Origin of the sequence: Variovorax soli NBRC 106424 (assembly GCF_001591385.1) — a bacterium.
Classification (GTDB): domain Bacteria; phylum Pseudomonadota; class Gammaproteobacteria; order Burkholderiales; family Burkholderiaceae_C; genus Variovorax; species Variovorax soli.
This window is the reverse complement of record NZ_BCUU01000029.1, coordinates 1-53,142: the sequence shown is the minus strand read 5'-3', so window position 1 is coordinate 53,142 and position 53,142 is coordinate 1. Positions and strand designations below refer to the sequence as shown.

Genomic DNA, 53,142 nt, shown 5'->3' with positions numbered 1-53,142 from the left:
ACGTGGTGGCCGAGATCGACGGCCTGGCGCTGCTGATGGACGCGGTGCGGGCCGGCCATGGCGCCACCATCCAGCCGGGGGCGGCGGTGGCGCGCACGGCGGCCGAGCCGCTGGTGCAGGTGCGCATCGCCGATGCGCAGGTCGGCCGGCAGAACCTGCTCGCGAGCCTGTCGGACGACGAGTTGTCTCCGGCGGCGCTGGCCGCGCGGGTGATGCTGGCCGAGGTGGCCCGCCGGCTGGTGCAGGAAGGCCGCTGGGCCGGGGCGACCCTTCACGAAAACTGAAGACCCCTGTGCGCGGGCGCACTGTCGCCCGCGAGGCCGTCTGCCTAGAGTTGGACTCCCCACGAGGAGACAACTGAAATGTTCGATGTCCTGGTCATCGGCGGCGGCAATGCCGCCCTGTGCGCCGCGCTCATGGCACGGGAGGCGGGTGCCAGCGTGCAGCTGGTCGAGGCCGCGCCGCGCGAATGGCGCGGCGGCAATTCCCAGCACACCCGCAACCTGCGCTGCATGCACGAGGCGCCGCAGGACGTGCTGGTCGATGCCTATCCCGAGGAAGAGTACTGGCAGGACCTGCTCAAGGTCACCGGCGGGCTGACCGACGAGCGCCTGGCGCGCATCGCCATCCGCGCGTCGTCCAGCTGCCGGGACTGGATGCGCAGCCATGGCGTGCACTTCCAGCCGTCGCTGTCGGGCGCGCTGCACGTGGCGCGCACCAACGCGTTCTTCATGGGCGGCGGCAAGGCGCTCGTCAATGCGTACTTCCGCAGCGCCGAGCGGCTGGGCGTGCAGATCCGCTACGACACGCCCATTGCCTCCATCGAGCTCGACGGCGACCGCTTCGTGGCTGCCGTGAGCACCACCGGCGAGCGCTTCACCGCGCGCAGCTGCGTGCTGGCGGCGGGCGGATTCGAATCCAACCGCGAATGGCTGCGCGAAGCCTGGGGCGTGAACGAGCGCGGCGAGCGCCCGGCCGAGAACTTCCTCATCCGCGGCACCCGCTTCAACGAGGGCGTGCTGCTCAAGGCCATGATCGAGGCCGGCGCCGATGCCATCGGCGACCCGACCCAGGCGCACATGGTGGCGATCGACGCACGCGCGCCGCTGTACGACGGCGGCATCTGCACCCGCATCGACTGCGTGTCGCTGGGCGTGGTGGTCAACCGCGACGCGCAGCGCTTCTACGACGAGGGCGAGGACTTCTGGCCCAAGCGCTATGCGATCTGGGGCCGCCTGGTGGCGCAGCAGCCGGGGCAGATCGGCTACTCCATCATCGACCGCAAGGCCATCGGCCGTTTCATGCCGCCCGTCTTTCCCGGCACAGTGGCCAACACGCTGGCCGAGCTTGCACGCCAGCTGGGCCTGCCCGAGGCGCCGTTCGAGCAGACCATTGCGGCCTACAACGCGGCCTGCCGCGTCGGCACCTTCGACCACACGGCGCTTGACGACTGCCACACCGAGGGCCTCCAGCCCGCCAAGACGCACTGGGCGCGTCCCATCGACACGCCGCCCTTCTACGGCTACCCGCTGCGCCCCGGCGTGACCTTCACCTACCTGGGCCTCAAGGTCGACGAGCATGCCGCCGTGCATTTCGGCGGCAGGCCGAGCCCGAACCTGTTCGTGGCCGGCGAAATGATGGCGGGCAACGTGCTCGGCAAGGGCTACACGGCCGGGGTCGGCATGGCCATCGGCACGGCCTTCGGGCGCATTGCGGGCACGCAGGCCGCACGCTCGGCCGCCGCAGCGAAGGAGGCACGGCATGCAGTCGCTTGATGCACTGACGCGCGAGGCGGCGTCGCTCGCGAGCGGCTCGCCGCGGGTCATTCCGATCCTGAGCGAGCGCGAGGCGGAGGTGGGCCGGCAGATGCAGATCTGCAACGCCTGCCGCTACTGCGAAGGCTTTTGCGCGGTCTTCCCGGCAATGACGCGCCGGCTGGAATTCGGGCCGGCGGACATCCACTACCTGGCCAACCTGTGCCACAACTGCGGCGCCTGCCTGCACGCCTGCCAGTACGCGCCGCCGCACGAGTTCGCGGTCAACGTCCCGCGGGCGATGGCCCAGGTGCGGGCGCAGACCTATGCCGACTACGCCTGGCCGCCTGCACTGGGCCGGCTGTACCAGCGCAATGGATTGGCGCTGTCGCTGGCGCTGGCGGCGGGGCTGGCGCTGTTCCTGATGCTCGCGGTGGCCTTCAGCGGCAGCCTGTGGGGCGGGCCGCTGCAGGGCAATTTCTACCGGCTGTTTCCGCACAACCTGCTGGTCGGCCTGTTCGGCCCGGTGTTCGTGTTCGTCGTGGTGGCGCTGGGCATGGGCGTCTCGCGCTTCTGGCGCGAGCTCAAGCCCGCGACCGGCTCGGCCCCGCTGCACACCGCCGCCACGGCCGAAGCCGCCGATGCGGTGCTGCGCCTGAAGTACCTGGACGGCGGCCACGGCGCCGGATGCCATGACGAGGACGACGCCTACACCCTGCGGCGCAGGCGCTTTCACCACCTCACCTTCTACGGCTTCATGCTGTGCTTTGCGGCCACCTGCGTGGCCACGCTCTACCACTATGCGCTGGGCTGGCACGCGCCCTACGAGCTGCCGAGCCTGCCCAAGCTGCTGGGCGTGGCCGGGGGCCTGAGCCTCGTGGCCGGCACGGCGGGCCTGTGGCACCTGAACCGGCGCCGCCACCCGCTGCAGGGCGACCCGGCGCAAAAGCCGATGGACCTGGGCTTCATCGCCCTGCTCTTCCTCACCAGCGCCAGCGGGCTGGCCCTGTGGCTGGGCCGCGGCACGCCGGCACTCGCGCTGCTGCTGTGCCTGCACCTGGGCGCGGTGATGGCCCTGTTTGCCACCCTGCCCTACGGCAAGTTCGCGCACGGCGTCTTCCGCACGGCCGCGCTGCTGCGCCATGCGGTCGAGAAGCGCCTGCCCAACCCGGTCGGGCTCGGCGCCGACTGATTTCCCCTCCCACGAGACAACAACCCAGGAGACATGATGAACACCCTGAAGCTGCGGCATGCGGCCATGCTTTTTGCCGGCGCACTGATGCTGACATCGGCCCCGTTGCGGGCACAGGACTTTCCGCCGAACAAGCCGGTCACGCTGGTGGTCGGGTTTGCCGCGGGCGGCGCGGCCGACGCGGCGGCGCGCCTCATCGCCAAGAAGCTGGGCGAGAACATCGGCCAGAGCGTGGTCGTCGACAACAAGGCGGGCGCCGGCGGCAACATCGCCCACCAGTTCGTGGCCAACGGGCCGGCCGACGGCTCCATGCTGCTGTTCGGCTCGATCGGCCCCCTGACCATCGCGCCGCATGTCATGAAGGTCCGCTACGACCCCTTCAAGGACCTGGCGCCGGTGTCGGGCGGCGTGAACTTTCCCAATGTGCTGGTGGTGAACAAGGCGCTGGGCGTGAAGACGTTGGCCGAGTTCGTGGCGCTGGCCAGGAAGAAGCCGGGCAGCGTGGACTTTGCCTCCACCGGCCCCGGCTCGGCCTCCCACCTGGCGGGCGAGCTGTTCAACCAGCGCGCGGGCATCTCGATGGTCCACGTTCCCTACAAGGGCGGCGCGCCGGCCATGCAGGACCTGATCGGCGAGCGGGTGGCGTCGTACTTCTCGGCACCGCCCACGGCCCTGCCGCAAGTGGAGGCCGGCCGGCTGGTCGCGCTCGCCACCACCGGATCGAACCGGCCGCTGTACATGCCCGACATCCCGACGGTGGCCGAGTCCGGCTACCCGGGCTTCGAGGCGCTCAACTGGTATGCCTTCGTCGCACCCGGCAAGACGCCGGGGCCGATCCTCGACCGATGGAACCGGGAGATCGTCAAGGCGCTCAACGACCCGGGCGTGAAGGACGCGCTGAACAAGCACGGCCTGACGCCGCAGCCCACCACCCGTGCCGAGCTGCTGGATTTCATGCGCAAGGAAGACGCCAAGTGGAGCGGCATCGTGCGCGAGCGCAAGATCGTGGCGGAGTAGCCGGCCCCGGCCGACTGTCGGCGATCCGGCGACCCGCCCAGTTGCGTACTATTGTTTTCGAGGAACACAATTGGCCCGTCCTTGGCTTGACGGTGTTTCCCATGACTGATGATCTGGAGCGTCGGCACGTTCGACTCGAATCCGCGTCGCATCACCGCCATCTCACGATTCTCTTCACGGATCTGTCCGACTCGACCTGGCTGTCGGAACACATGGAGGCAGAGGTTTACGCCGAGATGCAGGACGAGCTGCGCAAGGCCTTCACCAGACTGGTGGAGTCCAAGCGCGGCACCGTCAACCAGTTTCAGGGCGACGGGCTGCAGGCCATCTTCGGCCATCCCATCGCCACCGAACACGACGGGCGCCATGCCGTCGAAGTCGCACTGGCAATCCGCGAGCATGTGCGCGAGCTGCGGGTTGCGTACGCCGCGCAGGGCGGCGGCAACCTGGCGGTGCACTCCGGAATCCACACCGGACGCATCCTTCCGCGCGAGGGTGACTCGATTGCCGCAGCGCGGCTCGAGATCTACGGCTCGGCTCCCGGCGTGGCCAAGCACCTGAGCGACATCGCCGAACGCGACGAGATCCTGGTGAGCGAGGAGACGCTGGGCCTGGACAGCCATTTCTTCCAGACCAGCGCCCTGCGCGACGCCACCATCAAGGGCCTGGACAAACCGGTGGCGGTGCGCAGCATCCTGGCACGCACGGCGCTGCGCACGCGTTTCGAGGTGCATGCTCAGCGCGGATTGCTTCCGTTCGTGGGGCGGGAGGATGAACTGCGCCGGCTCGATCTGGCGCTGGACCGCGTGGCGCGCAACAAGGTGCCGGCCTTTGTCGCCCTGTCCGCCCCGGCCGGCTTCGGCAAGACGCGGCTGGCCGAAGAGTTCCTGCGGCGCGCCCTCGACAGCGGCTGCTCCGTTGCGCGCGGCTACTGCGAGAACGAGCTCAGCGCCGAACCGCTGCAGCCGTTCGTGCAGATGCTGCGGGCCCGCTTCGTGTTGCCGCCGGGCACCGCCACCAGCGCGGCGGCGGCAACGCAAACGCTCGAACAGAGCCTCGCCGCGATCGACCCGGCGCTGGAGAAGCATCTGCCGGAGCTGCTGCAAGCCCTGTCGATTCCTGCGGAATCCGGCAGCGAATCGGCCGGCGCGGACCCTCGCCGCACCACGCCGGACAGCACCGTCAATGCCGTGTGCGCCCTGTTCTCGGCACTGGCGGCCCAGCAGCTTCAGGTGCTGTTCATCGACGACTGGCAGTGGGCCGACGACGCCACCCGCAAGGTGGCCTACGCGCTCAGCGAACTCAAGCAACTGCCCATCCTGGTGCTGGCTGCCACGAGGCCATTCGAACCCGGCGATTCGCAGCATGTCCTGGCAGAGGTGCTGGAACTGCCTCCTTTCAACGAAGCCGAGGCGGACGTCACCATCGGCGGCCTGCTGCCGGCCGCCGACCCGTTCGTCGTCCAGCAGATCCGGCGCCATGCGGGTGGCAACCCCCTGTTCATCGAGGAGCTTTGCCATTCGGTCGCAGCGGGGGGCGGATCCGGCGCCGGGCTGGAGGCGGTGCGAGGTGGCTCCGCCTGGCTCGAAACCCTCATCGAGTCTCGCGTTTCCCGGCTCCCGCCGGCGCAGCGCGACCTGCTTCGCGTTGCGTCGGTCATCGGCAACGTGGTGCCGACGTGGCTGCTGGAGCGCCTGACGGATTGCGGCGAGCACCACCCGTTGGTGCGCGACCTGGCAGCGCACGACCTGGTGTTTCCCGGCGACAGCAGCGCGACGCTGCGCTTCAAGCACGGCATCACGCGCGACGTGGTCTACGGCTCCATCGGGCTGCAAGGCCGCCGCCAAACCCACCGCCAGATCGCCACACTGCTGCGCGAGAGAGCGGGCCTCGAAGGCGAAGCCGAAACCTGCGAGGCGCTGGCCTACCACTATGCGGGTGCGGACGATTTCGCCGATGCGGCGCACTATGCCGAGATGGCCGGCGACAAGGCGGTTGCCACGTCCTCCATCGACGGCGCCAAGACGCAGTACCGCACGGCCCTGCAGATGCTCGACCGGCTGCCCGTCACGCCGGAGCGCTACAAGAGCTGGCGTTCGATCGTCCGGCGGCTGGGCATGGCAACGGTCTACGACCCTTCGCGCGGCGAGGCCGAGGTGTTCGCCCGTGCGGTTGCCCGCGCACGCGAGCAGCAGGATGGGCCCGGCCTGGCGTACGCCGAGTACTGGCTCGCCTACGTCCACTACGCCCTGGGCGAATCGGGCGCGGCCGTCGAGCACTGCGAGATCGCGCTGAAGGCCGCCAACGACGTGGGCGACGCCAAGCTTGCCGCGCAGGTCAAGACCACGCTCGGCCAGGCGCTGGCCGCGGCTGCCGACTACCGCGCCGCCATTCCACTGCTGGAGGACATCGCCCCGGTGCAGGGCAAGTCCGCTCCCTACACCCGTCCGGGGCCGGCCCTGGCCTTTTCGCTGGCCAGCAAGGCCAGCGTCATCGCCGACCTGGGCCGGTTCGATGAAGCGCAGGCATGCATCGACGAGGCGCTGTCCCTGGTGCCGTTCAAGGGCCATGAGGTGGAAGGGTCGGTGCTGTGCTGGCGCAGCGGCATCAACCTGTGGCGCGGGCATTGGGAAGCGGCGCGGGCCGACGCGAGGGCCGCACACCGCGTGGCCGAGCGGGTCAAGAGCCTCTATCTCTTCGCTCAGAGCCGAAGCCTGGGCGCCTACGCGGACTGGAAGATCTCGCCCAACCCGCGCGCCCTGCGCGAGATGCTCGACTCGGTGTCGTGGCGCCAGGCGCGCGACAAGAACCTTTTCATGTCGCTCAGCTACGGCTGGCTGAGCGAGGCCATGGCCGACGAAGGCCGTAGCGCCGAAGCGCGCGCCTTTGCGGCGCAGGCCCTGCGACGCATTCGAAAGCGCGACTGGATCGGCGGCGCCATGGCAGCGCGGGCGATGGCGCGCATGGCCCTTGCTGGCGGTGACCTGCCTGCGGCCGGAAGGCACCTGCGCGTGGCGCAGCAGGTGGCGCAGGCGCGCAGCTCCGCGCACGAGGACGCCGGCAACGAGCTGCTTCGCGCCGAACTGGCACTGGCGCAAGGTGAGCGGGCGTTCGCGCAGGACTGCGCGCACCGTGCCGGCGAGGCTTTCCGGCACATGGGCATGCACTGGCACCTGGCCCAGGCTGCGCGCCTTCTGGAAGCAGCACTGGCCGCCTGAGGGGCCGGCGGTTCAGCGCAGCCTCATCTTCAGCGCCATGGGAGACAGCGTGGGCCGCATGTCCGCAAACTCGGCCAGCGCGGCGAAGAAGCCAAGCAGCACACCCAGCGCCATCTCATAGCCGGGGCAGGCATGGGTCGGGATGGAAATCCCGGCGCCGCGCTCGCGCTTGCCCCCGAAGACGGCGTAGATGTCGGGGTCGTCGTTCGCAAGGCACTCGTGCATGGCCGAGACGATGCTGATCGCCACAGTCTCGCCCGCACGCACGTCGACCCCGCCCAGCCGGTGGTTGCGCAGGGCGATGCGCCAGGTCAGTTCGGGCACCGGACGCAGCTGCAGGGTGCGGATGAGCTTGGGAAGCAGCACGGCATGCGCCTTGTCATAGGGCTTGCCAGCCGCTGCTGCCTGGTAGCCGAGCTGATGGTCCCAGAGCGAGCGGTCGTTGACCCATTCGTAGAGCGTTGCTCGCAGGTTGCCGTCGACCGTCGGCAGAAAGCCCATCAGCACGCCGATCAAGGTCCGCACGAGCCGTTCGTCGTCGTCGGGAATGGCCTCGAACAGGCGCTCGGCGATGGTGCGCAGCGGCACGGTGCCGCGCCTGCGATGCCCCGCCACCCAGTCGTGCACGGCCTTGTTGAGCAGCTTGCCGTGCGCCTCCCCGATGTCGGTGGCTTCCTTGCCGGGGTTGGGCTGGAACATGTAACGCGAGGGCGAGTGGAAGTGGCCCGGGCAGGTCGGCGGACCGCCATCGCGCCAATGCCAGCCGCCCGCCACGACGAAGATGTTGTCGGGCAGCCCAAACCACTCGTCGCACAGCCCGGCCAGCACCGCGTCCACCAGGTCCTTGGCCTCCACGGTCTTTTCTACCCCACCTTTGCCGCCCGCCAACTGATGCAAGGTGAGGCGCGTGCGGGCAAAGGCGCTGTCGAAGGCTTCCTGGCGCGTGATGTCCTGGATCGCCCGATTGGCCTTGTGCGATTCCAGCTGGTACTGCGCACCTTCATCCTTGCCCAGATAGATCTCGCCGAAAGACTTGGCCATGCGGCCGGCGTAGCCGGTGGCCGTGTAGTTGCCGCTGCGGTTCTCGAACACTTCCCGCACCTTGCCGCTGCTGCACACCAGAACGCCATAGGGGGTACGCAGCACCCCGCCATGCAATTCGCGCACGGCCGCCCAGATCCAACGGCTGACGCCGGACATGCGCATGGTGACGTCCTCCAGTGCGATCTTCCATTGATCGCGCGCAGCCTCCAGGCCCAGCACCTGCTCGGCCAGGTTCAGCCGGGCAATGACGGCAGCGCCCTTGTGCGCATCGATGGCGGCCCGCAAGGTGCGCCGGTCCTCCTTCTTTTTCTTGTACTCGGCGGTCGAGGATGCATCCAGTTGCGCAGCTTCGTGCGCATGGGCCTCCAGTTCGCCCAAGGCCGCGATCGACGGCACGAACAGGTACATGCCCCACTCGAGCGTGACGAAGGGCTTGAGCGGGTCGATGCCCATCAACTGCTTGTTGCCGCTGGCATCCGTGTACTCGAAGCCGACGGGGTCGCCCTCGTTCAGCACGCCCACGATCGGGTCGCGCTCGCCGGAAAAGCTCATCTCGCGGTTGCTGCCGTTGCCGTTGAGCCACGACTGGATCACCTCGAACTGCTCGGCGATGGAGGCGTTGTAGGCCATGAACAGGAGGCCGCGAGGCGTGCCTTGATTGCCGCTATGGGGCAATGGACCGTAGGACATGCCGCGGCGAATGATGCGCGGCAGCGGCCGGCCCTCCGGATCGACAGTGCGGGGATTGGCGCGGCGAACGTGCGAGTGGAAGGGGCACTGCGCGGCAGATGCATTCTGGTAGTCGAAGTCGTTGCGGTCATTGTTGGTGACGGGATTCACGCCGTTATCGTCGCGCCCCATCATCTGTGCCTTTGCGTCCTTCGCCTGGCCCGCGCCAAGCTTCGCCAAGGCGGCCTCGAACGCCGCCGCATCCTGCTTGAGCTTGCGCACGACCAGAAACGTGCTGTCGTCCCACAAACGTCCCGTCTGCGGCACATCGCCATGCGAATTGGCATGGCCGAGCAGGAAATCGCCCAGCATCGGACGGTCCCAGGGTTGGGGCGCGCCGGCAGGCGGCCGCGGCACCGGCTGGCTGATGCCGTCGACGTAGCCGAAATGGCCGCGCGGAAGTTTTTCACCCGGCCGGATGTAGCGCTGCATGGTCTCGATGGACAGGATGCGCACGCCCGGACCCACGGCGGCGCTGAAGGCCTTGATCTCGCCCGCAAGCGGATGGCCTGCCACGGTGGCATCGCCGTCCCAATCCAATTCCTTGCCCTGCCCCTTCCTTGCGCGCACCGACAGCTCGACAACCGCATGCACCGAAGACAGCTCAACGCGCTCGCCCGCATGGCCGCAGCGCTGCGGCAGGGCCCAACGACTGGGATGGTTGTGCAGGTAGTCGCCAAGAATTCCGGCGCGTGCGGCCATTCCTTCGCGGAATTCGTAAGGCATCAGCGCGACGGTGGCCTCGGGAAGGCCGCAGGCGAGCAGGCCCTGCGGCGTGAAGAAGATGTTGAACAGGCTCGCTGCGCCGGGATTGCTCTGGCCTGCCTCGCTGATGACCTGGCGTTGTGCGTGGGCCAGCAGGGCCTTCGCCGCAGCCGCATCCTCGATCTCGAGCAGCAGCAGGCAGGCGTGCGTGACACCTTGGGTGGGTGCGAGCACGCCACCCTGCACCTTGGCGGCGTCCCCATCAACCCAGACGCCACGCTTCGCCTGCGGCCACCGGGCCTTCCGGAACCAGAGGATCGCCGCACGATCGCTGGCCGCAAGGGCTGGCTGGCGCAGTTGCCAGCTTGCGAAGATCGCATCCTTGAGCTCGTCCGACAGCGCACGCAGGAGGTAGTCGGCCGCACGCAGAAGGCAGGCACCGTCGCTCGAGATCGGGGCCGGCGGATACATGTCCGTCAATCGATAGAGTGCGGCAAGCGCCGGCAGCGATTGATCGAATACCTCCTGCCGGTACGCGCTCGGCTGCAGCGGCGCGGCTGTCGTGGCGGCGCCCTTGGGCTTCAACCGCTGGGCCTGCGCCGAGCGCAGGTAGTGCAGGTCGTTCACGGTCAGCGAACTTGCGGTGTAGAAGAACTCTGTCGTCGCCTGGGATGCGCGAACCCAGTTCGCATAGGTGGCGAAATCGTTCTCGACGGAAATCGGATAGTTGTCGCAGTTGCAGAAGATCACGTCCAGCAGCGGCCCCAGGTCACGCCAGATGCGGCGCATGTAGGGCTCCCACCCGCCGTCGAAGGCCACCGCCAGGAGCATCATCCATCGGCCTTCCGGCCCCTCGATGATGGCCAGCCGGAAAGATTGCAGCGCACGGATCTGGTCGACCGTGTCGGCAATCAAGGGCGTCGGCTCGGCCTCCCTCGAGGAAATTCGCAGCGTGTTGAGCGTGCGCATCAGCAGGCGCGCGCGGCTCACGTAGCTGCGTGAATCCAGCGCCGGAAGCAGGCCTCGCTTGATGGGCGCCACCACCGTGAGGTCGCTGACACCCAGCAGGCTGCGGGACTTGGTCTGGACATCGATCTGCATGATGAACTCCCTCGCCAGTGTGGGCGCGGCTACATGGGGGGTCGAATCCGAAGGTTGGGGCGTGGCGACGGCTTGTAGGGCTGTTCGCAGCGCGTGCCGTTGAGCGCTCGCTCGGCGTCGAGAAGCACGTCGAGCACACCTTCCAGCACGGCTGCCTGGGCGGGGAGCAACTGGCAGGTCGGGTCGGCCTGGCCCTGCCCCGGTCCTCGCTCGATCAGCGGCCCCTGCTCGCCTGCATCGCGGATCTGTTCGCGCAGCGGCGTGGCGTGCCGGTTCTGGCTGGCGGCCCAGCCCAGGCCCTTCAGAGTTTCCGACAGGCACCTTTGCAGGACGTTGAACCGAACCCAGCGGTGCTCGTTCCAGCCCTGGGCCATGCCGCCGGGCGTCGAGCCCCTGGAGAAGCGGGCGAGCAGCGTCTTGGCCGCCTCCACGCCGGTTTCGCCAAGGCAGCGAATCATGGACTCGGTCATCAGGATGTTGAGGCCGCCGATGCCGGGCCGCAGTCCCACGTTCACCACGCGGTCGCGCACGCCCGGCAGACGGGACAAGGTGGCATCGTTCCAGTCCTTCATGGTGCCGATCACCGCCGCGGCGAAGCCGAACAGGCGATCGCCTGCATGTTCCTCGTAGTCGAAGCCGTTCCAGCGGTCGTCGACGCCTTCACGGTGATCCTCGGGCAGCGAGATGGCATCGCGCATCACCTCTGCGCACTTCACTTCCCTTTGCGAGTCCGTCTTCTGCTTCCACGGAACTTCATGCAGCGCGATGCCGAAGGTCGGCCAGGCGGGCACCGGGCTGTCGAAGAGATGGATGGGGAAGTTGGCGCACAAGCCTCCATCCGAAAAAAGGCAGCGGCGGAAGCGGTGGGACTGGGTCGTCGTGTCCAGCGTCCACATCGGCACGGCCGTGAAGAGAACCGGAAAACTCACGCTCATGCGCGCCGCCACGACGATGGGCAACTGCTCGCGGGGCAATAGCCAGAGGGCCTCGTCCTCGGTCAGCTCGCACGCCGGCACATCGGCCCGGGCGGCGCCCTTGGGTCTTGCGCCGGCCGGCAGAACCACAGGCGTCGCTTCGTTGCAGCGGGTGGAATGCTTCTTCATGTGCGCGACCACCGCTTCAGGGAACAGCTTCAGCAGTTCGCAAGGCCGGAAGTACAGCGGCGGGTCGGCCTGCGGGTCGTCCGCCTCCTGCGGCAGGAGGTAGGGCCGCCCGTGCGTGATGTTGGCCGTGAACATCTTGAGCGTGATGGCGCTCGCGCCGCTGGCGGCGCAGTCGTTGATCACCTCCTTCGGCGACCCGGGTGCGCTGGCCAGGTCTGCAAAGGTCAGCGGGGCGTCGTGCGGCCTGTCGGCGATGTCCTGAATGAGTTCGTGAAGCCACACTGTCAGCGGTGCACGCGGCGCGCCCTCCACCTTGTCGGTTCCGCTGCACATGCCGAAGTCGTAGTCCACCACCCGCTTGAGGTCGTAGACAAGCACGCCGATCAGGGCGATCAGGCTCAGCAGCACCGCCGAAGCCACGAACGCAACGAAGGCCAGGCCGGAGACATGGTCCGTCAACAGCCCAACCGCGACCAGGGCCAGAACAAGACCGGCGGCAATGCAGAACCAGTAGGCTTTCAGGAACCCTCGGGCCAGCTCCGCAGGCTTGCCTGCCGGCGCCGCCACCCCAGGCACCAGCGCGGTGAAGATCCGCCGGTGCTGCCTCGCCGGCTGGAACAGCCACTCCAGCCCGGTCTTGCCGTCCACCTGGTTGGCGAGATCGTCGGTTTTGCGGGCCAGGAGGCGGAAGCCTTCACAGGAGCCATGGCGGCGCCTGTACTCGGCGGCGGCCGCGAGCGCCGCGGCGCCCCCGCCCGAGGACGATCCGCCGATGCTGTTGAACCTGTAGAACGAGGCCAGCGCAAAGATGGCCCCGGGATACGCAATGGCGCTGGTGACGCCGCCGGTGAGGATCAAGTCGCAGAAGCGATCCGGCGGCGCCAGGTCCTCGAACTCCGGCAGGGGCTCTGTTCGCGGCATGGATGCTCTCCTTCAGGCCGACGATCCGTTTCGACTCCCTGGAGCAATTCTCTCGCGTGCAAACCAAAGTTCGCGCCCGCATGGTACGGCGCCATGCCGCCAAATGCCGCCACCCATTTGGGGGATGAGGCGGGCCGCCCAAAGCCCTGTCAGCACTCCACCACGTTCACCGCCAGGCCGCCCAGCGACGTCTCCTTGTAGGTGGACTTCATGTCCGCGCCGGTCTGCTTCATGGTGCGGATCACCGCGTCCAGCGACACGCTGTGCGTGCCGTCGCCGCGCAGCGCCATGCGCGCGGCGTTGATGGCCTTCACGGCGCCCATGGCATTGCGCTCCACGCAGGGGATCTGCACCAGGCCGCCCACCGGGTCGCAGGTGAGGCCCAGGTTGTGCTCCATGCCGATCTCGGCCGCGTTCTCCACCTGCGCAGGCGTGGCGCCCTGCGCCGCCGCCAGCGCGCCGGCCGCCATGGAACAGGCCACGCCCACCTCGCCCTGGCAGCCGACCTCGGCGCCGGAGATCGACGCATTGGTCTTGTAGAGCATGCCGATGGCCGCGGCGGTGAGCAGGAACTCGATCACGCCGTCTTCGTTCGCACCGGGCACGAAGCGCATGTAGTAGTGCAGCACCGCGGGCACGATGCCGGCCGCGCCGTTGGTGGGCGCAGTGACCACGCGGCCGCCGGCGGCGTTTTCCTCGTTGACGGCCATCGCGAAGGCGTTGACCCAGTCGATGGCGGCCAGCGGGTCGTGCCCGGCCACGTCCTGCGACAGGCGCTGGTACAGGGCCGGCGCGCGCCGGCGCAGGTGCAGCGGGCCGGGCAAGGGCTGGCCGGCCTCGGCGTTGTCCTGGCCCAGGCCGCGCCGCGTGCAGTCCTGCATCACGCCCCAGATGCGCAGCAGGCGTTCTCGCACTTCGGCTTCGGGTCGCCAGGTGCATTCGTTGGCCATCACCAGCCTGGCAATCGAGCACCCGTGCGCCTTGGCCAGCGCCATCAGCTCGTCGCCGGTGCGAAAGGCGTAAGGCACCTCGGCTTCGTGCGGGCCGGCGCCGGGCGCCAGCGCCCCGCCCTCCACCACGAAGCCGCCGCCCACCGAGAAGTAGTGGCTCTCGCGCAGCAGCGCACCGGCCGCATCGAAGGCGGCCAGGCGCATCGCGTTGGGATGCTCGGGCAGCGAGCGTTCGCCCAGAAAGGCGATGTCCTGGCGCGGATCGAAGGCGATGGCGTGCGTGCCCAGCAGCGGCAATTGCCTGTCTCGCCGCACGGCCGCCAGCAGCGTGGCCGCGCGCGCCGGATCCACCGTGTCGGGCGCCTCGCCCAGCAGGCCCAGCAGCACGCCCTGGTCGGTGGCATGGCCGCGCCCGGTGGCGCCCAGCGAGCCGAACAGCTGCACGTCCACCCGGGCCGTGCGCTGCAGCAGCCCGCTGGCCTGCAGCGCCTGCGCGAACAGGAGCGCAGCGCGCATCGGCCCCACCGTGTGCGAGCTGGAGGGGCCGATGCCGATCTTGAAGATGTCGAAGACGGAAAGCATCAGCGCATCATGCCGCCGGAAGCTGCTGCTTGACCAGCGCCACCCAGTAGGCGGCCCCCAGGGGCAGGATGTTGTCGTTGAAGTCGTAGTAGGGGTTGTGCACCGGCGGGTCGTTGGCGCCCTCGCCCGCGCCGATGCCGATGTAGGCGCCGGGCCGCTTTTGCAGCATGAAGGCGAAGTCCTCCGAGCCCATGGCCGGCTTGATGTCGGTGTGCACCTTGTCCGCGCCCACCAGGCTGGCGGCGGCGGACACGGCGGCGGCCGTTTCTTCCGGCGTGTTGACCACGCCGGGGTAGCCGCGCATGTACTTCAGCGCAATGCGCGCGCCGTGCGTCTGGGCCACGCCCTCGCACACCTGGCGCATGGCGTTCTCGGTGCGGTCCTGCACGGCGGCGTCCAGCGTGCGCACGGTGCCGCGCAGCACCACTTCTTCCGGAATCACGTTCCAGGTGTCGCCGCCGTGGATCTGGGTGACGCTCACCACCGCCGATTCGGTGGCGCCGGTGCGGCGGCTCACGATGGTCTGCAGCGCGTTCACCAGCTGCGCGGCCACCACCACCGAGTCGATGCCGGTCTCGGGCATGGCGCCGTGCGCGCCCTTGCCGGTGATGGTGATCTCGAAGGTGTCGAGGAAGGCCGTCATGGTGCCCACGCGGATGGCGAACTGGCCGCGCGGCATCTGCGGGAAGTTGTGCATGCCGTACACCGCATCGGCGTGGAACTTGTCGAACAGGCCCTCTTCCACCATCACGCGCCCGCCGCCTTCGTTCTCTTCGCCCGGCTGGAACACGAAGTGCACCGTGCCGCGGAAAGGCTTGTGGCGCGACAGGTGCGCCGCCGCGCCCAGCAGCATGGCGGTGTGGCCGTCGTGGCCGCAGGCGTGCATCTTGCCCACGCACTTGGATGCATGGGCCTGCGAGCCCAGCTCCTGCATGTTCAGCGCGTCCAGGTCGGCGCGCAGGGCGATGCTGGGGCCCTCGCCGTTCTTCAGCGTGCCCACCACGCCGGTCACGGCCAGGCCGCGGTGCACCGGCAGGCCCATCAACTGCAGCGCATTGGCCACCACGTTGGCGGTGCGGTGCTCCTCGAAAGCCGTCTCGGGGTTGGCGTGGATGTCGCGGCGCCAGGCGACCATGCTCTGGCGGATGTCTTCGGAGATCTCGGGGTCGCGGTACATGTGCGGGGCTTTCCGTCAGGGGTCAGTGGAAGAATTCGGCGATCAGGGTGGCACCGAGGAAGGTGCCGGCGGTGGCTGTGAGCGACACCACCACGATGCGCCAGCCCAGCTGGCGGAACAGCGGCAGGTCCTTGGCCACCGAGAAGCCGGCCAGCGCGAGCACCGGCGTGGTGAAGGCCATGAAGTTGAGCTTGGAGGTGAGCGCCAGCACGGTGTCGCTGAAGGGCAGGAAGCCCGGAATGCCCACCATGGTGGCCACCACCGAGAGCACCAGCACCAGCGGCATGCGCGGCATCAGGCGCTTGAGCCCTTCCACCACGGCGACGATGGCCACCACCACCAGCATGCCTTCGAAGGACACCAGCAGCGGTACCTTGTAGGAGAGCAGGTTGCCGATCATCACGCCGCCGACCATGATGGCCCAGGCCAGGAAGGTGTCGACGGCCGGCAGGCTGTGCAGCGCCGGCGCGGCCTGGCCCATGTCGGGCGAGGCCTCGGCCACCGGGCGGCGGCCGCGCGGCGTGAGGCGGCCCAGCACCGGCTCGAGCTTGCCGTACAGCCACGAGCAGGCCGGCAGCGACAGGAACAGCGTGAAGTAGAAGCCCACCACCGAGGTCAGCAGGTTGGACGCGGCGGCAATGGCCGTGAGCTGCGGCACCATGTCGGCCGGCTGCTGCGCGGTGATGGCGCCCAGGCCGGCGGCCATCAGGCTGCCCGAGCCCACGCCGGCACCCATGGCCAGCGAGCGCGGATCGAAGATGCCCAGGCTGGTGACGAAGCCGGCCAGCACCGCGATGAACAAGGCGCCCAGCACGGTGCCGGTGATGTACTCGGCCAGCACGCCGCGGCCTTCGGGCGAGGCCATGCCGTACTTCTCGCCGATGATGACCAGGTTGCCCTCGCGGCCCACCGAGAAGGTGGCACCCACGGCCTCGCGCTTGATGCCCAGCAGCAGCGCCAGCGGCAGGCCCAGGGCCAGCGTGCCGAAGGCATGGCCGAACTCCTGGAAGAACAGCGCCCAGCCGGCCTGCTTGAGCATGGGCAGCGCGGCGCCCACCGTCAGCGACAGCTTCACCACGAACAGCAGCAGCGCGGCGTTGAGCATGCCGCCGGCCAGGCCCTGCAGGCCGGTGTCGATGCGGGCGGCGCCCGGAACCCGGCGCTGCGCCAGGCCGAAAGCAGCGGCGATGAGCAGCGCCCACAGCATGGGCAGCAGCACGACCTTGCCCGGCCCGAGCTTGAACTGGACGGCGCCGACCAGCTCGGCCAGGGCGACGACCACCAGCGTGACGACCAGCAGGCGCGCTCGCCCGGCGGTGGACGAATGGGCAGGCGCGGCAACGGCCATTGCCGCGGATTGGGGAGATGCGGGATTCATGGGGGCTTGTCTTCCTTGGGGATCGTTGTCAGGCGCATCGCAAAAGGGGCTGCGGCCGCCTGCACCTGGGGCCGGCCACACCGCCGGGGGCCGGCGCCTGCGAAGTCTCGCCAAGGAGAGCCATTGCATCAATGACCGGAACTTGGGATATTTGTTGCATGAAACGCAACACTCGAAGGAGCCGCCATGGCCAGCGGAATGGATGACCGGCTCGATGCCCGGCGCGTGCGCTACTTCATGCAGGTGGTGGACAGCGGCTCGGTGCGCGGCGCCGCGGAGCTGCTGGGCATGGACGCCTCGGCCGTCAGCCGCGCCATCGGCGTGCTCGAACGCGACTGCGGTACGCGCCTCTTGGAGCGGCACGGGCGCGGCGTGGTGCCCACCGACGCCGGCCAGCTGCTGGCCAGCTACCTGCGCCGCCAGCACAGCCAGAAGCAGCAGCTGCTGGCCGAGTTCGAAAGCATCCAGAAGGTGGAGCGCGGCCACATCGACATCGTGGCCGGCGAAGGCTTTGTCGACTGGCTCATGCGCCACAGCCTGCGCGAGTTCATGGCGCAGCACCCGGGCATCACGGTGGACCTGTCGGTGGGCAGCACCGACGACATCGTGCGCGGCATCGTGGACGAGCGCGCCCACATCGGCATGCTGTTCCAGCCGCCGCGCGACGAGCGGCTGCGCTCGCACCATTCGCACCCGCAGCCCATCCAGACGCTGGTGCTGGACAACCATCCGCTGGCCCGGCTCGACCGCCCGCTCAAGCTGGACGACCTGCTGCCCTACTCGGGCGCCACGCTGCACCGCAGCTTCGGCGTGCGCCAGCACATCGAGGCGGCCGAGATCAGCGAGGGCGTGCGGCTGAACACGCTGCTCACCACCAGCTCGTTCAATGCGGTGGGCCACTTCGTGGTGGCGGGCCTGGGCTATGCGCTGGGCACGCCCTTCTCGCTGCCCGGCTCGCTGGACACCGCGCGCGTGGTCGCGCTGCCGATGAAGAACCCGCTGCTGTCGCAAGGGCGCGTGCACGTGGTCTCGCGCCACGGGCGCGTGCTGCCGCCGGCCGCGGCCCGGCTGCTGCGCCAGATCGTGGCGGACGTCGGGGCACTGGCGCCGAGCAAGCGCAAGTAGGTACATCGTCGCCCGTCGCCTCTGCGACGGCACGTCCGCAAATCACCGCATTGCGGTCTCGGCGCACCTTTGCACGCCCGTCTCGCGCCTGAAAACTCTGCGCCACAACTCGTGGAGACGACATGCCCGATTCGGAAGAGAACATGGCGCCGCCATCGCGCAGCCTGCTGCTGCTCGAGGTTCGCGCCATCGCGGAGCTCAACGCCTTCTTCGCCATGGCGCCGCTGCTGCGGCTGGCACCGCGCGGCGACGGACACCCGGTGCTGGTGCTGCCCGGGCTGGCGGCCAGCGACACCTCCACCGCGCCGCTGCGCGCCTTCCTGAACGACCGCGGCTACAAGGCCCACGGCTGGAAGATGGGCCGCAACTTCGGCCCGCGCCCCGGCCGCCAGGACCAGATGCAGGCGCGCCTGGCCGAGCTCCATGAGCGCTACGGGCGCAAGGTCAGCCTGGTGGGCTGGAGCCTGGGCGGCGTCTTCGCCCGCGAGATGTCGCGCCGCGCGCCCGAGCAGGTGCGCAGCGTCATCACCCTGGGCAGCCCCTTCGCCGGCGCGCCGCATGCCAGCAACGCCTGGCAGCTCTACGAATTCGTGAGCGAGCAGAAGGTCGAAGACTGGCCCGAGCGCGAGCGCATGAAAACGCCGCCGCCCGTGCCCGCCACCGCCATCTACAGCCGCACCGACGGCATCGTGGCCTGGCAGGGCTGCCTGGAGCGGCCCAGCCCCACCACCGAGAACATCGAGGTCGAGGCCAGCCATTGCGGCCTGGGGCACCACCCCGCCGTGCTCTACGCCGTGGCCGACCGCCTGGCCCAGCCCGAGGGCAGCTGGCAGCCCTTCCACCGCGAAGGCCTGCGCCGGCTGGTCTACCCCGACCCGGGCCGCGACGACACGCGCGCCGCCGCCTGATCGCAAAAACAAACAACCAAGCAAGGAGACAAACCATGAATGCCATGCCATGGCTCGATTCCTATCCGGAGGGCGTGCGCTGGGACATCGAGATCGACCCCGCGCCGGTGCAGACCCTGCTCGACCAGACGGCGGGCAAGTGGCCGAACAAGCCCGCCGTCAACTTCATGGGCCGGCAGATCAGCTATGCCGAGCTGCTCGACCTGGCCAATCGCACGGCAGCGGGCCTGCAGAAGATCGGCGTGGGGCCCGGCGTGCACGTGGGCCTGTACCTGCCCAACTCGCCGCACTACCTCATCGCCATCTTCGCGGTGCTCAAGGCCGGCGGCACGGTGGTGAACTACTCGCCGCTGGACGCCGCCCAGGTGCTGGAGCACAAGATCGAGGACAGCCGCACCGACGTGCTCATCACGCTGGACATGGCCTCGCTCTTTCCGCAGATGGCGCACATGCTGGGCCACACGCGGCTCAAGAAGCTGGTGGTGGGCAGCCTGGCCGAGATGACCGGCGCGCCGCGCGAGGTGGCGGCCCAGATGAAGACCAAGGGCCAGCTGGCCGACGTGTGGTGGGACGACCCGCGCATCGTGCGCTTCGCGCAGTTGCAGGACAACGACGGGCGCTACACCGCACACCCCCTCGGCGACCCGCGCGAGGCGCTGGCCGTGCTGCAGTACACCGGCGGCACCACCGGCCTGCCCAAGGGCGCCATGCTCACGCATGCCAACCTGTGGTCGGCCTGCGCGCAGTACACGGCCAGCGTGAGCGGCCGTCCGCCCGTGCTGCTGGAGGGGCAGGAGCGCTTTCTGGCGGTGCTGCCGCCCTTCCACATCTTCGCGCTCACGGTGAACATGCTGCAGGGCGTGCGGCTGGCGGCCGAGCTGGTGATGCACCTGCGCTTCGACGCCGAGGCCGCGCTCAGGGACATTGCCGAGCTGCGCATCACCACCTTCTGCGGCGTTCCCACCATGTACACCGCGCTCATCGGGCATCCCATGGCCTGCGCGTACGACCTCACCTCGCTCAAGTACTGCGGCTCGGGCGGCGCGCCGCTGCCGCTGGAGGTGGCGCAGCGCTACCTCGAGGTGACGGGCTGCCCGCTCACCGAAGGCTGGGGCATGACGGAGACATCGCCCACCGGCACCTTCACGCCGGTGCACGGCATCCGCAAGGCGGGCTCGTGCGGCATGCCGCTGCCGCGCATCCAGATCCGCATGCTCTCGCTGGACGACCCCGCGCGCTACGTGGCGCTGGGCGAAATAGGCGAGATCTGCATCGGCGGCCCCAACGTGATGAAGGGCTACTGGAACCGCCCAGAAGCCACCGCCGAAGTCACCACCTTCGACGGACTGATGCGCACCGGCGACGTGGGCTACATGGACGAGGACGGCTTCGTCTTCATCGTCGACCGCTGCAAGGACATGCTGCTGTGCAGCGGCTACAACGTCTACCCGCGCGTGCTGGAAGAAGCCATCTACCAGCACCCGGCGGTGGCCGAGGTGGCCGTGATCGGCATTCCGGACGAGTACCGCGGCCAGTCGCCCAAGGCCTTCATGGCGCTGCGCGCCGGCGCCACCGCACCCAGCCTGCAGGAGCTGCAGGCCTTCCTCAAGGACAAGCTGGGCAAGCACGAGATGGTGCAGGCGCTGGAGATCCGCGTGGCCCTGCCCAAGACCCCCGTCGGAAAGATCTCCAAGAAGGACCTCGCCGACGAGGAAGCGCGCCGCGCCCCTGTCCATTGAAAGAACAAGCAGGAGACACCACGCCATGGAACACCTGAGCGGCATCGACGCATCCTTCCTGCACCTGGAAACACCCGAGACGCCCATGCACGTGGGCAGCCTCATGATCCTGGAGCTGCCCGAGGACTACGAGGGCGACTACTACGAAGACGTCAAGGCCATGATCGGCCGGCGCCTGCACATGGCCGCGGTGCTCTCGCGCAAGCTGGCGCCCATGCCCTTCGAGCTGGCCGAGCCGGTGTGGATCGACGACGACGACATCGACCTCGACTACCACGTGCGCAGCCTGACGCTGCGCCGCCCCGGCAACGAGGAGCAGCTGCACCACCTGATCGCGCGGCTGCATTCGAGCCTGCTCGATCGCAGCCGCCCGCTGTGGGAGATGTACGTGATCGAGGGCCTGCAGAACGGCCGCGTGGCCTTCTACACCAAGGCCCACCACAGCGGCGTGGACGGCAAGGCCGGCACCGAGCTGGCCAAGGTGCTCTACGACACCTCGCCCAAGATGCGCGAGGTGCCGCCGCCGCGCCGCAAGCGCAGCCAGCCGCATGGCAACGGCTACCAGCTGGGCGTGGTCGAGCTGCTGCAGGCGGCGGTGAACAACACGGCGCGCCAGTACCGCCGCCTGGCCGAGCTGCTGCCCACGGCCGCGCGCGCCCTCTCTACCGCGGGCACGGTGCTGGCCGCGCAGGAATCGGGGCTGCGCTCGGGCAAGCGCAGGCTCAACCTCGGCCTGGCGCCCAAGTGCGTGTTCAACGACTCCATCACCAACCAGCGCTCCTACAGCACGCTCACCCTGCCCTTCGACGAGCTCAAGGCCCTGGGCAAGCGCGTGGGCGGCACGGTCAACACCATCGTCATGGCCATGTGCAGCGAGGCGCTGCGCCGCTTCCTGAAAGAGCGCAACCTGCTGCCCAAGGAGGCGCTGATCGCCGGCGTGCCGGTGAGCCTGCGCGCCGAGGGGGACGACGCGATGAACAACCAGGTGTCCATCGTGCGGGTGGACCTGGCCACCGACATCGCCGACCCGGTGGAACGCTTCCAGGCCATCCATGCCTCGTCGGAAGCGGCCAAGGCGGTGGTGCGCGAGCTGCGCCCGGTGCTGGGGGTGGACGTGCCCATGACCGGCTCGCCCTGGTTCATGACCAGCCTGGCCTCGCTCTACGGCCGCTCCAACCTGGCGCGGCGGCTGCCGCCCATGGCCAACGTGCTGATCTCCAACGTGCCGGGGCCCGCCACCACGCTCTATGTGGCCGGCGCGCGCATGGACAGCTTCTATCCCGTGTCCATCCCGTACCACGGCAGCGCGGTGAACATCACGGTGCAGAGCTACGCCGGCAAGCTGGACTTCGGCATCACGGCCTGCCGGCGCATCCTGTCGCAGGAAGAGTCGTACGAGCTGATCGGGCACCTGCGCGCCGCGCTGGAACTGATCAAGGCGCTGCCGTCGGTCGAGCAGCAGCAGGAGCCGCCCGCAAAGGAAGAGCAGGCGCCGAACGCCGCGCGAAAAGCCGTCGCGAAGACCGTCACCAAGGCCACACCACCCCAGCCGCCCGCCCGCAAGGCCGCGCCGCGCAAGCGGGCCGCCGCGCCCCAAGCCTCGGCCCGCGCCAGCCGCAGCCGCACCGCCTGAAGAACCACGGAGACAACACGATGCACCATCACCACCCCGCGGCGCCGCAGGCCCACTACACCGCCGACGACGAGGCCCTCTTCTCCCGCATCAGCTGGCGCCTGCTGCCGCTGTTGATCGTGTGCTACGTGATCGCCTTTCTCGACCGCGTCAACATCGGCTTTGCGCAGCTGCAGATGAAGCAGACGCTGCCCTTCAGCGACGCGGCCTACGCCTTCGGCGCCGGGGTGTTCTTCATCGGCTACTTCCTGTTCGAGGTGCCCAGCAACCTGCTGCTGGAGAAGATCGGCGCGCGCAAGACGCTGCTGCGCATCATGTTCTGCTGGGGCATCGTGGCCTCGGCCATGATGTTCGTGGAGACCACCGGCATGTTCTACATCCTGCGCTTCCTGCTGGGCGCGCTGGAGGCCGGCTTCTTCCCCGGCATCATCCTGTACCTGACCTACTGGTACCCGGGCGCGCGGCGCGCCAAGGTCATTGCCGTGTTCATGACCGGCGCCACCATCGCCTACCTGCTGGCGGGGCCGCTGTGCGGCGCCATCCTCAAGTACATGGACGGCCTGATGGGCCACCACGGCTGGCAGTGGCTGTTCGTGGTGCAGGGCCTGCCGGCGAGCCTGCTGGGCATCTTCGCCTTCTACTACCTGAAGGACCGGCCCGAGGACGCACCCTGGCTCAGCCGCGCCGAGAAGGAGGCGCTGCGCGCGCACCTGGACAACGATGCGCATGCGGTGCAAGGCGCCTCGCACGGATCGCTCTGGGCGCTGCTGCGCGACCCCAAGGTCTACACCATGTCGCTGGTGTACTTCCTGATGCTGGGCGCCACCTACGTGCTGGTGTTCTGGTCGCCCACGCTCATCAAGAGCTGGGGCGTGAAGGACGTGTTCACCGTCGGGCTGCTGGCGGCCGTGGGCCCGGTGTTCGCGCTGGTCGGCATGGTGCTGATCGGCCGCAGTTCGGACCGGCACCTGGAGCGGCGCAAGCACTTCATGTTCTGCTGCGCGCTGGCCGCGCTGGGTGCGTTCATCGTCATCATGACCCAGGGCAACCTGGTGGCGTCGGTGGCCGGGCTGGCAGTGCTCACCGTGGGCCAATCGTCGGCCACGCCCATCCTGTTCGCGGCGCTGAGCGACTACATCCCGAAGAAGACGGCCGCCGGCGGTATTGCGCTCATCAGCAGCCTGGGCAACCTGGGGCCGGCCGTCATGCCTTCCGTGGTCGCCTTTCTCAATGCGCAGACGGGCACGCCCAGCTCGGGCATGTACCTGGTGATCGCGCTGTGGCTCGGCTCGGGCCTGCTCCTGCTGGCCGCCATCCGTCCGGCGCGGGCCAGCGCCGCGGGCCTGGTCCCAGCGTGACGGCCCCCTCACCTCAACCCTCGAGAAACCCAGAAAGGAAACCCATGGCCACATCAGCCAAGAAGACCGCCAGTTCGACTACCGCCGGCAACACCAACCCGCTGGGCGACATGCCCTCGCTCGAAGACCTGGGCAAGCTCGTGCAGAAGTTCAAGCTGCCCGGCGTGGACATCGACGCGCTGGTCGAATGGCAGCGCAAGGACATGGAGGCGCTGGCCGAAGCCAACCGCCAGTCGTATGAAGGCATGAAGGCCCTGGCGGCCCGCCGCAGCGAGATCCTGCGCGAATCGCTCGCCCAATGGCAGGAGGCGCTGAAGAACGCCGCCGGCCAGGACGCCGCCGCCCGCAATGCCGACGCCGCCAAGCGCGGCGTGCAGCAGGCCATGGACAACTTCCGCGAGCTGGCCGAGCTGGAGGCCCAGGCCCGCAGCAACAGCTGGAAGGTGGTGCAGGACCGCCTGCAGGAGAACATGGCCAACCTGCAGAAGCTGCTGCAGCCCAAGTAGGTTTTCCCCCGAGTCGCAAGGCCCCTCGGCCTGCCTTTGCCGGCCCCCGCTTCGGCGGTGCGGCCGGTTTTTTTGCGTTGGCCACTCCTCCGGCTCAGTGCGGTTCGGTCTGTCTAGCCTGAAAATCGGCCCCAGTGCACGTCCGCCTCATCGTCGATTTGCTCGGGTCGCAGCGCAAGGACGTTGACGCCGAAGCTCTTCAGACAATCTTTCGCAGCCTATCGCAATCCTGTCGTCGCGCACCAATTGAGTTGCCGATCTCATCTTTGGCACGCCAAACAGGTTCCTTCCATGGACCGCGACGGGAATACGGCTCCCTGTAGGAGTGATTCAGGTCTTCTCCGCCCCGATTAGAGGAAGGTTCGGCACTGGAGCAAATATTCCTACCTGCCAACGTGTGCTGGCTAAAGTCACTCGTCGGGGCGGCACTTGCGGGGTCGTTTTCTAAATGACTAAGGTTTGGGACGCGCCCACCCGGCTTGACTACTACGCCAACACGCCTGATTCGATAGCGCCGGGCAGACGTCCCCGCTCAGCCCCGGTCCTCGCCTAGTTGTGACGCACGCTTCTTATTGTTCGCTCGAAAAACCATGCCAAGGTAGAACCCAAGGGCGCAAATCGTGCCTCCGAGAACAAAAAGAGAATCTCTAACCCCCATCGTTCAAAGCAAAACCTATTGTCCCAATGGGAACTCCAATGATCGAAGCTCTATAGAGATTCTGAAATTTTCCGCGCCGGCGACGTTTCTTGTCTTCCATTACTCGCATTATTTCGTTGACCTCTGAAGCACGTCCGCCCTAAGCGCTCGCAGACATCAATGGGTGCCGCACTGCTCTTGAGGCCCTCAATGGATTTGAGATTGCGCCAATGCTTGCTTAGGATTTCTTGACATCCACGTTCGCAATACCCAATTCATAAAGGCGGCGTCCCACGTTTAATTTTCCTCCGAATTTTCCACCATTCAATTGTTGCAATAAATACTGCGCCACAAACCACCAGCCCAGACAATGCCATCCATGAGTAGAGAAAACCCGACCATCTCCAAATCAAAAAGCCAAATCCAAAAATGAATGCCAATGGAATTATTGACTGGAGTAGTGCGGAGATTATAAAAATATAGAGAATCTTTAGAAATCTATATTTTACTGATTTATCGTCCTCCCACGGCTTTCCAGTCCAAAACCAAAAATCTTGAGCAAACTCGGGATCGAGGCCTCTCCCCATAAAGGAAAAAAACAGATGATGCCACAATGGTCGACGATGAGACGATTTCATTTTGCCGTATCCTAATTCTCAAAAATCGGTCGAGTCCACCATGAGGAACCGGAATTTGGAATCTCTGTTCTATTCATCCAGCCGAAAGCCCCGTACCCCGCAAGCGTCCCAACAAATTGAGTTGCGGCAGTGTCGACGCTTACAGGAAAGATCGTATGCGGGAGCCCGGCGTTGTAGTTAATTAGCCTTCGCGATAGGCCCGCACCAACGTAACCTGCACCAAATGCTATGAGCGCCCCCGAGGGCGTGCTGTCTTGACGATTCAGCAAAAGATACATTCCAGTTGAAGTGGCTCCGCTCGTAAGCCCTCCTCCAAGGAGTTGTGAAGCCGTTAAAGCCTGAGCAGGAGCAACGCTCGACTGCCAGGCCCAAAGGGCACTTCCAGTGGGCTGCAGCGCATACGGCGCCACCAAGGCAAGCCCTGTGGCTGTACTCTGCGCAGCTTGCCCCGCAAACGCATCTTCCATCGGACTGCGAATCGGTCCAGCACTTGGATAGCCGTTCGGATAGTCACTCGTGGCAAACGTATTCCCGTAACCGTCTCTCACGACGGTGTTGCCGTACTCCGTGGCCTTTGCGGTCTCGGCACGGCACTGCGGCGTCGATGCTCCGCCTGCACAGGCCTCGTTCAACGCGTTCGCGCGATTGGCTGACACTTGCGCAAGCTCTTGCTTCGTGGTGCACGCTGCCGCATCCCCACCCGCGCATGCCTTGACGGCGTTCTCATAGCGTTCCTGCTCCGACAACGCGAGCAAGCTCGGCCGCCTGTGGTCGAGGTAATTATTCGCCGCCGCATTGCTGGCCATGGTGTTGCCAATGGCGACCTGTTCCGGGTCTCCACCCGTCAGCGACACGGCCAAGCCGCCAAACAGCCCCGCCAGGTACACCGTGTTCTGATCCGTCCACCCACGGGGCACGCCGTTGGTGCCCGAGCCGATCGCCTCGGCCATCATCTCGCCGATCGCCGCGCCGATGCCCCCGGCTGCACAGCCGCTGCCGCTGCCTGCGCTCATCGCACCGGTCGCGCATCCAGCCATCAAATGCGCCAGCTTGTTGGTCAGCTTGTTCAGCGGCTTGCCCTCACCGGTCAGGCCACCAATTTCATTGGCCGTGGTCGCCGCAATGGTGTTGACCAGCGCATTGATCAGCACCGTCTTCAACCCATCCTCGAAGCTGCCCCCGTTGATGGTGGAGTCGATCAGGGTACTGGCCCCCTGGATGCGCAGGTTGTTGATGAACTGATCCCCGAGCTGCTTGCCGCCCGCGCCCACGGTCTGCTCGCCCAGCGCGTTCAAGCCCATGCCGCCCAGAACGCCACCGGTGACGATGGCGGTGGCCAGGTTCTTGATGCTGTCGCTCTCACCCAGCTCCTTGAAGACCTTGCCCAGGTCGCCACCGTTGTTGAAGAAGGACACGCCCACCTGGCTTGAGAGGGCCAGCACACCCGCTTCGACAGCGCCGGCGGCGGCCGCCGAGATGGTCGAGCCGGTGGCGGTCAGGAAGACGCTGCCGTTGGCCAGGGCCACGCCCTCTCCAGCCGCTACCGCTGCGGCGTTGCCGGCCGTCGCACCCGCTGCCCCGGCCGCAAGCGCAGCCGCCGCAGCCACCATCACCGCCACCAGCGCCGCGCTCACCGGCCCCATGCCGCTTTGCCGGTACGCCCACTGCTCGTGCGCTTCCTTGACGCGCTGCCACTCGGCGCTGCCCGCCAGCTTGGGGTCGTTGGTGATCTTGCTCACCCAGCCCATGCCGGGCTGTTGGGCCAGGTCCTGCAGGTTGACGTTCTGGCCCACCTGCGCCTGGATGCCGCCCTGGGCGTTGATGTTCGTCTTGCCCGAGACGTTGAACTGGGTGTAGTTCAGCGTCTGATCGCTGCGGCCCTTGCCGCGCGCGCCCACGCTGGCGCTGGAGCCGTGCGTGACGTTCCAGCCTTCGCTGTCCTGGGTGGTGACGGCCGGCAGGATGAGCTTGCCCTTGGCGTCGATGTCCAGCGACTGGGCGTTGACGGTGACGGCGGCCAGCGTGGTGTCGCCGCCGCTCTGGATGGACACGTGCTGGCCATTCAGGGTGCTGCGGTTGACGCTTTCGTCCTGGCTGTAGGCGTCCAGGCTGAAGTAGTTCATGCCGCCGCCGCTGTGCTGGTATTCGGTCAAATTCACCTCCGCGACAGGATGTTGTTCACAGTTCTAGATGCACACCACGATCGTTGCGTGGGGTCGCAGTCACGTACGCCAGCGCCGCGACACCGACACGTCGCATCTCGCCTACAACGACGAGCAAAGATGCCCGCCATCCACCGGCACGCAAGCCCCCGTCATCCACGAGCCCGCTTCAGTGGCCAGCAGCAGGAACAGGCCGTCCAGTTCCTCGGGCCGTCCCAGCCGCCGCATGGGAATGCGCTTGATCAGCGCCTTGCCGTGGTCCGTCTCCCACATGGCCTCGGTCATCTCGGTGCCGATGTAGCCCGGCTCGATGGCGTTCACGCGGATGCCGTGGCGCGCCCATTCCAGGGCGAAGCTCTTGGTCATGTGCACCACGGCCGCCTTGGAGGCCGAGTACGGCGTGATGCCCGCCATGACGCGCTCGCCTTGGATGGAGGCGATGTTGATGATCGAGCCGCCCCGCCCCAGCCACTTCCAGCGCCGGGCCGCGCGCACCGACACCAGCCACACGCCGCGCACGTTGACGTCCATCACGGCGTCGAAGGTCTCGGTGGGCAGCTCCAGCGACAGGCCGTCGCCCGCCACGCCGGCGTTGTTGACCACCACGTCCAGCGGGCCGCCGCTGGCATCGATGGCGCCGAAGGCGGCGTCGACCGAGGCTTCGGACGCCACGTCCATCTCCAGCACCGTGACCTGAGGCGAGCCCAGGTCGTGCAGCTGCTCGGCCAGCGCGTCGAGCCGCTCCTTGCGGCGCGCGGCGATCACCACCCTGGCCTTGCAGCCGGCGGCCAGGCGGGCGAAGTTGTCGCCCAGGCCGGACGATGCGCCGGTGATCAGCACGCGCTTGCCGGCCAGCATTGCACCCAGATCCATAAGACCTCCTCCTTTCAGCCGCCGAGGGCTTCGCTCATTCCATACAACACGTTGCGCGCGGCCACCGCGCGGACGTCGTGGGCCAGCAGCACCAGGTCGTGCGGCCGGCCCTGGCGGTCGATCACGTGGCCGACCAGCAGCGCCTCGGCCTTGAAGCCCAGGTCCTCGAACACGGCGATGGCGGCGCGCTGGTCGGTGGTCATCTGCGCCACCAGGCGGGTGAGCTCCAGTTCCAGCGCCTGCGCGAAGCACTCCTGGATCAGCACGCGCCCGAGGCCCCGGCCGCGCCAGTCGGGCGAGGCCAGCACGCGCAGTTCGCCCACGTGGCGCGACCAGCTCAGCGGGTCGCTGAAGATGGCGGTGCAGCCGACCAGCGTGCCGTCTTCCGTGCGCGCCACCAGGCTGGCCAGCTCGCCTGTGTCGATGGCGCGCATCCAGGCGTCGAGCACCTTGGGGTGGCTGATGTCGCGGCGCAGAAACAGCAGGTCGTGCGGGGGCAGCGTGGCCACCAGTGCGGCCAATGCTTCGCGGTCGGCGGTGCGCAGCGGCGACACCTCCAACTGCGCGCCACCGCAGTCCACCTGGCGCGGGTAGCGGCGCGTGCTGCTGCCAGTGATGCTGCTGCTTTCCTGCTTGCTCATAGCGATCTTCCTTCCAGCCATTCATCCAGCGCCGGCCACATGCGGCGCACCGCGTTGGCGCCGGCCGCAATGCTCACGTGCCCGCCGGGCAGCACCACTTCCTGCTTGTCGCGCGAGCCCGCCCGCTGCACCAGCGGATGCGCGCACTCGGGCGGAACGATGTGGTCGTACTGCGCGATGAAGTGCAGCAGCGGCACGCGTATGCGCGACAGGTCCACCACCCGGCCGCCGATCTTCAGCGTGCCCTTGTGCAACGCGTTCTCGCGCAGCAGCTCGCGCGTGGTCTGCCGGAAGTAGCCGCCGGGCAGCGGCAGGGTCTCGTTGCCCCAGCGCTCCATGCGGCGGAAGCCCTTCACGAACTCGTCGTTCCAGAGGTTGTCCCACAGGCGCATCTGCCCTGCCGCCCGGCTGGCGGGCCGCAGGGCGTCGAAGCCCGACATGACGATCTCGGCGGGCACCACGCCCACCTGCTCCACGAAGCGGTCGAGGTCGAAGCTGCGCTCGTCCGACATCGACCGGAACAGCGTCATGCGGCTGAAGTCGACGGGCGTGGTGAAGCACACCAGGTTCTTCACCGGCCCCTTGGGGTGCAGCGCCTGGTAGATGGCCGAGAGCATGCCGCCGGCGCAGTAGCCCACCAGCGTGAGCTCGTCCTCGCCCGAATCGGCCTGTACGCGCCGGATGCAGTCGGGGATGAAGTCCAGCACGTAGTCGTCGATCTTCAGGTGCCGCTCGTCATGCCCGGGCGCGTTCCAGTCGATGAGGTAGACGTCGTAGCCGCGCTCCAGCAGAAAGCCGACCAGGCTCTGGCCCGGTGCCAGGTCCAGGATGTAGGCCTTGTTGGTGGGCGCCATCACGAACAGCAGCGGCACGCGGTAGACCTCGCTGGCCACCGGCTGGTAGTGCACCAGCTCCAGCGTGCCGCGCCGGTGCAGCACGCGCTTGGGGCTGCCGCCCACCTCCGGCGGCGGCGCCGCCATCAGCTCCAGGCTCTTGAAGGTGCGCTGCACGGCCCGCTCCACTTCCTGGCGCAGGCGCTCGGTGAGCGCCAGGTCGACCATGGGCAGCCCCGGTGTCGCAGCCGCTGCGGTGCGCTCGGCGGACATGCGTCAATCCTTCTTCTTGGCTGCCGCCGGCCGCCGGGTGCGGGCCGGGCGCGACGATGGCGGCGGCGCTGCAGGCAGCAGGCGGTCCAGCTTTTCTTCGACGCGCGCCAGCGTGTCGGCCAAGGCGGCCACGTCCTTGCGGCTGGGTAGGTTGGCCTTGCGCAGGTAGGCGTCCAGCAGGCGCTCGAGCATGCTCTGCATGCCCAGCGATGCGGTGGAGACCTGGTGCATGGAGCGCACCACGTCCTGCGATTCGAGGCTGCCGGTGGCCAACGCGTTGACGTCCTTCTCCAGGCGCGTCAGGGCCTCCCGCCACAGCTGCATGGGGTCGGGAAAGAGTGATCCGGACATGGGCGTGCTCCTCAGTCCGTCCAGACCGCGTGCTCGGCCACCGCGGCCACGATGCGCGGCCAGGCCCAGGCGGGCAGCTCGTGGCCCATGCCTTCGATGCTGAGCATGCCGGCGCCGGGCACCGCGGCGGCCACGTCGCGGCCGCATTCGATGGGCACCAGCGGATCGCGGTCGCCGTGGATCACCAGCGTGGGCGCATGCAGGTGCGGCAGGCGCTGGCGCCGGCTGCCCGAGGCCAGGATGGCCGCCAGCTGGCGCGCATAGCCGGGCGGGTTGATGCCGCGCCCGTACGCGCGCTCGGCGCGTGCGGCATCTCTCTCTGCGTCTTCCGGCGTGGTGGCCGTGCCGCGCAGGATGCGCATCACCCGCAGGTAGCGTTCGATGTACGCCTCGCGCCCGGTGGGCGTGGGGTTGAGCAGCACCGACAGCGCCTCCTGCGTGGGCGGCGGCAGGCCCGGCGCACCGCTGGTGGCCATGATCGACACCAGCGTGCGCACCCGTCGCGGATGCCGCAGCGCCATCTCCTGGCCGATGGCACCGCCCATCGAGGCGCCCACCACATGCGCGCTCTCGATGCCCAGCGCGTCGAGCAGGCCGGCCGCATCGTCGGCCATGTCGGCCAGCGTGTAGGGCACGCTGCCGGGCCTGATCGGGAAGCCACCCAGCGTGTGCGCCAGCAGGCCGGCGATGTCGGGCACGCCGCCGTGCTCGATCCGGGTGGACAGCCCGACGTCGCGGTTGTCGAAGCGGATCACGCGGTAGCCGCGCGCCGCCAGCATGGCGCAGAAGCCCTCGTCCCAAGCGATCATCTGCGTGCCCAGGCCCATGATGAGGAGCAGCGCCGGGGCGCTCTCCTCGCCGAAGCTGTCGTAGGCCAGGTCCAGCCCGTTGGCATGGACGAAGCGCGCGGCTGCAGGCGCGCCCGTTTGGCCGGGCATGTGGCTACCGCCGATGGGCGCGCTGCCCTGCCCCAGCATCTGTTCGTGTTTCAAGCCTTGTCTCCTGTCTCGCTTGCGAAACGCCCGCGGCTCCCACGCTTCGGGCTCGCTTCGCAAGCTCTTGTTCTGGCGGCGATCTTTTCGCAGCCGCGCCACAGGAGAAAGGTTCTTTGGGGCCGCCGAGCGGTGAGTTCAGGACAAGCGCGCGGCCACCCCACCGAACGTCTGTTCTTTGTACTTATGATGGCCGCAAGAGGGCTTCGAAGGAGACAGACAGACATGCAACGCCCCCCGCTCGACTTTCAGGCACGCGTCTATACGCCGCACCGGATCACCACCGTGCTTGCCACTTTGGTCGAGGATGGGATCGCACCCGAAGAGGTGCTGGCCGGCAGCGGCCTCGACGACGCGATGCTGAAGGAGCCCGGCGCGCGCGTATCCTGCGACCAGATCTGCAAGGTGTTCCGCAACGCGCTGCGGCTCACGCCCGACCCGACCATTGCGCTGCGCGCGGGCTCGCGCATGCGGCTCACCTCCTACGGCGTGTATGGCTATGCGCTGCTCAGCAGCCCCAGTGCCGAAGAGGCCATCGACCTGGCGGTGCGCTACCACCGTATGGCGGTGCCGGGCCTGGGCCTGAGCTTCAACCGCGAAGGCTCGCACGCGGTGTTCCAGTACGAGGTACTGGCCACGCCCGACCCCACCGACCCGCTCTACCGCTTCATGCTGGAGTTCACCTTCGCGGCGCACCAGGCGCTGGCGCATGACCTGTACGACAGCAACTACCGCTTCTCGGCCGTGCGCGCGGCCTACCCGAGCCCGGCGCATGCCAGCGCCTACCGCGTGCTGTTCCATTGCCCCGTGCAATTCGACCAGCCGGTGAACGAGCTCAAGCTCGACCCGGCCCGCGTGGGCCTGCCGCCGCGCCTGCCCGACCCCAGCACGCACCAGGCGGCGCGCGAGATGTGTCAGCAGGTGGTGGCCGGCATGACGCAGAGCAACGGCATCGCCTCGATGGTGCGGCAGGCGCTCATCGAGCACATGCCCTGGCGCTTTGCCAACCTGGAAGCCATGGCGCGCGAACTGTCGATGGAGCCGCGCACGCTGCGCCGCCGGCTGGAAGCGCAGGACACCTCGTACCGCCAGATCCTGGCCGAGGTGCGGCGCGTGCTGGCCATCGAGTACCTGCGCAAGACGCGCATGACCAACGAGGAGATCGCCAGCCGGCTGGGCTACAGCGACGCGGCCAACTTCCGCCACGCCTTCGTGCGCTGGACGGGCAAGTCGCCGCAGGAATACCGGCTGGCCTGATCGCGAGAGCCTAGGGCTCCGGCCGGGTCCACAGCCATGCCGCCACGGCGGCCATGACCAGCGGCACCACGATCCTCACGGCCATCGGCAAGGGCGCGAACTGCAGCCCGGTGGCGCTGATGACCATCATGGCGATGGCCGCCAGCTTGGCGCGGCGCGGCACGAAGCCGCCCTGGCGCCAGCGCTGGATGTGAATGCCGTAGGTGGGGTGCCCGAGCAGCCAGCGCTCCAGTTCGGGCCAGCCGCGGCCGCCCGCCCAGGCCGCGGCGATGATGAACGGAACGGTGGGCAGCACAGGCAGCACGACGCCGAGCAGGCCCAGCACCATGAACACCACCGCCAGCGTGCGCCAGAGCCAGGTCGCAATGCGGGCGTCGATCTTCAAGTGCGCACCATCATCCGGCGTGGGCTGCTGCTGCTCACAGGTCCGCCAGCATGCCGGTGGACGTGGCTTCGGCGGCCAGCTGGCCCTCGGCGTTGTAGAGCACCGCCTGCAGGAAGGCCACGCGCTTGCCCCGCCGCACCACCCGCGCCTCCACGCGGCCTTCGCCCGGGCCGACCTTGTCGTAGAAGCTCACCTTGATCTCGAGGCTGAAGACGGACTGCTTGTGGCCCGTGTCATGCATCACCGCATGGGCCATGGCGGCGTCGAGCCAGGCCGTGATGAAGCCGCCCTGCGCGATGGTGCCGTTGGTGTGGCAGTACTCGCGCCGCACGGTGAAGGCGGCCGAAAGGCGCTTGTGCTCGGGCTCCCACCCGGTGACGTGGAAGTTGCCCATGGATTCGCACAGGGCCTGGCCCGAGCGGATCCGTTCTTCGAAGTTGTCGTCCATCGTTGTCTCAATCGCTGCTTGCTGGCTGAACCGGCAGCGATTGTGGCCCCAATGGCCGACTCCCGACTTTCCAGCGCTACACGCAGCTGAAGCTGTCCGCCGCGTCCAAGCTGCCGCCGCCCTTGTAGCGCGCCACCTTGGGGTAGGCGCACAGCGGGCGCTTGCGGTCGGCCGCCCAGTCAGCCGGCACGTCCGCATTCACGCCGCCGGCATTGCCGGGGCCGCGTGCCGAGGCCACCACCGATGCGGGCGCCTGCCCCTTCTCCACCCAGGCCACCAGCGGCGTGAGCATGTCGAACTGGTCGGTGGCCGGGCCGCCGCTGCAGTGGTTCATGCCGGGCACCTGGTAGTAGCGCGCGAAGTTGGTGGCATCGCCGGCGTTGGCGGCCGTCAGCTCCTCGTACCAGCGCTTGGTGTCGTCGCTGGAGAAGATCGGGTCGCTGGTACCGTGGTAGACCAGGGCCTTGGCGCCGCGCTTCTTGAGCGTGCTCAGGTCCGCGGGGTTGGGCGGCGTCATGAACTGCAGCGCGTTCTCGGTGTACAGCGCATTGGTGGTCGTGATCTTCGCCAGGATGGTGTCGATGTTGGCCGTGAGCGTGAAGTTGGGGCCGTTGAAGCCGGCCTGCGCCTCGGGCGGCACCTGCCAGATGAAGGCCGTGGCGCCCGAATCCAGGTTGAGCGAGTTGTTGAACTTCCAGACCGCCCAGCCGTTGGTGCCCAGGCCCGAGTCGTACGGGAAGCTGGAATAGAACTTCTTGCCCGCGCCATCCACCGCGCCGGCAAACAGCTGGCCGATGCGCTGCTTCTGGTCCGCGCTCAGGCAGGTGCCGTCACGCGTGCCCGAGCAGGTGGGCACGTCGCGCTGCAGGTCGAAGGTGGCCTGGCATGCCGAGGTGCTCTGCACCAGCCCGTCGGTGGCGCCGTCCAGCGCATCGCACTTGGCCAGCACCGCCTTGGACACCAGCGCGCGCTCGGCCGGCGTGAAGCCGGTGCCCAGGTCGCCCGGCGTGGTGGCCAGCGCGTTGTAGTTCTGCGCGCCCACCATGTTGGCGGCGGCGGCCAGCGGCAGGCGGAAGCCCGGGTTGCCCACCAGGTAGCCGTCGTAGTCGTCGGGGTAGCGGGACATGGCCACCATGGTGTGGCGCCCGCCGTTGGAGCAGCCGCCGATGTACGAACGGTCCGGCCCCTTGCCGTAGGCCGTGGCAATCAGCCGCTTGGCCATGGGCGTGAGCTTGGCCACCGCCTGGTAGCCGTAGTCCAGCCGCGCCTGCGGGTCGATGCCGAAGAAAGGCGTGGGCGCCGGGTGGCCCGCATCGGAGCTGATCACCGCAAAGCCCATGTTCAGCGCGTTGTCCAGCGGGCCGCCGCCGCCCACGGGGCCGGCGGCGGTGCCGATGTTGCCGTCCACGCCGCCGTTGGCCTGGTAGAAGAAGCGCCCGTTCCAGTTGATGGGCAGGCGCATCTCGAAGCCGATGGCATAGGGCTGCCCGTCCACCGTGCCGATGCGCTCGAACATCTTGCCGCGCACCTGGCAATGCGCCGGCACCGGCTTGCCGGCCACGGTGAGCGTGCCCGCCGCAATGGACGTGGCCGCGGAGATGGTGGTGTTGGCAAAGCCGAAATTGGCGAGCGCCGCGCAGTTGTTCAGGGTGGCGCCGGTGGCCTCGCCCAGCACGGGCAGCGACGACGAGGGAGGCGGCGTGGTGATCCCGCCGCCACCACCACCGCCGCACGCGGCCAGCACGGTGGCAACCACAACCAGGGATGCAGAGCTTTTCAAGATAGGTCTCCTTGCGACGACGCTCGAGATTGGCGTCTCCTGCCTAATTTACTTAAGTATGTTCAATAACTATTTAGCGTTTTCCAGTAGACACCATTCATGTTCCCGGCGCTTGGCCAATGAATACCATTAAGTACCTGAACTACCTGCCGGCACGCCACAATCGACCCCGATGTCCAAGAGCCGCAGCAGCCTTCCCGCCGACACCACGCCCGCCGGGCGCCTGAGCGAAGCATCCCTTCATCTGTTGCTGGGCTACCAGCTGGCGCAGGCCTCCATCGTCACCAACGCCGTCTTTGCCGAGCAGGTGGGCGCGCCATTCGAGCTGCGGCCGGTGGAATACACCGTGCTCGCCCTCATCCACGAAAACCCCGACGTCTCGGCCACCCGGCTGGCCAAGGCGCTGGCGGTGACAGCGCCCAACATCGCGGCCTGGATCGACCGGCTGGAAAAGCGCGGGCTGGTGCAGCGCATTCCGCACGCCACCGACCGGCGGGCGCAGCACCTGCGCACGACCCGAGAAGGCGCGGCGCTGGCGAGGAAGGCCACCGAGTCTGTCCTTGCAGGAGAACAGGACGCGCTGGGCAGTCTCAGCCAGGGGGAGCGGATGATCCTGGTGGAGCTGCTGCACAAGGTGGCGACCTGCCGGGGCGGCTGAACTGCCGCCCTGCTGTGCCCGGCGCCCTGCCCTGCGGCGCGCTCACACGCGCGCTCACATTCCCATCTCGTTCGTGCCCCGGGTCGCGGTGGGCACGCCCGTGGTAGTGGTGTTGGTGGTGGTGGCGCTGTCCGTGTTGTCGTCCAGCTCGGTCGCCGGCCGCGCGCCCTCGGCGCCGCTCCACTTGCGGATGCCGTCGCGCCCTGCCGCCGCCCGCAGCAGCAACGCGCCGCCGGCAGCGGCCTGCAAGACGGCTGCCGTGCGGCCCGGCACGATCAAGGCGCTGAGGATCAGGCCGATGCCGCCTGCCAGGGCGGCCGTGTGCTCGTGCGGCATGCTGTGCCGCCGGTCGTCGCATTCAATGGCTTCTCGAACCCAGCCGCGCAGTGTGTCGCTGGTTGTTCCGCTCATGGTGCCGAAGGTTGTTGTCCGCATGGGTGCTCCTGCTCGGGTGTGGCTTGAACGCTCCATGCTTGCACTGCGGGCGGGAGGCGGGTGTAGGAGAACACTGCGTCGGCGCGTGTAGCGGAAGCCCCGCTGCGAGGTCACCCGTACGGGCTGCTGCAGACTGGTTGCAGTCCTTCATGAGCGCTCGGCTGTGAGGCAGTAACGCTGCTGATAGCAGACCTGCAAACGGCCATTTGCGGGTTGACCTCTCACCGGGTTCTGAGTGAAGGGGTGGGGTGAAGAGCCTTACCGCTGCCAGACGACCCTTTTCTCAACCAAGCGCTCACCTGCAACCCTGAGCGCTAGAACAGATCGCCAGGGCGAATGACGCGGAAGTCTGTCGGATTTAGGACCTTCGCCGTGCGTGCGGTCACATGAACGTCCCCCGAGACACGGACGATCTCGTTGGCACGATGCGCTGTGACGGCTTCGAGGTAATCGGTCTTCCCAAGTTCGACCGAAACGTTCTTGTCCACACCCCGAAGTGTCGCGGCGATGGTGACCGTGCCACTCTCGTCTCCAGGCTTCCTATCAAGTCGCTTTATGAAGCCGGAGACCACAATCCCGTCGACTACGTAGTTGTCTCTATAGTACTCAGCAGCCGCGACGATGCTCGACACTCCCATCGAATCAAAAACGAACGTCATGGGTTCAATGTGGGGCTGGCCGCTCTTGGCGTGAGCAACAGAAACCTCGAATCCTCGTGTCCTCTCGCTGCCACTAAAGCCTACAAGCGCGTCGCAGAAGTTCGCACTGACGCCCTTCGAAACGGCGGCATCAAAAACTGTCAGATCGGCCTCGTGCACGAACGAATCAACTGCTGTGCTCAAGGCGGCCAAGCTTGATGTCAGCGTGTCGCTGACCACGCTGGAAAACGATGCGAGCGGAATCGTCTCCATGTTGTTCGTGGCTGGAATAACAGACGGAGCGATGACATTCACGATGTAGCTGCCTTCTTCGGTCTGCCCAAGTCGAAGGGAGGCGAGGTACTCAACTGCTTCTGGCGGGCGCGGGCCTTCAAAGTGTTTGCGTTTCGAAATCGTGGATAGAGCGACAGCGGCCATTAGGTCCCGTGCCTTCTGGTTGAGCAAAACACCGTCCTCCAAGGGGATCGTGCCGCCATCAACGTCGCTGTGGAACACGCGAATCCGAACGGTATCGTTCGCGGTCCCAGCAATCGCGTTCGCAATTTCGAGAGGGCTGCGACCTTCAAAGGCTCCGAGGACGCCGACGGCGTCAAGCATTCGGGCGCTGAAGTCTTTTGCTCGTGTGGACTCAGGCAGGACTACTTCGGCGTCCTCGCTGTCGGGCCGATGCCAGATCGTTGCGAACTTCCCGAGTTCGCCATCTTCAAACCAGCCGCTCGCCCCTAGGTACAGCCGAAGGTGCATCGGGCCTAACCCGTCGACCTGGCGTAGTAGTACGTCGCGCTCCCTCATGCGCGCATCTCGACTCATGCCCATTCCCCATTGCTTGCCTTGTCCAGCAGGGCTTTCAACGTTTCTGTCGTCAGTCGCTGCGACAAAGGCACGTCGATGGTGACGCTTGTCGTGTTATCGGTCGCCGGGTGGTCCTTGATGGATACCCAGTAGCACGTGTGGTGCAAGGACATGTGATCTGGATGGTGTTGAATCCAACCTTCGATTGGAGGCACTTGCATGACCACTAGATAGCGCGGGCAAATGAGGTCATCGCCGCGCAGGTCGTCATAGTTTTTCCTCGGGAGCGGAAACTTGATGACCTCCCCAGCGACGTTCGCGCCTGCTGTGCACTTGAGTTGCAGCTGGATTGTCGGGTTGCGTAGCTTCCCTCCTTGCCAGCCCTTCGCGGCCAGTTGCAGGTCAACGCTGTCGTCATCGACGTCTGGTCGGCTTGAATTCAGTCCGGCCTGAGCGGCCATTGCGCTCAGGTAGGCGATGTTGAACTGCTCCATACGCTTGCCGATGTCCATTCGCCGCTGCCTTTTTGTTCGGAGCCTTCGACCCTAACATCGTGCGCGGGTTCTTGACGAACTGTAATCGAGCGCAAGGTGCGGAATCGCACGGTTAGCTGCTCCATTTCGTTGCTGGTCCGGCTAGGCGGAGGACTTCGAGGCTTGCTGCGTGCCCGGTAGGCTCCTACACCAGGAACGCGAGGGGCCATGGGGGGATTTCGGAGCTTTGGGCTAGTCAGATACCCTTCGAAGAGTCGCAAAAAAAGTAACTTGTCACAATATCACAAGGAAACTATGATTCGCTTATCACTTACTCTCTGAGGCAATCATGATGGCGACCATCCGTATCGACGATGAGGTTTTTGAGATGCTGAAGCAGCTTGCAGAGCCATTCGTCGACACCCCAAACACGGTTATCAGGCGGCTGCTCGAAGGTCAAGGTGGCGCGCAATCAAAGCAGGTAGCCGTGGAAGCTCGACCTGTCGCTCCGAAGACCAAAGCGAAGCGTGGCTCTCGGACGCCCCAGGCTACATACGAGACGTTTCTCCTGCATGTGCTGGGGACCAAGTTCAAAGGGCGAGCGAACAAGGATGAGGCATCCACAGCAGTGATCGAAATGATGGAAGCTCGGGGACTGCTTGAAGCCGCTGCTCACGAGATGGTCTCAACCGGTGAGACCAGGGCAGAAAACACCGTAGCGTGGGCGAGGAACGCCCTTAAGGACCGAGGTTTGCTCAGCCACCAGTCCCCAAGGGGTACATGGGAACTCACTCCCGAAGGCATCAAGGCCGCAAGAGAAGTTGTTCTGCCGCCATCAGATAAGTGATGCGGGCAACCTGATGTCAGACCTCGAATACGCCAGAAGCGTCATATTCATGGCTTGCATTAGAACCCGAACGCGTTTGGCGCTGGCAAGAGAGTAGGGCGCTGTGAATGTCTTATGCGAGCTAGTTTGCGGTCTTGCGTGTTTACCGCCCTGGACGTCGGCTAACGCTGCCATGCCGCTCCAGGCGCCCCGAGCACGAAATATGTAGGCCGCTCGGTGCCCCATCGCACCTTCTAGCACTGGTCGCTCGGAGGAGCCTCAGGGGTGAGCAACTGAGCGATCAACCCGGGCCGCATCGCGCACCAGGTCCGGCCGCGTCGCCAACAAGTCTGCGGGCGCGACCTCGCCCAGCCAGGGGTTGGGGTTCGCGAACCATCGGGCAAGCTCCCAGTCGTCAAGAATGTCCAGCAGCTCGGTCAGGACGTGCGCCATGCCCTCTCGCAGTTGCATGGTCGAGAGTTCGAACTGGAACAAGGGCACGAGCGTCTTTGCCTCCCAGGTAAAGCTGAGCGCGGTCCGAGTGACGATCCAGCGCGCCACTGTCGAGACGGCCTGCCGCGAGTGACGTTGAAGCAGCGCAGCTAGTTCGTCGCCGGTTACGACGCCACCACTGCGGTCGAACCCGGCGATCAGGCTTTCATATTGAAGCTTGCGCGGATTGCTGTCGGCGGCTGCGACCAGCGGGTCCGCCGGATGCTGGTCGCGGTGCATGAGGATGCGTGCCTGGGTGGCTTCGGTGCGTGGGCGCGGCCTGTCCGGCATGAGGTGGTCTCCACGGAGCCGAAGGCCCCTGACCTGCGATCGTGACAGCGCCGTGTGCGCCTCACCAGTGAACCGACGTGAATCGTTGTAGGGCCATGGAGTTGTTGGCGAGTTGGCGTTGACGCTGATTCACGCAAACTCACTCGCCTGTCCGGCCTTCGCAGCTGAAGCTGGAGGCACTCGCTGCTTTCCCGATGTCCGGGCGGGCATGCGAGCTCAAAGACTGCACCGCCGTGCACTTCGCAACCTGGCGGAGCCAAGGAGTCAACTATGTCGAGATCAATGAAGAACTTCGTGGGCGCGGCTGTGCTCGCTGTGGCAGCGTGGATGGCCGCAACACCGTTGGCGCTGGCGCAGCCAAAGGCACTTCCCGCTGCCTTCAAGACGCAGGAGATCAAAACCAACGGGACGACCCTTCACGTTCGTGTCGGCGGCTCGGGCCCTGCCGTCGTTCTCCTCCACGGTTTCGGGGACACCGGCGACATGTGGGGACCGATGGCAGCCGAACTGGTGAAGGACCATCGCGTCGTCATTCCGGATTTGCGTGGCATGGGACTGTCCGCCAAGCCGGAGGGCGGCTACGAGAAGAAGAACCAGGCCCGGGACATTCGCGGCGTGCTCGACGTCCTTGGCATTGATCAAGCCGACATCGTCGGGCATGACATCGGCGTGATGGTTTCCTATGCCTATGCGGCGACCTATCCAACCAAGACGACGAAGCTCGTGGTGATGGACGCGCCGCCTCCCGGCATTCCACCTTGGGAGGACGTCGTCCGCAACCCCAAGCTGTGGCACTTCGACTTCTACGGCGACGATGTGTTGCGCCTGGTGAAGGGGCGCGAGCGCATCTTCCTGGATCGGTTCTACAACGACTTCGGCGGCGACCCGTCAAAGATCGACGAGGGCACCCGCAATCACTACGCGCGGCTGTATGCACGCCCCGGTGCCATGAAAGGGGCGCTGTCGCAGTTCCACGCCTTCCGCGCGGATGCAAAGGACAACCAGGAGCTGATGAAAACCAAGCTCACCATGCCGGTACTGGCGATCGGTGGCGAGAAGTCCTTTGGCAGTCTCGAAGCCGTTGCGATGAGAAATGCCGCGACGAACGTGACGGAGGTGGTCATCCCTCGCTCCGGCCACTGGCTGATGGAAGAGGAACCCGCGGCGACCGTCTCGGCCGTCAAGGCCTTCCTGTCGTCCAGCAGCAATTGAGGGCGAAGATGCGCCGCAGGAGTGCCCAGGCGGCGCAGGTTCAACTGGACACGACCGTTCGAGCCAGCCGCAGGTCCGCCGTTTCGAAGCCTTCGGTGAAGCGCGCATGGATCGGCGCCACCAGCTCACGTGCTTCGGAGAATCGGCCGCGACCGATCCAAGCGCGCGCCAGACTGAGGGCGGCGCGCAGCTCCCAGGCCAGTGCCCCTTGCCGGCGCGCGAGATCCATCGCGCGCCGGAATGCGTCTTCTGCCGCCATGCCAGGCTCTGGATCGCGCTGTCGCATGAGGTATTCCCCTTGCTTTCTCAGGATCTCCGCGCTAGACCACTCGCACGCGCCCGAGTGCAGGCGGTTCTGCGTGACCGCGTGATGCCAGAACGGGGCCACGCTGGCCATGCAGTCGAGCTCCTTCGCGTTGATGGTCTGGATGACAGGCATGCGCGGGGCCGCGTGACTCGCTTGCGGCTCCTCGCGGAACGCCTCGACCACCGCCGAGAAGGACCGTGCCCACGACCCCCAGTACGGGGAGTGCCCCTTGCGTGCGACGACCGTCATCTGGTGAACCATGTCGTCGGCCAACGCCGTGTCGCCGCGCCACAGGGAGATGGGGATGGCCGCGAAGCCGAGGGTCTGCAGTTGCGCGTGGCAGTGCGCCTTTTCCGCCAATGCAAGGCACTCGTCGGCCATGCGCGCTGCGCGATCCGGAAATCCCTCCAGCCAGAGAATGCGAGCCAGCACGATACGCATCGACACGCCGCGTGGCACCGCGCTCGCGTATTCGGGTGGCAGACGGAAAGTCTCGCGTGACAGCGTGCGTTCGGCAAGCAGCCGCGCCTTGCGGTGGTCGCCCATGAAGTGGTGGCATTGGGCGAGCAGTCGCTCGGCCAGGACGACGCCACCCGCGTCCTGCGACTCTTGCGCAATGCTCAGCGCATCCTGCGCCGTGCGCATGGCAGACGCGTAGTCGCCGTTGACGAAGGCACTGAGCCAGGTGCAGTACCGCGCGCCGATCCGCGAGGTTGGGTCCGCAAGGCGTTCGGCCAGTTCTGTCGCGCGCGACAGGATGGCTAGCGTCGGCCTACCGCTCCAATCGGGCTCCAGGCTCGGCCAGGTCAGCTTGAGGTTCAGGCGCAGTTCCAGGTCAGGGCGGGGCGGTTTCAGCTGGCGAATAAAGGCCAGGGCGCGCTCGATCCGGACGGTTTGTTCCGCCAGGAGACCCAGCTCGTGCAGCGGCAAGGCGTTGACCATGACCTGGATACCGATCTGCAGGTCACCCCCTTCAGAGAAGCACCAGTCGAGCGCTGCCCGGATGTCTGCCACTTGGCTGGCATGGGCGGCCATCCAGGGCATGCGGGACATGGCGTCGTAGTCGGCGTCCGCGACGACGAGCTCCTTCTGCATTTCCAGCGCGTGCCGCCGGGCCACGGGTCCGTGAGCCTCGGCTTCGGCGAGCTTTTGCGCTGCGAAGGTGCGGGTCGTATCCAGCAGACGGTAGGCCGCCGGAACTCGAGAGGCGTCCACCGAGATTAGCGATTTGGTGGCCAGTGCAAGGACGGCCTCCAGAACGTCCGGGTGCCCCAGCTGCTCGTCGCTTGCGACAGCCAAAGCCGCCTCCAGGCTGAAGCTGCCACAAAAGATCGACAAGCGCCTCAGCACGATCTGCTGCGGGGTGGACAGCAACTGGTAGCTCCAGGCCAGCATGGCCGACAGGGTCTGGTGCCGGGCTGGCGCGGTCCGGCGCCCGCGAGAGACCAGCGCCAGGTGGCTGCCGATGCGCGAGCTGAGTTCGCGCACGCCCAGACTCGGCACGCGCGCAGCGACGAGTTCGAGGGCCAGGGGAAGACCATCGAGCTGGCGGGCGAGGGCAATGACGTCCTCGACGTTGTGCTCGTCAAGGTTGAACCCTTGCTCGCTCGCCGCTGCCGCCCGGGTGACGAACAACTCGATCGCCGAGTACTGCAAGGCCTGGCGGGCGGTGACCGCCTGTTCCGGCCGAGGCAAAGCTAGCGGAACGAGCAGGTGGGTGCACTCGCCGTTCACGTTGATGGGCTCACGGCTGGTCGCGAGAATGCGCACCGGCGTCTGCTCGAGCAGTTGCTCGACCACACAGGCCACCGCATCGATGACGTGCTCGCAGTTGTCCAGCACGACAAGAACGCTCGTGTCGCGCAGTGCCATGGCCAGTGATGGGACGGCGTCTTGGGCCGAGATGACAAGATCCAGGGCGCCCGCAATGGTCGACGCGACCAGCGCGCCGTCGCGGATGGGCGCCAGGTCGACGAAGGCGGCGCCTTGTGGGTAGTCCGCGCTGCAATCCTGCGCGAGTGCACGAGCAAGCGTGGTCTTGCCGATTCCGCCCGGCCCCGCAATCGTGACCAGCCGATGGACCTGGAGGTTCTCCTTGAGCCTGGCGAGGGTTTCAGTCCTGCCGATGATTTGAGGATGAGCCGGGGGAGGAGGTCCTCCGTGGCGCTGCGAGGCCGAGGCCTGGGATGCGGAGGCGTTGCCGCGAACCACTGGCGCGACAAAGCAGTAGCCACGGCCGGGCACATTCTCGATGAAGCGCATGCCATGCTGACCATCGCCAAAGGCTCGGCGCAACGACGAGATGTGGACGCGCAGGCTGGTTTCCTCGACGACGGACCGGGGCCAGACCTGTTGCTCTAGTTCACGCCGGCTGACCACCTCGCCGGCGCGATCGAGCAGCGCAACCAGCAGATCGAAGGCACGTCCGCCCAGCCGTATCACCGCGTCCCCAAGGACCACGCAACGCCGGTCTTTCAGCAGTCTGTAAGGACCGAAAGCAAAGTCGAATTCTGCCGACACGGTGGCGCTGGGCACCGGAGAACCGTCGCTCATGGGTAGCATTCTTGCGGATGGGGCGCCGGAGCGGAAGTCCGACGGGAAGTCTAGTGGGCTCGACTCACGCCGTCATCATGAACGCCCCCGGGCGATGGCGGGTGTGAAAAGTCGTGAATGTTGCCGAGGCGCGCCTGCAAGATTCCCTTGGGCTCCTCTCCAAGAGAGGCGAGGCGGCGGGGAATTGACAGAAAAGCGCCGGATTGCGGACGCTCGCGTCGCAAACTGAAATGGCGGCTTGCGCTGCGAACTGGCTCAAAGTAGATTGGGCCTTAAGCCAGCGCAACCTGCCTCGGCAATTCCCCTTGAACGACCCACTAGGTCCTGTCGTGGATCCCCGGGGTAACCGTAGTCGCCTGGATTCGGAGTCCGTGAGCGGTCCAGGCTGCGCCAAGTAAATCGATGACGCCGAACAGCAATAGTTGCGCGGGCGCAGAGAACGCCAGGACGAGCATCAGGCACAAGCCGGCGAACAGAATACGGCCGCGAACGGAAGCGCGAAAAAAGTCGACCGCGCCGGCGGTGCCACAGGCCCAGTAATAGTACCCGACGACGACTGCTAGCACCCCCACGACTCGGATCCAAACCTCGTTTGGCGCCGGTAGCCCTAGTGGCGCGAGCGTTAGGCCCGGAGCAATGGCAAGCGCGATCCCAGTGAGGACCACGTAGATGCCGAAGTAGCGGATGCTGCGCGTTGCTGGGTGCATGTGTCCCTCCGCGTTCTTGCTGATGTATGCAAAAGGTACCGGCGTTCGGCGGCAAAGGCGGCGGGGGTTTACCCGAAACTGCCTGGCGCGCCATCGGCCGCGAGAACGGCGAGTGGGTTCGTGGAAGAAGAACTGCACAGGCATGGATCAATGACGCCATGGTCGCGACGCTTGCCCCCGACAGGATCTGATGTCGTTGCAAAGGAGGAGCATGAATGTCCCTTTGGCGCCGGTCTGCCGCCTTCGAAGTTCTTAGAGCTAAAGGACCGCAAACGCTGCGCATGGGCCACTTCACACCTCTTGTGCCGCTTTGGTCGGCAAGCGTCGACGGATCCGAGGCAAGCGGTCTCAAGCTGGATTCAGGCCGCGGGGGAAGCGCCAGCTGGGTCCCGGGTTCTCGGCGTCTCGAGACGCCGGGTTGCCAACCTCATCAGGCTTTCAAACCAGCCTCCGTTGCTGTCGAGTTCGGTGGTCATGCCCCCGCGCCACCGTCGACATCGAGCGATACGCCTGTGATGAAGCTGGCGTCGGGCCTCGCGAGGAAAGCCACTGCCGCCGCGATTTCTTCGGGCCGGCCGTAGCGGCCGAGGGGAATGGCGGCCTTCTGCACGGCCGCGAAATCGCCGCCCTGCGGATTCATCTCGGTATCGACCGAGCCCGGCTGCACGGTGTTGACTGTGATACCGCGCGGGGCGAGGTCGCGCGCCCAGCCGCGAGTGTAGGCGGACACAGCTGCTTTCGTTGCTGAATAGTCGGCCACTCCTGGCCAGGGAGTGCGATCGGCGGCACCGGAGCCGATCGAGATGATGCGCCCCTGATCGCTGATGAGAGGAACTGCCGCGCGCACGGCTGCAGCGACGCCGCCGACGTTGATTGCGAACTGGCGATCGAAGGCCGCGACGTCGCTGTCGGGCGCGCCGACCTGGCCGACCACGAACACGCCCGCGTTGTTCACGAGAATGTCCAGCCTGCCGAAATGCCGGGCGGCATTGTTCACCAGCGCTTCAACCTGCAGTGGGTCTGCCTGATCGGCCTGAAAAGCTGCGGCGCGCACGCCCGCTTCCTTCAGTTCCTTGACCAGCGCCTCGGCGCGGTCGGCAGATGCCGAATAGCTGATGGCGACATCAGCGCCGTCATTAGCCAGGCGGCGGGCGATGGCGGCGCCGATGCCGCGTGAGCCGCCGGTGATGAGGGCGACCTTGTTGGCGAGGGGTTTGAACATGCTGTTCTCCGAGAGGGTGAGCGGTGGCGAAAAGCTACGCTGCCAGGGCTTCCGCGGCAACGATGCTCGTGGTGACATCGATGTTGCCGTGAACGGCCTTCGAGTACGGGCACATCTGGTGCGCCGCATGCGCAATGGCCTCGGCCACGTCCGTTGCGACACCCGGCATGCAGACGTCGATGCGGGCCTGGATGAAGTAGGCGTGCCCGGTCTGGCCGAGGTCGACTTCGATGTCGACCGACATGTCGGAGGGCAGCGCCACCTTCCTCGCCTTGGCTGCAACGCCCAGTGCACCGGTGTAGCAGGCCGACCAGGCTCCGGCGAACAACTGCTCCGCCGTCGGATGCAACTGGATCGCCTTGAGCGTGATTTCATTGCCGGCCTTGCCAGGAATCGACATCTGGATGTCGACGCGGTCATCGTCGCGCGAGGCGCCCTCACGGCGGCTGGCCGTCGTATGGGTCTTGCCCGTCAGCAGCACGGTTTGGATCTTGGTGGTCATTTCGGAATCCCTTTCAGTTTGGGTGAGTTGCGATGGCATGAAGTGTCGGATCGCACCCCGCGCTGACCAAGACGGTGGGCGGGACATCTTTATTTCCAGTTCGCCAATAATCCGACGATGGACCAGATCGCAGCCATGCGCGTGTTCGCCCGGGTCGTCGAAGCCGGCACCTTCACGCGGGCGGCCGACTTGCTGCAGATGCCAAAGCCCAGCGTGACCAAGCTGGTCCAGCAACTGGAGAGCCACTTGCGTGTGAAGCTGCTGCAGCGCACGACGCGGCGTGTCACGGTGACGCCGGAGGGCGCTGCCTACTACGAGCGCATCTCGCGGGTGCTGGCCGAGATCGATGACATCGAGGCCGATGTCACCAATGCCCAGGCCAGCCCCAGGGGCCGTCTGCGTGTGGACATCGGCTCTTTGCTGGCCAACCAGATCCTGATTCCCAGGCTGCCGGCGTTCCACGCGCGCTACCCGGACATCCTGCTCGAGCTTGGCGTGAGCGACCGGCCGGTCCACTTGATCGGCGAAGGGGTGGATTGCGTGCTGCGCGGCGGGGTGCTGAGCGACCCGTCGCTGGTGGCTCGCCGAGTGGCGCAGATGTCCTACATGACCTGCGCGACGCCCGACTACCTGAAGCGCCACGGCACGCCCGCGACGCCGGCAGATCTGCTCGACGGGCATCGGGTGGTGAGCTATCTCTCGTCGAGCACGGGGCGTCCATTTCCGCTGCGCTACGAACGCGGCGACGAGCGCGTCGAGATCAATGGGCAAGCCGTCATCGCCGTCAACGAAAGCACGGCCCACCTGACGGCGCTGCTGACCGGGCTTGGCGTGGCGCAGACCTTTGCCTTCATGGCGAAGCCGCACGTAGAGAGCGGGGCGCTGGTCCAGTTGCTGGCCGACTGGGAGCCGCCGCCGATGCCCGTGTCAGTGGCCTACCCAACCAGCCGGCACATGAGCGCCAAGCTGCGCGCGTTTGTCGACTGGACGGTGGAAGTGTTTGCGCCCTACGGTTCCGTCCGTCGCCGATGACACGACGGGGTAGGGGAACAATGAATGGCCGCAGGGGGGGCAGCTTGCGGTCATTCGCGCTCACCGAGTCGGAGGACCGCTATCGCTGCGAAGCAGAGAGCCGCCGGCCACGAGCGCTTTGCGCAGGACACTTCCCAAGACTCTCTCGTTGGTTGGAACTCGCGCTCCTCGTTATACTGTATGTTCATACAGCTATCGCCATGTTCTGTGCCGTGTACCGCCTTCGCGCCCGGGGTCAAAAGCTGGAGCGCGAGGTCGTGCAGCGCCACCCCGTGCACGGCGAGCTGCTGTTCACCGAGCGCCTGCACGACTCCCGGCCCGGCCGCAGCGTCATGGTGGCCATGCTGCTGCGCCCCGATGGCGAGAGCTACGTCATCCCGGTGCTGGACCGCGCCCGGGTAACGCGCATCCGCGGAAAGGGCGTGCTCATCGCCGGCACTGAAGTCAATCCGCGCGGGCGCGGACTCAAGAACATCAAGGCGGACCGCTATCGCCAGACGTGGTGGTGCGTGCCGGCGCCCTCGCCCACTTCGCCCCACACTTCGCCCACCTCGCCCCCTTGCGCCTCTCCCGGCTGACGCAGATGGCGTCGAGCAAGGCAGGACGTGGGCCGTCATACAGTTGCGGCCCCGACGCGCATCCGTCCATGCCGGTTGACCACCATGCTCATGCAATCCTGCAAGATTCGAGACCATGCGCGTCGCGACCTGGAACATCAACAACGTCATCCGGCGGCTGGACCTGCTGTGCAGCTGGCTCGAGCGCACGCGCCCGGACGTCGTGGCGCTGCAAGAACTCAAGACGCCCACGCAGGATTTCCCGCTGCAGCGCCTCCAGGCCCTGGGCTATGGGTGCCTGGCTGTCGGCCAGCGGACCTGGAACGGCGTCGCCCTCCTCGCCCGCGGCCACGAACCGCTGCCGGTCGCGACCTCGCTACCGGGCGACGCCCAGGACAAGGAGGCTCGCTATGTCGAGGCCGCCATCAACGGCGTGCTGTTCGCCTGCTTGTACCTGCCCAATGGCAACCCCCAACCTGGCCCCAAGTTCGACTACAAGCTGCGCTGGTTCGAGCGGCTGCGCCAGCGAGCGCAAGCGCTGTGGGAATCGGGGCAGCCCGTCGTTCTGATGGGCGACTGGAACGTGGTGCCCACCGACGCCGACATCTACAAGCCGGACACCTGGCGGGATGACGCGCTCCTGCAGCCGCAGCCGCGCGAGGCCTTTGCAGCCATCCTGTCCCAGGGCTGGACCGATGCCCTGCAAGACGCCAGGCCCAAGGACCGGTTCTTCACCTTCTGGGACTACCGGCGCAAGCGCTGGGAACGCAATGCAGGCTTGCGCATCGACCACATCCTGGTCGGCCGGTCTTTCAAGGTCGAGAACGTTGGGGTGGACCGCGAGGAGCGCGGCAGGGACAACGCCAGCGACCACGCGCCCGTGTGGGCGGAGCTCCGGCCCACCAGGTCAAAGAGGACGCCGCTGGCAGCCAAGCGCACGAACGAGCCCGATGGCCCTGTCCCGGCGAAACGCCGCGCACCGGCTGCCAAGTCCGCGCCCAGGTCCGCGCCCAAGTCCGAGGAGCGCCCAGAACCGCTATCGCACTACAACGCCAAGCGCGACTTCACCAAGTGAGGGGACGAGCAAGTCCAGGACCCGCCTGGCTACTTTCCCGACGGATAAGTCTCCGGCACCTCCCGCGCCGCATCCCAATGCGCACCCGCATCCAACGGCTGCACCGCCCGCGTCCGGTCGATGTGAATCACCGCATCAAACTGCTGCGGCAACTGCGCAAAGAAGTAGTGGCTGTGCCGCTCCGTCTCCGGCCGGTAGATCACGCCGATGGCGCGCTCCAACCTGGGCGCCTCCAGCCCCTGCACATGCGGCCCCTCCCGCAACGGCAGCACAAACCGGCCGATGCCGGCGGCATGCATGAGGTTCTCATAACTGTCCGGCCGCGAAGGCCGCACCTGCTTGCGCTGCGCCGGCGCGCCCCAGTCCGATGCGGCCGTCACGCTGCCGTCGTGCGTGGTCCAGCCCACCAGCACCGCGTCATCGCGGCCGTGGCGCTCGCGCACGAGCTGGCCCAGGTTGAGTTCTCCGCGGCGCTGGCCCATCTCGGTGGCCCGCGCATTCCCCAGATGGGAGTTGTGCGCCCACACCACGATCTTCGGTTGCTGGCCGACCGTCTTTGCCAGATGCCGCTCCAGCGCCTCCAGCGTCTGGGCCATGTGCTCGTCCCGCAGGTTCCACGACGACACGTCGCTCATGTACATGGTGCGGTAGTAGGTCTCGGCGTTGCCCACCAGCCGGGCGTTCTGCTCGGCGTCGAAGGCGTCTTCGGCATCGGCCTGGCCGGCAGTGCGCACGTCCTCCGCAATACGGCGGCGCAGGTCGACCAGGTTGGCAACCACCTGGTCCTCGCAGCCTTTCATGCCGCGCACGCCGGTCAGCAGGCCATAGAGCTGGCTGTCTTCGCCAAACTGGTCGAAGCACGCATAGCGCTCGCGGGCCAGGGCGGCGGCCTGCGGATGGGCAGATTCCAGGTAGTCGAGCACCGCGTCCATCGAGCTGTGCAGGCTGTACAGGTCCAGGCCGTAGAAGCCGGCGCGGCCGGGCGGTGGCCGCGCCAGGTTGTGGGCGTGCAGCCAGGCGACGAAGTCCAGCACGTCGGTGTTGCGCCACATCCAGGTCGGAAAGCGCTGGAAGCCGCGCAGCGATTCCTCGGGCGAGGCGTCGTCTTTCTGCTGCCCCAGGCCGCGCACGAAGCGGTTGACGCGGTGCGCGTCGGGCCAGTCCCCTTCCACGGCCACCGCATGAAAGCCCTTGCGCTCGATCAGCGCCTGGGTGATCCGCGCCCGGCCGGCATAGAACTCGTGGGTGCCGTGCGACGCCTCGCCCAGCAGCACGATATGCGCGTCGCCGATGAGGTCGACCACGGCCTGGTAGTCGTCGCCCTTCTCGTCCAGCGCCAGCGCCGCCGAGCGGATTGCGTTGACCAATTGCGCGTCATCCTGGGTCGTCATCGCCCTGCGCTTCCTTTCTTGCTGCGGGGCTCAGCGGCACGCCGCCGAACCTCGGCCAGCACGGTCTGTCTGTGCGGCAAGCGTCGTTCCCGCTGCGGTCCCGGCCCGTCCGCGCCGGCCTCTGCCGCCCGCTGCGCGCTGCAACAGTTGCCGTCAGGAATGCCGCAAGTGGGGCGGGTTGCGCAGCGCACAGGCCCCGAATCCAGCGCCAGCGCGGGGCCGCCCGCAGGTACGCGCCTTGCCGCATGGTGGTTCGTCATGCCAAGGGCCGCGTGCGCCCGCAACCCCTTGGCGTTCCATCAGGCGCAAGAAGGAGTTTTTCGAATGAAAGTCCGTGATGCGATGAGCACCGACATTGCGCTCGTCAGTCCCGACGAGACCATCCAGGAAGCCGCCCGCGCCATGGCGACCCGCGACGTGGGCGCCCTGCCCGTCGGCGAGAACGATCGCCTGGTGGGCATGGTGACCGACCGCGACATCGCCGTGCGCGCCGTGGCCCGGGGCCTGCCTGCGGAAACCAAGGTCCGCGAGATCATGTCCTCCGAGATCCGGTACTGCTTCGATGACCAGGACCTGGACGACATTGCCGCGAACATGGGCCACATCCAGGTGCGGCGGCTGCCCGTGGTCAACCGCGACAAGCGGCTGGTGGGCATCGTCTCCATCAGCGACGTGGCCGCCTGCGAAGACGAGAAGAAGACCGGCCGCGCGGTGGCCGGCATTTCGACGCCCGGCGGCGCACATTCGCAGCAGGCGATGCACTGAGCGAAGGCGGCGGCAAAGGCCGCATGGCCTGCTGCCGCCTCCCGTCCATCTGAAGAAGCAATAGGCCGTAAGACCGACGCCCCTGGCTTGAAAGCCAGTCAAGCTGTCTCGTCCTCCCATTGAGGGACGAACTGCCCAGTTGCGGGTGGCAGTCTCCTCACCCAGGCGCTGGAAAAAGAGCGCCAAGGAGGCTCGCCATGCTCGACACGTCATCGGCCATCCACACCGCCATCGCAGGCTGGGAGCTGCGCTTCGAGCCCCTCTTTGCCGGCCATCGCGGATTCGTCTTCCCATGCGATGCGCAGGGCCAGGTCGACATGAACAACCTGAGCGAGCGGGCGCTGCAGAACTACCTCTACGCCCGCGCCATGATGGGCCGCGAAACCGCCTGGCCGCGGGTGCAGCCCAGCCTGATGCACTGACAGGACGCGCCGGCGGCCGCCCGCCGTCGATCGGCCGGCACACGGCGCGGCGGCTTTCGGGAATTTGCAAGGGCCGGGCGCAATCCAAGCGGCATGGCCCGCGCGCTCATGCCGCCGCTGCTGATGACGATGTTGCTTTCCCTGGCCGGTGCTGCCTTGCTGGCCGGCGGGGGCGTTGTCGCGCAGCCGGCCTGGGCACAGCACCATCCCGCCGTCAAGGCGGCCGCCGCCCCGTCATCCGTGCAGCAGGGCCACGGCTTCTCGGCGCTGGTGGCCAGCCGCAGCGCCGCGGTGGTCGAGATCCACACGCTGCGCGGCTGGCGCGGCACCTCCGACACGGACGCAGAAACCGGCGCCGAGTTCATGCCCGACGGCGAATTCGCCGACCGCCTGGCATGGCCGCTGCCCACGGGCACGCCGTATGCGCAGGCACCCCAGGTCCGAGACCTGGCGTCCGGCTTCATCGTCGCCGCCGACGGCCTGATCATGACCAGCGCCCACGTGCTGGCCAACGCCGAGGAAGCGCAGGTGCGGCTGGCCGACGGGCGCCGCTTTGGCGCACGGCTGGTGGGCAGCGACCCGCGCGGCGACGTGGCGCTGCTGCGCATCGACGCGCACGGCCTGCCGGTGGCGCCCATCGGCAGTTCGTCGCGGCTGCGACCGGGCGACTGGGTGGCCGCCATCGGCTCACCGTTCGGCTTCGGCGGCAGCGTGACCAGCGGCGTGGTGAGCGCCAAGAACCGCTTCATCGGCGGCGCGGGCGAGGTGCCCTACATCCAGACCGACGTGCCCATCAACCCCGGCAGCTCGGGCAGCCCGCTGTTCGACAGCCGCGGCGAGGTGGTGGCGCTCAACTCGATGATCTACACCGGCTCGGGCGGGTTCATGGGCGTGTCGTTCGCCGTGCCCATCGACCTGGCCATGCGGTCGATGGCGCGGCTGCTCTCGTCGGGCGGTAGCGTGCCGCGCGTGCGTCTGGGCGCGCAGTTGCAGGCGCTGACGCCGCCGCTGGCCCAGTCCTTCGGCCTGCCGCAGGCGACCGTCGGCGTGCTGGTGGCCAAGGTCGAGCCCGGCGGCGCGGCACAGGGAGCCGGGCTGGCCATGGGCGACGTGGTGACGGCCATCGACGCCCGCCCGGTCGCGGCCTTGCCCGAGCTGCTCCAGCAGATTGCGCAGCGCATGCCGGGCAGCAGCAGCACCCTCACCTACTGGCGCCAGGGCGCCCTGCGCAGCGCACAGGTGCAATGGATGCAGGACCCGGGTGCCGCCGTCCATGCTGCGCCCGCGGCAGTCATGGATCCGGCGGCAGCGCAGGACGGGCTGGGCCTGCGCCTGGGCGAGCTGCCCGCGCAGCGGCGGCA

At 67.3% G+C, this 53,142-nt stretch carries 44 protein-coding genes; 21 read left to right on the top strand and 23 right to left on the bottom strand.

The genetic code is table 11. From position 1 onward, the window contains the following. The 5 genes from VSO01S_RS11120 to VSO01S_RS11100 form a co-directional block, all read left to right on the top strand. A partial coding sequence (locus VSO01S_RS11120) for a type 2 periplasmic-binding domain-containing protein (protein WP_506016900.1) occupies nt 1-284 on the top strand: 284 nt, incomplete at its 5' end. A 78-nt stretch (nt 285-362) separates the two neighbouring features. Further along, nucleotides 363-1,775 carry an FAD-dependent tricarballylate dehydrogenase TcuA gene (gene tcuA / locus VSO01S_RS11115; protein WP_068642293.1) on the top strand — a complete coding sequence of 471 codons (1,413 nt, stop codon included), beginning with the start codon at nt 363-365 and terminating at the stop codon, nt 1,773-1,775. Further along, the gene (tcuB, locus tag VSO01S_RS11110) at nt 1,762-2,946 is read left to right on the top strand and encodes a tricarballylate utilization 4Fe-4S protein TcuB (protein WP_068642291.1); all 1,185 of its coding nucleotides are present in this window, start codon (nt 1,762-1,764) and stop codon (nt 2,944-2,946) included. Before tcuA ends, tcuB begins: the two co-directional genes overlap by 14 nt. A gap of 66 nt (nt 2,947-3,012) precedes the next feature. Further along, on the top strand, nt 3,013-3,963 hold the full coding sequence (locus tag VSO01S_RS11105; protein ID WP_153305229.1) for a Bug family tripartite tricarboxylate transporter substrate binding protein: 951 nt from the start codon (nt 3,013-3,015) through the stop codon (nt 3,961-3,963). 101 nt (nt 3,964-4,064) lie between these two features. Next, a complete protein-coding gene (locus VSO01S_RS11100) occupies nt 4,065-7,181 on the top strand; it encodes an ATP-binding protein (protein ID WP_153305225.1) in 3,117 nt (1,038 codons plus the stop codon). Nucleotides 7,182-7,193: 12 nt separating this feature from the next. Here VSO01S_RS11100 and VSO01S_RS11095 read toward each other — a convergent pair whose 3' ends face one another. The 5 genes from VSO01S_RS11095 to VSO01S_RS11075 form a co-directional block, all read right to left on the bottom strand. Further along, complete coding sequence (locus VSO01S_RS11095; RefSeq protein ID WP_068642285.1) at nt 7,194-10,760, bottom strand: Dyp-type peroxidase domain-containing protein; 3,567 nt, start codon at nt 10,758-10,760, stop codon at nt 7,194-7,196. A gap of 29 nt (nt 10,761-10,789) precedes the next feature. After that, the gene (locus tag VSO01S_RS11090) at nt 10,790-12,784 is read right to left on the bottom strand and encodes a patatin-like phospholipase domain-containing protein (protein WP_068642283.1); all 1,995 of its coding nucleotides are present in this window, start codon (nt 12,782-12,784) and stop codon (nt 10,790-10,792) included. Between the two features lie 149 nt (nt 12,785-12,933). Then, a complete protein-coding gene (locus tag VSO01S_RS11085; protein WP_068642281.1) occupies nt 12,934-14,319 on the bottom strand; it encodes an L-serine ammonia-lyase in 1,386 nt (461 codons plus the stop codon). Between the two features lie 4 nt (nt 14,320-14,323). After that, nucleotides 14,324-15,493 (bottom strand): M20 aminoacylase family protein, encoded by a 1,170-nt coding sequence (locus tag VSO01S_RS11080; RefSeq protein WP_068642279.1) that lies wholly within the window; start codon nt 15,491-15,493, stop codon nt 14,324-14,326. Nucleotides 15,494-15,515: 22 nt separating this feature from the next. Then, entirely contained in the window at nt 15,516-16,841 is a 1,326-nt protein-coding gene (locus tag VSO01S_RS11075; RefSeq protein ID WP_373282889.1) for a DUF3100 domain-containing protein, read from the bottom strand. Between the two features lie 228 nt (nt 16,842-17,069). Between VSO01S_RS11075 and VSO01S_RS11070 the strand changes: the two genes are divergently transcribed. From VSO01S_RS11070 to phaP, 6 genes are all read left to right on the top strand, one after another. After that, nucleotides 17,070-17,996 carry a LysR family transcriptional regulator gene (locus tag VSO01S_RS11070; RefSeq protein WP_068642275.1) on the top strand — a complete coding sequence of 309 codons (927 nt, stop codon included), beginning with the start codon at nt 17,070-17,072 and terminating at the stop codon, nt 17,994-17,996. Nucleotides 17,997-18,118: 122 nt separating this feature from the next. After that, a complete protein-coding gene (locus VSO01S_RS11065; RefSeq protein WP_068642273.1) occupies nt 18,119-18,904 on the top strand; it encodes an esterase/lipase family protein in 786 nt (261 codons plus the stop codon). A 35-nt stretch (nt 18,905-18,939) separates the two neighbouring features. Then, nucleotides 18,940-20,643, top strand: a complete 1,704-nt coding sequence (locus tag VSO01S_RS11060; RefSeq protein ID WP_068642272.1) for a long-chain-fatty-acid--CoA ligase — start codon at nt 18,940-18,942, stop codon at nt 20,641-20,643. A 25-nt stretch (nt 20,644-20,668) separates the two neighbouring features. Next, on the top strand, nt 20,669-22,276 hold the full coding sequence (locus tag VSO01S_RS11055; protein WP_084241815.1) for a WS/DGAT/MGAT family O-acyltransferase: 1,608 nt from the start codon (nt 20,669-20,671) through the stop codon (nt 22,274-22,276). Nucleotides 22,277-22,296: 20 nt separating this feature from the next. After that, the gene (locus tag VSO01S_RS11050; protein WP_068642270.1) at nt 22,297-23,634 is read left to right on the top strand and encodes an MFS transporter; all 1,338 of its coding nucleotides are present in this window, start codon (nt 22,297-22,299) and stop codon (nt 23,632-23,634) included. A gap of 44 nt (nt 23,635-23,678) precedes the next feature. Continuing rightward, the gene (gene phaP / locus VSO01S_RS11045) at nt 23,679-24,140 is read left to right on the top strand and encodes a phasin family protein (protein ID WP_068642268.1); all 462 of its coding nucleotides are present in this window, start codon (nt 23,679-23,681) and stop codon (nt 24,138-24,140) included. Nucleotides 24,141-25,052: 912 nt separating this feature from the next. Here the strand turns inward: phaP and VSO01S_RS27105 are convergent. The 7 genes from VSO01S_RS27105 to VSO01S_RS11015 all read right to left on the bottom strand — a co-directional run bounded on the left by VSO01S_RS27105 (nt 25,053) and on the right by VSO01S_RS11015 (nt 31,540). After that, nucleotides 25,053-25,415, bottom strand: coding sequence for a hypothetical protein (locus tag VSO01S_RS27105; RefSeq protein ID WP_153305224.1), 363 nt, complete (start codon nt 25,413-25,415; stop codon nt 25,053-25,055). Nucleotides 25,416-25,426: 11 nt separating this feature from the next. Continuing rightward, the gene (locus VSO01S_RS11040) at nt 25,427-27,568 is read right to left on the bottom strand and encodes a DUF637 domain-containing protein (RefSeq protein ID WP_068642267.1); all 2,142 of its coding nucleotides are present in this window, start codon (nt 27,566-27,568) and stop codon (nt 25,427-25,429) included. Nucleotides 27,569-27,679: 111 nt separating this feature from the next. Next, nucleotides 27,680-28,450 carry an SDR family NAD(P)-dependent oxidoreductase gene (locus VSO01S_RS11035; RefSeq protein ID WP_068642265.1) on the bottom strand — a complete coding sequence of 257 codons (771 nt, stop codon included), beginning with the start codon at nt 28,448-28,450 and terminating at the stop codon, nt 27,680-27,682. A 14-nt stretch (nt 28,451-28,464) separates the two neighbouring features. Next, nucleotides 28,465-29,091 (bottom strand): GNAT family N-acetyltransferase, encoded by a 627-nt coding sequence (locus tag VSO01S_RS11030; RefSeq protein ID WP_084241814.1) that lies wholly within the window; start codon nt 29,089-29,091, stop codon nt 28,465-28,467. Next, complete coding sequence (locus VSO01S_RS11025) at nt 29,088-30,197, bottom strand: PHA/PHB synthase family protein (protein WP_084241813.1); 1,110 nt, start codon at nt 30,195-30,197, stop codon at nt 29,088-29,090. Before VSO01S_RS11025 ends, VSO01S_RS11030 begins: the two co-directional genes overlap by 4 nt. A gap of 3 nt (nt 30,198-30,200) precedes the next feature. Next, entirely contained in the window at nt 30,201-30,548 is a 348-nt protein-coding gene (locus VSO01S_RS11020) for a hypothetical protein (RefSeq protein ID WP_153305222.1), read from the bottom strand. A gap of 11 nt (nt 30,549-30,559) precedes the next feature. Further along, a complete protein-coding gene (locus VSO01S_RS11015; RefSeq protein ID WP_245684181.1) occupies nt 30,560-31,540 on the bottom strand; it encodes an alpha/beta fold hydrolase in 981 nt (326 codons plus the stop codon). A 225-nt stretch (nt 31,541-31,765) separates the two neighbouring features. On the opposite strand from VSO01S_RS11015, the gene VSO01S_RS11010 reads away from it, so the two are divergent. Then, on the top strand, nt 31,766-32,797 hold the full coding sequence (locus VSO01S_RS11010; RefSeq protein WP_068642259.1) for an AraC family transcriptional regulator: 1,032 nt from the start codon (nt 31,766-31,768) through the stop codon (nt 32,795-32,797). Nucleotides 32,798-32,807: 10 nt separating this feature from the next. Here VSO01S_RS11010 and VSO01S_RS11005 read toward each other — a convergent pair whose 3' ends face one another. The 3 genes from VSO01S_RS11005 to VSO01S_RS10995 form a co-directional block, all read right to left on the bottom strand. Further along, nucleotides 32,808-33,182 carry a YbaN family protein gene (locus tag VSO01S_RS11005; RefSeq protein WP_245684180.1) on the bottom strand — a complete coding sequence of 125 codons (375 nt, stop codon included), beginning with the start codon at nt 33,180-33,182 and terminating at the stop codon, nt 32,808-32,810. A 34-nt stretch (nt 33,183-33,216) separates the two neighbouring features. Beyond that, a complete protein-coding gene (locus VSO01S_RS11000) occupies nt 33,217-33,630 on the bottom strand; it encodes a PaaI family thioesterase (RefSeq protein WP_068642257.1) in 414 nt (137 codons plus the stop codon). Between the two features lie 76 nt (nt 33,631-33,706). Then, entirely contained in the window at nt 33,707-35,410 is a 1,704-nt protein-coding gene (locus VSO01S_RS10995) for a tannase/feruloyl esterase family alpha/beta hydrolase (RefSeq protein WP_084241811.1), read from the bottom strand. A gap of 172 nt (nt 35,411-35,582) precedes the next feature. Between VSO01S_RS10995 and VSO01S_RS10990 the strand changes: the two genes are divergently transcribed. Beyond that, on the top strand, nt 35,583-36,068 hold the full coding sequence (locus VSO01S_RS10990; protein WP_068642252.1) for a MarR family winged helix-turn-helix transcriptional regulator: 486 nt from the start codon (nt 35,583-35,585) through the stop codon (nt 36,066-36,068). A 54-nt stretch (nt 36,069-36,122) separates the two neighbouring features. Here the strand turns inward: VSO01S_RS10990 and VSO01S_RS10985 are convergent, their stop codons facing one another. The 3 genes from VSO01S_RS10985 to VSO01S_RS10975 all read right to left on the bottom strand — a co-directional run bounded on the left by VSO01S_RS10985 (nt 36,123) and on the right by VSO01S_RS10975 (nt 38,466). Beyond that, entirely contained in the window at nt 36,123-36,479 is a 357-nt protein-coding gene (locus tag VSO01S_RS10985) for a hypothetical protein (protein ID WP_218002338.1), read from the bottom strand. A 338-nt stretch (nt 36,480-36,817) separates the two neighbouring features. After that, nucleotides 36,818-37,954: a hypothetical protein gene (locus tag VSO01S_RS10980; RefSeq protein WP_153305219.1), complete on the bottom strand. Its 1,137-nt coding sequence runs from the start codon at nt 37,952-37,954 to the stop codon at nt 36,818-36,820. 14 nt (nt 37,955-37,968) lie between these two features. Beyond that, a complete protein-coding gene (locus tag VSO01S_RS10975) occupies nt 37,969-38,466 on the bottom strand; it encodes a DUF4365 domain-containing protein (protein WP_068642248.1) in 498 nt (165 codons plus the stop codon). Nucleotides 38,467-38,779: 313 nt separating this feature from the next. On the opposite strand from VSO01S_RS10975, the gene VSO01S_RS26680 reads away from it, so the two are divergent. After that, nucleotides 38,780-39,274, top strand: a complete 495-nt coding sequence (locus tag VSO01S_RS26680; RefSeq protein WP_218002337.1) for a winged helix-turn-helix domain-containing protein — start codon at nt 38,780-38,782, stop codon at nt 39,272-39,274. Between the two features lie 258 nt (nt 39,275-39,532). Here VSO01S_RS26680 and VSO01S_RS10970 read toward each other — a convergent pair whose 3' ends face one another. Further along, entirely contained in the window at nt 39,533-40,036 is a 504-nt protein-coding gene (locus VSO01S_RS10970; protein WP_068642246.1) for an antitoxin Xre/MbcA/ParS toxin-binding domain-containing protein, read from the bottom strand. 282 nt (nt 40,037-40,318) lie between these two features. Between VSO01S_RS10970 and VSO01S_RS10965 the strand changes: the two genes are divergently transcribed. Then, nucleotides 40,319-41,248, top strand: coding sequence for an alpha/beta fold hydrolase (locus VSO01S_RS10965; RefSeq protein WP_068642244.1), 930 nt, complete (start codon nt 40,319-40,321; stop codon nt 41,246-41,248). A gap of 40 nt (nt 41,249-41,288) precedes the next feature. Here VSO01S_RS10965 and VSO01S_RS10960 read toward each other — a convergent pair whose 3' ends face one another. The 3 genes from VSO01S_RS10960 to VSO01S_RS10945 form a co-directional block, all read right to left on the bottom strand. Then, nucleotides 41,289-44,108, bottom strand: coding sequence for an ATP-binding protein (locus tag VSO01S_RS10960; RefSeq protein WP_068642242.1), 2,820 nt, complete (start codon nt 44,106-44,108; stop codon nt 41,289-41,291). A 1,179-nt stretch (nt 44,109-45,287) separates the two neighbouring features. Continuing rightward, entirely contained in the window at nt 45,288-46,037 is a 750-nt protein-coding gene (locus VSO01S_RS10950; protein ID WP_068642238.1) for an SDR family NAD(P)-dependent oxidoreductase, read from the bottom strand. 34 nt (nt 46,038-46,071) lie between these two features. Further along, nucleotides 46,072-46,539 carry an Ohr family peroxiredoxin gene (locus VSO01S_RS10945; RefSeq protein WP_068642236.1) on the bottom strand — a complete coding sequence of 156 codons (468 nt, stop codon included), beginning with the start codon at nt 46,537-46,539 and terminating at the stop codon, nt 46,072-46,074. A gap of 117 nt (nt 46,540-46,656) precedes the next feature. Here VSO01S_RS10945 and VSO01S_RS10940 point away from each other — a divergent pair, with 117 nt between their 5' ends. From VSO01S_RS10940 to xth, 3 genes are all read left to right on the top strand, one after another. Continuing rightward, nucleotides 46,657-47,571: a LysR family transcriptional regulator gene (locus VSO01S_RS10940; RefSeq protein ID WP_068642234.1), complete on the top strand. Its 915-nt coding sequence runs from the start codon at nt 46,657-46,659 to the stop codon at nt 47,569-47,571. 200 nt (nt 47,572-47,771) lie between these two features. Beyond that, a complete protein-coding gene (locus tag VSO01S_RS10935) occupies nt 47,772-48,149 on the top strand; it encodes a hypothetical protein (protein ID WP_068642232.1) in 378 nt (125 codons plus the stop codon). Between the two features lie 115 nt (nt 48,150-48,264). Then, entirely contained in the window at nt 48,265-49,203 is a 939-nt protein-coding gene (gene xth / locus VSO01S_RS10930; protein ID WP_084241808.1) for an exodeoxyribonuclease III, read from the top strand. A gap of 29 nt (nt 49,204-49,232) precedes the next feature. Here xth and VSO01S_RS10925 read toward each other — a convergent pair whose 3' ends face one another. Beyond that, nucleotides 49,233-50,594, bottom strand: a complete 1,362-nt coding sequence (locus VSO01S_RS10925; protein WP_068642230.1) for an erythromycin esterase family protein — start codon at nt 50,592-50,594, stop codon at nt 49,233-49,235. 324 nt (nt 50,595-50,918) lie between these two features. Here VSO01S_RS10925 and VSO01S_RS10920 point away from each other — a divergent pair, with 324 nt between their 5' ends. The 3 genes from VSO01S_RS10920 to VSO01S_RS10910 form a co-directional block, all read left to right on the top strand. After that, nucleotides 50,919-51,359 carry a CBS domain-containing protein gene (locus tag VSO01S_RS10920; RefSeq protein WP_068642228.1) on the top strand — a complete coding sequence of 147 codons (441 nt, stop codon included), beginning with the start codon at nt 50,919-50,921 and terminating at the stop codon, nt 51,357-51,359. Between the two features lie 197 nt (nt 51,360-51,556). Continuing rightward, a complete protein-coding gene (locus tag VSO01S_RS10915; protein WP_068642226.1) occupies nt 51,557-51,781 on the top strand; it encodes a hypothetical protein in 225 nt (74 codons plus the stop codon). A 93-nt stretch (nt 51,782-51,874) separates the two neighbouring features. Continuing rightward, the coding region (locus tag VSO01S_RS10910; RefSeq protein ID WP_068642224.1) for a S1C family serine protease at nt 51,875-53,142 on the top strand (1,268 nt) is incomplete at its 3' end.

What these genes read in the sequence shown, in the direction of transcription:
- tcuA (WP_068642293.1), top strand. Translation starts at nt 363, where the DNA reads ATGTTCGATGTCCTGGTCATCGGCGGCGGCAATGCCGCCCTGTGCGCC.
- tcuB (WP_068642291.1), top strand. Translation starts at nt 1,762, where the DNA reads ATGCAGTCGCTTGATGCACTGACGCGCGAGGCGGCGTCGCTCGCGAGC.
- VSO01S_RS11105 (WP_153305229.1), top strand. Translation starts at nt 3,013, where the DNA reads ATGCTTTTTGCCGGCGCACTGATGCTGACATCGGCCCCGTTGCGGGCA.
- VSO01S_RS11100 (WP_153305225.1), top strand. Translation starts at nt 4,065, where the DNA reads ATGACTGATGATCTGGAGCGTCGGCACGTTCGACTCGAATCCGCGTCG.
- VSO01S_RS11095 (WP_068642285.1), bottom strand. Translation starts at nt 10,760, where the DNA reads ATGCAGATCGATGTCCAGACCAAGTCCCGCAGCCTGCTGGGTGTCAGC.
- VSO01S_RS11090 (WP_068642283.1), bottom strand. Translation starts at nt 12,784, where the DNA reads ATGCCGCGAACAGAGCCCCTGCCGGAGTTCGAGGACCTGGCGCCGCCG.
- VSO01S_RS11080 (WP_068642279.1), bottom strand. Translation starts at nt 15,493, where the DNA reads ATGTACCGCGACCCCGAGATCTCCGAAGACATCCGCCAGAGCATGGTC.
- VSO01S_RS11075 (WP_373282889.1), bottom strand. Translation starts at nt 16,841, where the DNA reads ATGGCCGTTGCCGCGCCTGCCCATTCGTCCACCGCCGGGCGAGCGCGC.
- VSO01S_RS11070 (WP_068642275.1), top strand. Translation starts at nt 17,070, where the DNA reads ATGGATGACCGGCTCGATGCCCGGCGCGTGCGCTACTTCATGCAGGTG.
- VSO01S_RS11065 (WP_068642273.1), top strand. Translation starts at nt 18,119, where the DNA reads ATGCCCGATTCGGAAGAGAACATGGCGCCGCCATCGCGCAGCCTGCTG.
- VSO01S_RS11060 (WP_068642272.1), top strand. Translation starts at nt 18,940, where the DNA reads ATGAATGCCATGCCATGGCTCGATTCCTATCCGGAGGGCGTGCGCTGG.
- VSO01S_RS11055 (WP_084241815.1), top strand. Translation starts at nt 20,669, where the DNA reads ATGGAACACCTGAGCGGCATCGACGCATCCTTCCTGCACCTGGAAACA.
- VSO01S_RS11050 (WP_068642270.1), top strand. Translation starts at nt 22,297, where the DNA reads ATGCACCATCACCACCCCGCGGCGCCGCAGGCCCACTACACCGCCGAC.
- phaP (WP_068642268.1), top strand. Translation starts at nt 23,679, where the DNA reads ATGGCCACATCAGCCAAGAAGACCGCCAGTTCGACTACCGCCGGCAAC.
- VSO01S_RS27105 (WP_153305224.1), bottom strand. Translation starts at nt 25,415, where the DNA reads ATGAAATCGTCTCATCGTCGACCATTGTGGCATCATCTGTTTTTTTCC.
- VSO01S_RS11035 (WP_068642265.1), bottom strand. Translation starts at nt 28,450, where the DNA reads ATGGATCTGGGTGCAATGCTGGCCGGCAAGCGCGTGCTGATCACCGGC.
- VSO01S_RS11030 (WP_084241814.1), bottom strand. Translation starts at nt 29,091, where the DNA reads ATGAGCAAGCAGGAAAGCAGCAGCATCACTGGCAGCAGCACGCGCCGC.
- VSO01S_RS11025 (WP_084241813.1), bottom strand. Translation starts at nt 30,197, where the DNA reads ATGTCCGCCGAGCGCACCGCAGCGGCTGCGACACCGGGGCTGCCCATG.
- VSO01S_RS11020 (WP_153305222.1), bottom strand. Translation starts at nt 30,548, where the DNA reads ATGTCCGGATCACTCTTTCCCGACCCCATGCAGCTGTGGCGGGAGGCC.
- VSO01S_RS11010 (WP_068642259.1), top strand. Translation starts at nt 31,766, where the DNA reads ATGCAACGCCCCCCGCTCGACTTTCAGGCACGCGTCTATACGCCGCAC.
- VSO01S_RS11000 (WP_068642257.1), bottom strand. Translation starts at nt 33,630, where the DNA reads ATGGACGACAACTTCGAAGAACGGATCCGCTCGGGCCAGGCCCTGTGC.
- VSO01S_RS10990 (WP_068642252.1), top strand. Translation starts at nt 35,583, where the DNA reads ATGTCCAAGAGCCGCAGCAGCCTTCCCGCCGACACCACGCCCGCCGGG.
- VSO01S_RS10985 (WP_218002338.1), bottom strand. Translation starts at nt 36,479, where the DNA reads ATGAGCGGAACAACCAGCGACACACTGCGCGGCTGGGTTCGAGAAGCC.
- VSO01S_RS10980 (WP_153305219.1), bottom strand. Translation starts at nt 37,954, where the DNA reads ATGAGGGAGCGCGACGTACTACTACGCCAGGTCGACGGGTTAGGCCCG.
- VSO01S_RS10975 (WP_068642248.1), bottom strand. Translation starts at nt 38,466, where the DNA reads ATGGACATCGGCAAGCGTATGGAGCAGTTCAACATCGCCTACCTGAGC.
- VSO01S_RS26680 (WP_218002337.1), top strand. Translation starts at nt 38,780, where the DNA reads ATGGCGACCATCCGTATCGACGATGAGGTTTTTGAGATGCTGAAGCAG.
- VSO01S_RS10970 (WP_068642246.1), bottom strand. Translation starts at nt 40,036, where the DNA reads ATGCCGGACAGGCCGCGCCCACGCACCGAAGCCACCCAGGCACGCATC.
- VSO01S_RS10965 (WP_068642244.1), top strand. Translation starts at nt 40,319, where the DNA reads ATGAAGAACTTCGTGGGCGCGGCTGTGCTCGCTGTGGCAGCGTGGATG.
- VSO01S_RS10960 (WP_068642242.1), bottom strand. Translation starts at nt 44,108, where the DNA reads ATGAGCGACGGTTCTCCGGTGCCCAGCGCCACCGTGTCGGCAGAATTC.
- VSO01S_RS10950 (WP_068642238.1), bottom strand. Translation starts at nt 46,037, where the DNA reads ATGTTCAAACCCCTCGCCAACAAGGTCGCCCTCATCACCGGCGGCTCA.
- VSO01S_RS10945 (WP_068642236.1), bottom strand. Translation starts at nt 46,539, where the DNA reads ATGACCACCAAGATCCAAACCGTGCTGCTGACGGGCAAGACCCATACG.
- VSO01S_RS10940 (WP_068642234.1), top strand. Translation starts at nt 46,657, where the DNA reads ATGGACCAGATCGCAGCCATGCGCGTGTTCGCCCGGGTCGTCGAAGCC.
- VSO01S_RS10935 (WP_068642232.1), top strand. Translation starts at nt 47,772, where the DNA reads ATGTTCTGTGCCGTGTACCGCCTTCGCGCCCGGGGTCAAAAGCTGGAG.
- xth (WP_084241808.1), top strand. Translation starts at nt 48,265, where the DNA reads ATGCGCGTCGCGACCTGGAACATCAACAACGTCATCCGGCGGCTGGAC.
- VSO01S_RS10925 (WP_068642230.1), bottom strand. Translation starts at nt 50,594, where the DNA reads ATGACGACCCAGGATGACGCGCAATTGGTCAACGCAATCCGCTCGGCG.
- VSO01S_RS10920 (WP_068642228.1), top strand. Translation starts at nt 50,919, where the DNA reads ATGAAAGTCCGTGATGCGATGAGCACCGACATTGCGCTCGTCAGTCCC.
- VSO01S_RS10915 (WP_068642226.1), top strand. Translation starts at nt 51,557, where the DNA reads ATGCTCGACACGTCATCGGCCATCCACACCGCCATCGCAGGCTGGGAG.